Source organism: Aneurinibacillus thermoaerophilus, from assembly GCF_900099925.1.
GTDB classification, from domain to species: Bacteria; Bacillota; Bacilli; order Aneurinibacillales; family Aneurinibacillaceae; genus Aneurinibacillus; species Aneurinibacillus thermoaerophilus.
In genome coordinates, this window is the sequence record NZ_FNDE01000027.1 from 1 (window position 1) to 49,332 (window position 49,332).

General features: G+C 44.8%; 44 protein-coding genes and 2 riboswitches. Of the genes, 11 read left to right on the forward strand and 33 right to left on the reverse strand.

Annotation, left to right across the window (positions count from 1 at the left end):
- Positions 1-336: 336 nt before the first annotated feature.
- Positions 337-660, forward strand: a complete 324-nt coding sequence (locus BLR88_RS12905; protein WP_175493623.1) for a helix-turn-helix domain-containing protein — start codon at positions 337-339, stop codon at positions 658-660.
- A gap of 386 nt (positions 661-1,046) precedes the next feature.
- Here the strand turns inward: BLR88_RS12905 and BLR88_RS12910 are convergent, their stop codons facing one another.
- From BLR88_RS12910 to BLR88_RS13005, 20 genes are all read right to left on the reverse strand, one after another.
- Positions 1,047-1,307, reverse strand: a complete 261-nt coding sequence (locus BLR88_RS12910) for a hypothetical protein (protein WP_091260855.1) — start codon at positions 1,305-1,307, stop codon at positions 1,047-1,049.
- A gap of 80 nt (positions 1,308-1,387) precedes the next feature.
- Positions 1,388-2,353: a nucleotidyltransferase domain-containing protein gene (locus tag BLR88_RS12915; protein ID WP_217639392.1), complete on the reverse strand. Its 966-nt coding sequence runs from the start codon at positions 2,351-2,353 to the stop codon at positions 1,388-1,390.
- Positions 2,354-2,771: 418 nt separating this feature from the next.
- A complete protein-coding gene (locus BLR88_RS12920) occupies positions 2,772-3,299 on the reverse strand; it encodes a DUF5381 family protein (protein WP_091260860.1) in 528 nt (175 codons plus the stop codon).
- A gap of 41 nt (positions 3,300-3,340) precedes the next feature.
- Complete coding sequence (locus BLR88_RS12925; RefSeq protein ID WP_091260862.1) at positions 3,341-4,141, reverse strand: hypothetical protein; 801 nt, start codon at positions 4,139-4,141, stop codon at positions 3,341-3,343.
- A gap of 13 nt (positions 4,142-4,154) precedes the next feature.
- On the reverse strand, positions 4,155-5,375 hold the full coding sequence (locus tag BLR88_RS12930; protein ID WP_057897628.1) for a glycine zipper domain-containing protein: 1,221 nt from the start codon (positions 5,373-5,375) through the stop codon (positions 4,155-4,157).
- 31 nt (positions 5,376-5,406) lie between these two features.
- Positions 5,407-5,685 carry a WXG100 family type VII secretion target gene (locus tag BLR88_RS12935; protein ID WP_057897627.1) on the reverse strand — a complete coding sequence of 93 codons (279 nt, stop codon included), beginning with the start codon at positions 5,683-5,685 and terminating at the stop codon, positions 5,407-5,409.
- Positions 5,686-5,687: 2 nt separating this feature from the next.
- Positions 5,688-7,691, reverse strand: a complete 2,004-nt coding sequence (locus BLR88_RS12940) for a hypothetical protein (RefSeq protein WP_091260863.1) — start codon at positions 7,689-7,691, stop codon at positions 5,688-5,690.
- A gap of 26 nt (positions 7,692-7,717) precedes the next feature.
- On the reverse strand, positions 7,718-10,375 hold the full coding sequence (locus tag BLR88_RS12945; protein ID WP_091260865.1) for a tetratricopeptide repeat protein: 2,658 nt from the start codon (positions 10,373-10,375) through the stop codon (positions 7,718-7,720).
- A 103-nt stretch (positions 10,376-10,478) separates the two neighbouring features.
- Positions 10,479-10,751, reverse strand: a complete 273-nt coding sequence (locus tag BLR88_RS12950; protein WP_057897624.1) for a WXG100 family type VII secretion target — start codon at positions 10,749-10,751, stop codon at positions 10,479-10,481.
- A gap of 145 nt (positions 10,752-10,896) precedes the next feature.
- Positions 10,897-14,871, reverse strand: a complete 3,975-nt coding sequence (essC, locus tag BLR88_RS12955) for a type VII secretion protein EssC (protein WP_091260867.1) — start codon at positions 14,869-14,871, stop codon at positions 10,897-10,899.
- A gap of 26 nt (positions 14,872-14,897) precedes the next feature.
- Complete coding sequence (locus BLR88_RS12960) at positions 14,898-15,266, reverse strand: ubiquitin family protein (RefSeq protein ID WP_057897622.1); 369 nt, start codon at positions 15,264-15,266, stop codon at positions 14,898-14,900.
- A gap of 17 nt (positions 15,267-15,283) precedes the next feature.
- Positions 15,284-16,084, reverse strand: a complete 801-nt coding sequence (locus BLR88_RS12965; RefSeq protein WP_091260869.1) for a hypothetical protein — start codon at positions 16,082-16,084, stop codon at positions 15,284-15,286.
- Between the two features lie 16 nt (positions 16,085-16,100).
- Positions 16,101-16,865: a vWA domain-containing protein gene (locus BLR88_RS12970; RefSeq protein WP_057897620.1), complete on the reverse strand. Its 765-nt coding sequence runs from the start codon at positions 16,863-16,865 to the stop codon at positions 16,101-16,103.
- 273 nt (positions 16,866-17,138) lie between these two features.
- Positions 17,139-19,001 carry a bifunctional homocysteine S-methyltransferase/methylenetetrahydrofolate reductase gene (locus BLR88_RS12975; protein WP_091260871.1) on the reverse strand — a complete coding sequence of 621 codons (1,863 nt, stop codon included), beginning with the start codon at positions 18,999-19,001 and terminating at the stop codon, positions 17,139-17,141.
- A gap of 19 nt (positions 19,002-19,020) precedes the next feature.
- Entirely contained in the window at positions 19,021-22,482 is a 3,462-nt protein-coding gene (gene metH, locus BLR88_RS12980; protein WP_091260886.1) for a methionine synthase, read from the reverse strand.
- 99 nt (positions 22,483-22,581) lie between these two features.
- A riboswitch (SAM riboswitch) is annotated at positions 22,582-22,687 on the reverse strand.
- A gap of 97 nt (positions 22,688-22,784) precedes the next feature.
- Positions 22,785-23,867, reverse strand: a complete 1,083-nt coding sequence (locus tag BLR88_RS12985; RefSeq protein WP_057897618.1) for an HD-GYP domain-containing protein — start codon at positions 23,865-23,867, stop codon at positions 22,785-22,787.
- A 357-nt stretch (positions 23,868-24,224) separates the two neighbouring features.
- Entirely contained in the window at positions 24,225-25,166 is a 942-nt protein-coding gene (locus BLR88_RS12990; RefSeq protein ID WP_057897617.1) for an SPFH domain-containing protein, read from the reverse strand.
- A gap of 24 nt (positions 25,167-25,190) precedes the next feature.
- Positions 25,191-25,643, reverse strand: coding sequence for an NfeD family protein (locus BLR88_RS12995; RefSeq protein ID WP_057897616.1), 453 nt, complete (start codon positions 25,641-25,643; stop codon positions 25,191-25,193).
- Between the two features lie 231 nt (positions 25,644-25,874).
- A complete protein-coding gene (locus BLR88_RS13000) occupies positions 25,875-26,189 on the reverse strand; it encodes a hypothetical protein (RefSeq protein WP_057897615.1) in 315 nt (104 codons plus the stop codon).
- Between the two features lie 39 nt (positions 26,190-26,228).
- On the reverse strand, positions 26,229-26,978 hold the full coding sequence (locus BLR88_RS13005) for an IclR family transcriptional regulator (protein WP_057897614.1): 750 nt from the start codon (positions 26,976-26,978) through the stop codon (positions 26,229-26,231).
- Positions 26,979-27,201: 223 nt separating this feature from the next.
- Between BLR88_RS13005 and acnA the strand changes: the two genes are divergently transcribed.
- Both acnA and BLR88_RS13015 read left to right on the forward strand, forming a co-directional pair.
- Entirely contained in the window at positions 27,202-29,928 is a 2,727-nt protein-coding gene (gene acnA, locus BLR88_RS13010; protein WP_057897613.1) for an aconitate hydratase AcnA, read from the forward strand.
- Positions 29,929-30,093: 165 nt separating this feature from the next.
- Entirely contained in the window at positions 30,094-31,089 is a 996-nt protein-coding gene (locus BLR88_RS13015) for a class I SAM-dependent methyltransferase (RefSeq protein ID WP_175493626.1), read from the forward strand.
- A 104-nt stretch (positions 31,090-31,193) separates the two neighbouring features.
- Here the strand turns inward: BLR88_RS13015 and BLR88_RS13020 are convergent, their stop codons facing one another.
- The gene (locus BLR88_RS13020; RefSeq protein ID WP_057897612.1) at positions 31,194-31,679 is read right to left on the reverse strand and encodes a hypothetical protein; all 486 of its coding nucleotides are present in this window, start codon (positions 31,677-31,679) and stop codon (positions 31,194-31,196) included.
- Positions 31,680-31,774: 95 nt separating this feature from the next.
- Here BLR88_RS13020 and BLR88_RS13025 point away from each other — a divergent pair, with 95 nt between their 5' ends.
- On the forward strand, positions 31,775-32,755 hold the full coding sequence (locus BLR88_RS13025) for an NAD(P)H-quinone oxidoreductase (RefSeq protein WP_057897611.1): 981 nt from the start codon (positions 31,775-31,777) through the stop codon (positions 32,753-32,755).
- Between the two features lie 84 nt (positions 32,756-32,839).
- On the opposite strand, the gene BLR88_RS13030 is transcribed toward BLR88_RS13025, so the two are convergent.
- Together BLR88_RS13030 and BLR88_RS13035 are read right to left on the reverse strand one after the other, a co-directional pair.
- Complete coding sequence (locus BLR88_RS13030; RefSeq protein WP_057897610.1) at positions 32,840-34,276, reverse strand: NAD-dependent malic enzyme; 1,437 nt, start codon at positions 34,274-34,276, stop codon at positions 32,840-32,842.
- 129 nt (positions 34,277-34,405) lie between these two features.
- Entirely contained in the window at positions 34,406-34,618 is a 213-nt protein-coding gene (locus BLR88_RS13035) for a hypothetical protein (protein WP_057897609.1), read from the reverse strand.
- Between the two features lie 312 nt (positions 34,619-34,930).
- Here BLR88_RS13035 and dapD point away from each other — a divergent pair, with 312 nt between their 5' ends.
- The 4 genes from dapD (at position 34,931) to BLR88_RS13055 (ending at position 38,104) form a co-directional block, all read left to right on the forward strand.
- Positions 34,931-35,641, forward strand: coding sequence for a 2,3,4,5-tetrahydropyridine-2,6-dicarboxylate N-acetyltransferase (gene dapD / locus BLR88_RS13040; protein ID WP_057900219.1), 711 nt, complete (start codon positions 34,931-34,933; stop codon positions 35,639-35,641).
- Between the two features lie 42 nt (positions 35,642-35,683).
- Entirely contained in the window at positions 35,684-36,808 is a 1,125-nt protein-coding gene (locus BLR88_RS13045; protein WP_091260875.1) for an N-acetyldiaminopimelate deacetylase, read from the forward strand.
- 142 nt (positions 36,809-36,950) lie between these two features.
- Positions 36,951-37,595: a nitroreductase family protein gene (locus BLR88_RS13050; protein ID WP_057897607.1), complete on the forward strand. Its 645-nt coding sequence runs from the start codon at positions 36,951-36,953 to the stop codon at positions 37,593-37,595.
- Positions 37,596-37,693: 98 nt separating this feature from the next.
- The gene (locus BLR88_RS13055; protein ID WP_091260877.1) at positions 37,694-38,104 is read left to right on the forward strand and encodes a thiol-disulfide oxidoreductase DCC family protein; all 411 of its coding nucleotides are present in this window, start codon (positions 37,694-37,696) and stop codon (positions 38,102-38,104) included.
- A gap of 60 nt (positions 38,105-38,164) precedes the next feature.
- Here BLR88_RS13055 and BLR88_RS13060 read toward each other — a convergent pair whose 3' ends face one another.
- The 8 genes from BLR88_RS13060 to modA form a co-directional block, all read right to left on the reverse strand.
- A complete protein-coding gene (locus BLR88_RS13060; protein WP_057897605.1) occupies positions 38,165-39,124 on the reverse strand; it encodes a sporulation protein in 960 nt (319 codons plus the stop codon).
- 148 nt (positions 39,125-39,272) lie between these two features.
- A complete protein-coding gene (locus BLR88_RS13065) occupies positions 39,273-39,845 on the reverse strand; it encodes a thermonuclease family protein (protein WP_057897604.1) in 573 nt (190 codons plus the stop codon).
- A gap of 146 nt (positions 39,846-39,991) precedes the next feature.
- Positions 39,992-40,516: a C40 family peptidase gene (locus tag BLR88_RS13070; RefSeq protein ID WP_057897603.1), complete on the reverse strand. Its 525-nt coding sequence runs from the start codon at positions 40,514-40,516 to the stop codon at positions 39,992-39,994.
- A 1-nt stretch (position 40,517) separates the two neighbouring features.
- Positions 40,518-40,656, reverse strand: a riboswitch (cyclic di-AMP (ydaO/yuaA leader).
- 212 nt (positions 40,657-40,868) lie between these two features.
- Positions 40,869-41,060: a hypothetical protein gene (locus BLR88_RS13075; protein ID WP_091260879.1), complete on the reverse strand. Its 192-nt coding sequence runs from the start codon at positions 41,058-41,060 to the stop codon at positions 40,869-40,871.
- Between the two features lie 249 nt (positions 41,061-41,309).
- On the reverse strand, positions 41,310-41,939 hold the full coding sequence (locus BLR88_RS13080; RefSeq protein ID WP_057897602.1) for a YitT family protein: 630 nt from the start codon (positions 41,937-41,939) through the stop codon (positions 41,310-41,312).
- Positions 41,940-42,279: 340 nt separating this feature from the next.
- A complete protein-coding gene (locus tag BLR88_RS13085; protein WP_091260880.1) occupies positions 42,280-42,912 on the reverse strand; it encodes an ATP-binding cassette domain-containing protein in 633 nt (210 codons plus the stop codon).
- A gap of 3 nt (positions 42,913-42,915) precedes the next feature.
- Positions 42,916-43,611: a molybdate ABC transporter permease subunit gene (gene modB, locus BLR88_RS13090; protein WP_057897600.1), complete on the reverse strand. Its 696-nt coding sequence runs from the start codon at positions 43,609-43,611 to the stop codon at positions 42,916-42,918.
- A 16-nt stretch (positions 43,612-43,627) separates the two neighbouring features.
- Positions 43,628-44,425, reverse strand: coding sequence for a molybdate ABC transporter substrate-binding protein (gene modA / locus BLR88_RS13095; RefSeq protein ID WP_091260882.1), 798 nt, complete (start codon positions 44,423-44,425; stop codon positions 43,628-43,630).
- Positions 44,426-44,614: 189 nt separating this feature from the next.
- On the opposite strand from modA, the gene BLR88_RS13100 reads away from it, so the two are divergent.
- Positions 44,615-45,574 (forward strand): substrate-binding domain-containing protein, encoded by a 960-nt coding sequence (locus tag BLR88_RS13100; protein ID WP_091260884.1) that lies wholly within the window; start codon positions 44,615-44,617, stop codon positions 45,572-45,574.
- Positions 45,575-45,692: 118 nt separating this feature from the next.
- Here BLR88_RS13100 and BLR88_RS13105 read toward each other — a convergent pair whose 3' ends face one another.
- Positions 45,693-46,643: an ABC transporter substrate-binding protein gene (locus BLR88_RS13105; protein WP_057897597.1), complete on the reverse strand. Its 951-nt coding sequence runs from the start codon at positions 46,641-46,643 to the stop codon at positions 45,693-45,695.
- 123 nt (positions 46,644-46,766) lie between these two features.
- Between BLR88_RS13105 and BLR88_RS13110 the strand changes: the two genes are divergently transcribed.
- Both BLR88_RS13110 and BLR88_RS13115 read left to right on the forward strand, forming a co-directional pair.
- Positions 46,767-47,774 (forward strand): FecCD family ABC transporter permease, encoded by a 1,008-nt coding sequence (locus BLR88_RS13110; protein ID WP_236781952.1) that lies wholly within the window; start codon positions 46,767-46,769, stop codon positions 47,772-47,774.
- Positions 47,771-48,805 (forward strand): FecCD family ABC transporter permease, encoded by a 1,035-nt coding sequence (locus tag BLR88_RS13115; RefSeq protein WP_057897595.1) that lies wholly within the window; start codon positions 47,771-47,773, stop codon positions 48,803-48,805. The genes BLR88_RS13110 and BLR88_RS13115 overlap by 4 nt, the downstream gene beginning before the upstream one ends.
- A gap of 305 nt (positions 48,806-49,110) precedes the next feature.
- On the opposite strand, the gene BLR88_RS13120 is transcribed toward BLR88_RS13115, so the two are convergent.
- Positions 49,111-49,332, reverse strand: a 222-nt coding sequence (locus BLR88_RS13120; RefSeq protein WP_139184978.1) for a zinc ribbon domain-containing protein, incomplete at its 5' end; no start/stop codon positions are given.

The following is a 49,332-nucleotide window of genomic DNA, read 5'->3' on the forward strand; positions in this document are numbered from 1 at the left end:
ATAGGAGCCAGTATTGCCAAATAACCGTTTGTTAAACCCTTAATCGGTAGCTATATAGGTTGGGGAATTTTGTTCCGGCTATATTGGGGATTTTATTATCGGCTTTAACAATCATAGGGATTCTAGCACAGATGGCATAACTACTGTATCTATATAAATCTAAGTTGATGTCTTAACTAGAAAAAATTTGACCATACTGATTCCTAAGAAAACCTCGAAGGAGTCGGAATCGGTGGGAAAACTTACAGTAACACAAACACATGGTTTTACAACGGAAAGCTTACGTATCGAAGAACGAAATTACAAGACGCATTTTTTAAGCAACGCCTTACTGTAGTGCGACTGGTTATGGAAGGACACTCGGCCACAGAGGCCGGAAATATCTTAGGAATTTGTCGTCAATCGGTCTCTACGTACGTAAAAATGTTCAACCGCAGCGGACTGATTGAGCTGCTCCATCGTGATTTTCCGCCAGGAAACAAGCCGTATTTGTCTGAAGAACAGCATACAGAGATGAGAATACCGTATTGTTGTCGCAAGATGAATGCCATATCCGAGCGTATCGCCGTCTGGACACTGATAGGTAGGCTACAAACAAACAAAACGGTATTTACCATTACTTTTCTTGCTTTGTTTCAATTCCTCATAGGTAAGCTATAAACACATATGCGTTTTCCAATTCACCGGCAACCGGAGCTAAGTCGACGACATAGACGATGACAGTGATTCATTTGAACACTCTCACCACTTAAAAGTTTACGATTTTTGAAGCGGGGAATAAATCCAAAATAGGCGTTTAGTTTTGTCGTGAGCGTGAGAGAATACATTTTGTTCCACTAATTATTACGACGAATAACGGAAGAAAAAAATAAGTATAACCATTAAAAAACCAATTGTTTTGTTTATAAATGGACCAAGTGGGGTAATTCTGCTAACCCTTGTATTAGGATAATACGGATTTCCTAACTCAACTCGTTTTTCCTAAACATAGCAATACTCACCAATCATTGCACAGACAAAAGCAAACAGAGAAAACAAAGTGTAAATTACGATCTTATTTTTACTATTTTTACTAAAAAATAGTAAAAAGTAGTATACAGTAGAATGGAGAAGTAAACATACAAGGGAACTGTAGGTATCATAAATAGCAAGGCAGGATTACCATTTCCACCAGTCATATGCGGTTCAAATGTAGAAATATTAATTATATAAAAGAATCCACCTATTATATTCCCAGAATAAGTAAAATCATGATTTGTTTTTTCTTCATCAAAAACAACTCCTCCTACATCCTGTCTTCCTTCCAACGATCAAATCGATAAACTCCTCCACCTCCGCTTTGCTTAGAGGTGAGGCTTCTAAAAATTTTAAAAGTCAAACAATTCTCTCAGTAGAGCGATATATTTTTCTTATTTTTTTCGTGATAGACTAAGTTAATAAGCTCATCACTTAAAGTGCATATCGTCTGGATTTTATGTGAGGGTAGAGGGACAAAACCGATTTTACGTAAATCTTGTTGCAAAGATTCGGGCAGTTCATAAAAATAGTCTTCAAACCAATCGTTTTCGGACGTTTCTGCATATAGACAAAACGCTTCCCCATAACATTGCCATAACAAACTCATATATTCTTTTGACTCTAACAAACGGGCTGCTTTTTTTTCGTATAATAGGTCTTGAATAGGAGAGAGCCCGAACTCAAACGAAAATCCCTGTTTTCGCAAATAACTCCGAAAACGCTTTAAAATAGCGGGAATCTCTGACCATTGTCCATTCAAAGTAAAAGGACAAGCAGTTTTAAATGCCGCAAAATGGCGCTCTAATTTTTGAATAGAAGGAATGAGAGCATTGGTTGATAGTGAGCCTTGCGTCAAAAATAAATATAAAAAAGCTGCTTCTGTCCATGCTCCCAGCGCGGCATGCGTAGCAGAATACATATTGCCTTGATTCATACAGTGTAGAGCCCAATTTTTTCTTTCCTCTACAATGCCCAAAACTTGTTCGCTTATTCGTTTTGTCCCTTTTGCGGAAGAAAAATACTGTATCGCCCAATTCTTAATTTTTTTAAACTCCCCATCACTATCGTAAATAATGCAAATTTCTTGTAAAAACCTGTAATCCCACGGATTGTCTATGATATTTTTTTGTTTCGGGAATTCTCTGCAATGTTCAATTTCTAATTGGATAATTTCATCTTTGTACATAACATTTTTTGCGTCGGTCAACGAAATATCATCCGTATAAATAACAATGTCCAAATCGCTGTATTGATCCGCTTCCCCTCTGCCCGTTGAGCCGCCTACACTAGCATACACCACATTGAATGGTACTTCGCTTACAAATTCTTGCGCCAAACGAATGAGTTGCTGACTTCGGCTGGTCAATTTTATTCCTCCTCATATAAAAGATAGCTACATAAAGTCTTTTTAGTTTATGACTTATATACATCGTCTTTGATGTTTCGACATTTGGATGGTGGGAGAAGGATAGGAAGAGGAGAGAGGAAGCGTTGATGGGCCCTGCCCACAGTCCAGAAGAAAGGGAATGGCAAACCATCTGCCCTTATTCTTTTACACAGGGGGCTTCTCCTTTCTTTTCTCTGGATGTTCTTTCCTCTTCCTTCCAACTACACAAGGATGTCCATGTATCAAGTGTGATTTATATAGAGTAAAATTCGCAGATATGTCCCCCATCAATAACAAAAAAGTCTATCCCGCTATTATTTTAAGGGGATAGACCTACATTTTCTATTTTATTGTCCGAAAAAATTTTTTATTGAGCTTTATTTTTACGCCAGAAATGCTTTTCCCACTTGCTTTTGCATTGCGGAGTCGCAAAAGGAAGGATGTATTGCTCCACCAATTCCTTTATGGCCCTCTCTGAGATTAGGTTATAGTAGCAAAAGTAATATCGCTTATTATGGATCGTTTGAACCGCCAAATCGGGAAATATGATCCCGCCGAGCCGTCCTTGATTCCAGCCGAATGAGACTTCATTGATTTCCGATATCGGCACCTTCTTCTTACGGTCCATCAGGTATCCATCGCGGACTTCGATCAGAACCGGATTTTTTCTCCTTATAATCATCAGAATCCTCAAAAGTATACCGCCAAAGAGAAGAAAGGCCATAATCCCGATAATGAGCCCGATCAGTCCTTTAATAATGCCAAGCTCAGGAAGAAAATAAAAGATAAGGAGACTTACAGCAACCATAATTCCCGGCAAGACGGTCATGCAACCGGCATCCATATTGGTGTACACAACCTGAACCCCATGGTCTGTCTTCTTTAAAGATTTCATAATAGAAAACTCCTCTGCTACGTGTAAATTCCTAGATGTCACTATACCGACTTCAATGCTGCGGTAACGGCATGGCTTGTTTTTTTCATGAGGACGGCCAAACTGGACAGATTACACTTCCTGACTTCATACCGCCCTTCCTCCGGTCTGGTTATGATCCAAGTATCCCTCTCTCCGTTCACCACGAAGATAATATCCAACAATACCGGCTCTCGATTCTTGTCATACTCCAAAAACAGAATATTGTCCATCATCCCTTTATTCTTTACCATATCACTCGCAAATGCCTGGATGTTTTCAGTGTCTCCCCCCATGGTTCGGACATAATCGGCTACACGATCCGAATTTTCATCGATGAGTGTTAGCATCGATTCGAATTCCGATTGGTTTAATGGCAGCACAACCCCTTCATCCTTCCCTTGGATTGATACCCCCAAATAGCTGCCGATGGTGGCATAGGATTCTTCCGGAGAAATCGTACGAAAAACATGCACCTGTCCTTCATAGCGGAGCGAATGCTCGTACGTTCCTTCCTCAGAGAAATGTACAGACATTGTATCCTGATATCCATCATCCAAGAACTTGGAAGCTTTCAATGTAAACGATGAACCGTTTAAGCAGGAAATAATACGGGCAATTTCCTTTTTCAGGGTAAAGCGCCGCTGTTCATATATAAGGTAATCTTTGGACAGGAGAGAGCGGCAGGCAGCCTGAAAGATAAGGTTCATCTGTTCATCCGACAAATCCTGGAAATAGACTTGCTTCAGTCCCAATCCCTGTTCAAACAGTCCCTCACTGTAAAAGCAATAGATAAGTTCTTCAACGCTCAATGTTACTGTCATGTGCTATCCCTCCTTATGTGAAAGAGAATTTTTTAGAGAAGAATTCTCCCGCATTTTTCAGCAATTGGTCGGCTGTATCCTTTACTTCCTTGAATCCCGCCTTGATGCCTTCTTCCGCTTTCTTCATTCCTTTTCCGACCGCTCTCAGGCCGTCCCCGACCTTTTCAATGCCGGCATGTATCTCATCTTTTAAATGGAGCGCCGCTTCGTCTACCCAGGCCGGTGTATGCTTCGCGATTTTATCGCCGACTATACTGCCGATAAATCCGCCGGCAGCGGCGCCGACAACAGTTCCCACACCCGGTAGGATCATAGAACCAATCGCGCCTCCAATAACACCACCGACCCCTGCGGTAGCCGTTTTTACTCCCGTATTATATACGGCCCGACCCACTGCTTTTGCGTTCTCACGTTTTAATACCGCTTCGTTGTTTCCATATTCTTTGTAATTATTCAGGATGTTCATGCCCAATCCGATTGATTCCTCAACCCCTGACGCTATGAAGGCGGTCACAAAGTTGGTTTTCAAAAACCCTTTGCTTGCTTTGAGCAAATCGCCGGCATGGCTTTTCACCGCACCGAATGCACCTTTGAACGTATCGGCATTTCTGGCTGCCTCCCGTAATCTAGCCAAACCGCTATCGAACGAAGCAACATGGCCTGGGAAGAAACCCACTCCGGCCCTGTACATAACTTGTCTGAGTGGCTTATCCATATATCGCACAAGGTATTTCGGCCCAAGCAGATATCTGGCCACCGTGCGCAACTTCGAGTTATCGATAGCCCTCGTCAAGTGTGCATACCTAGAAAGATAGCGAACCCGCCATGCCCCATTTGCGAACTCAAACCTCGTCAGACCGGTTAGAGCAAAAGCAACGCCAAAGAGCGAATGCCCGGCCGCTTGTAACACCCCATTCCAATAGCCGTGCAATTCAAACAAGTTTCCAATGACATTATCCTCCTCCTCGAGGCGGTCAACGGTGGAGCGAATGTAAATCTCGTTCTCAGAGAGCTGATTTATCAGACGCTCGCCTGACCCTTTCGTAAAATCATTTGCGACTACGCCTGTTATGCAATTTATATAGCGCGGGTCCCCGTACGATATATCGGACAATAACTGTTGCATCTGTTCGTTCAATTCATTGGTGAGATTCTCCAGGACAGAAATTTCCCGGACAAAATCGTCTGCCATCGTGCGCCCTTTATTTATATCCATTGAAATCTCGTTTGCCATTGCACTGCTCCTTTCTTTTGCAAACTACAGATTATCCCTTTTGTTGCTGTTTCGCCAATTCCTTTTTGAGCTCTTCAATCCGGACTGCGGCCTTTTCCAATTCATCACTTGTGATTTGCAAGTCCCGTACATAACGCTGAAATGCCTGGATCGTCTCCTGGTAATCAGAATTAAATCGTTCCCTTCGCTTGCCTTTCCACTCCGCTCCGTTCCACTCGACTGTACCTTTTATTCTTCCTTGAATTTCCATAACCTGATTAGCGGCCTGACGATAACGATTGGCTAATGCCAATACTCGGTGAGAGTCCATTGTTATCCTCCAATCTTCATGTTTTTTTGGTTGCTTTCATCTAGCATGCTTTTCGCGCGTTCCTTTATCTCAACATCGACTCCAGGTGTCTGTGCCAGTGTTCTAAAATAACGGGCGGCTTGTTTAGGATTCTCATTTCGTATCGCGTTGGCCTGCTCAAACAGCGTGCGACTTTTTTCTTTTAATAGAGGTTCTACCAATTTCTGCAAATTTGAATGTTGCCAGGCGGAACTTAAATCTTGAACAGCCTGTTCAAGATTTGACTGATTCATCGCTTTTCTATAGTCGTCGATCGCTTTTTGCAGGAAAGTCGCTTGCTGTGCATACTCATAAGGTACGCCGTTTGCGCTGGTAATACTTCTATATATCGCCAGCTGAGTATCCAGATCTTTTTCTTTTGCTTCTTTTAACATCTGTTCGACCGCCCGCTTTATCACCCTGTCGTTCAAATCACTTTTATCGTATAAACGTTTGGATTCACTAGCATAATACAGAGCTTCTGCATACTTTTCAGCGCTTAACAAACCTTCTGCTTTTTTCGCATATGCGAAGGCTTTTTTTCGATTGGTAGCGGTATGAGCAATCGTCTTATCAATACTCGCTCTTGTACTTAAAATTTCATAAGCCTGCTCTTCCGCATCTGGCTCAAATTCCTCCGCGGCTTCGAGCAATTTCTCCGCTAATCTGTGCAATTCTTCCCTCGCTTCCGGAGCATGATTACCGTTTTCAACAGCTTCAGCAGCCAGAATGACAGCCTTACTTATATCCGTTTGTGAAACTTCCTTCACCTGCAATAGCAAATCCTTTTTTTGTGTGCGTAATTCCTCGGCAACATCTGGCGCATACTGGCTTGCAATCTGATATTTGTTCAGTGCCTCCACCACGCTGCTAGAATTTCGGGCATCTTGATCAGCGGACTTCATTAAATTACGGTCAGCATTCCCATATTCACTCGGGTTCAGCGACTTATTCGCCTGTTCATTGTACTTACCAATAAAATAAACAATATGTTTGGCATCCTTAGAATGGCGTTCCTTATCAGCTGCATATGCATTGATTTCCTCATCCACATACTTCATGAACATATTTTTTTGGATTTCTTCTTGCAAGCTCTGAATTTCCGGCTGATTTATCTTTAGTGAATGAATGAGCTGTAAATTTGCCTGCCCCTGGTAAGAAAGTGAGGGACTTGCATAGGCCTCCCCTTTAAGACGATCCGCTGATTCTACAAGCCATTTCATGATGGTATTATAGCGTTTATCATCCGTTCTAACATTTTGTCCATAATAAACAACATTGTAGGAATCATTCATTATGACATAGTCATAAATGCTATTATATAAAGAGCCAGGTACTAACACAGGGCCACTATCAATAGCGTCGTCTTTACTATTATTGTCTGTCTTCTGATCGCCTACATTTTCCGACCGATTTTGCTCATTGTTTAAATCCCCGTCTGTTGTTTCTTCCTCACCTGATAGCAAGTCATCAACTGGTAAAAGGGGAATATCTTCAATGAGTAACGGCGGCTCTGGCAAAATGATATCACTCTGATCCACTGCCAGGCCTGCAATCGGAGCTCCCTTATTAGAGCTATCTACTAGATAAACCGCATCGTCATAAACTTCCCAATCCACATCATTTTTTAGGGAAAAAGCAAGCAAAGCTTCCTCCTTTTCCAACGATGAGCGAATCTTTTTCCCAGACTCTTCCGCACTGTGCTTGACAGGTACTTCTATCCGTTTGCCCCTATTTTCCTTAAACTGGTTAATAGCTGTATTCTTCACCTGATTGTCGTCAGTATTGAGACGAATCGCTTCCCCTGGCTTTTTTTCCTTACTTTTCGTGTTTGCATGTTCAGCCCGCTTGCCGCTTACAGGTGCGTCATGCTGACTCCACTGATAAGTAGCGACTCCGCCAGCAGCGACCAGCAAACTAAGTGAAACAGGCAGGACGACCTGCCGAGCTTTTGCACTATTTTTGTCTTGCTGATTTTCAGGTGCCAACTGTACTCCCCCTCACTTCATCCTACTTATATCAACTTTTTGGCTTTCATCTCTTTCATACGCTCTTTTGCAATCGCTGCTTCCGACGGATTTTGGTTCAATTGCACCACTTTTTGCAGCATAGTCAACGCTTCTTTATACTTCTTCTCCTTCAATTTAAACAGGCCATAAACGAAATAGGCATGCCCGCTATTCGGGTACTCTTTTAACACTTGCTTGTAGATACTTTCGGCCTTAACCTTTTGATTAAGCTTGTCATATAAAATGCCTATGTTGAGGAGAATCTCCTCATTCCGGATGCCCAAATCTATAATCTGGTTATAAGAGATTAACGATTGCTGAAAAAGATTGATATATCTCCGATTTCCTTTAGCCTCATAGTAAAGCCCATAATCATAATATGCCTGTCCTAATCGGTTTAAATAGTCAATGTTAGTAAAATCCTCTTTTAATAATTCATTCATTAAAGAAATAGCTTCTTCATACGTCCTTGCCTTCGTTGTGTCATCGACCTGGTTCGTTTTATTTTTTTTAATATAGAGATCGACTAGGTTTTTGATGTACCGCTCATTGCCTTTATGTAAAGCCACAGCATTCTTAAACTCTTCGATTGCTTCGCTATCTTTCCCCTGCAATTCAAAGAGCTCTCCCTTCAAATTAGCAATAAAAGCTTTAGAAACTAAATCACCAGCTTTCAGCTGATGTACCATATTGTTCGCCTTTGCATACTGATTGGTGCGGGCGTAAGAGACAACCAGATCGCGGATTACATCTTGCTCATAAATGCTTTTCTCCCCTTTTCTTGCTTTCTCAAAATATGGAATAGCATTCGAGAAGTCATTCAGCAAAAAATAGGCGCGACCTATTAAATAGTGAGCTTCTTGATTTTTTTCGGACAGCTTCTTCTCATAGAATAAATCTTCCAAATACCGGATCGCCTGTTCATGATAACCTCTGCTGATATAAATCGTTGCCATTTTGGTATATAAATCTTCGGTTGGCTTCTGATCCATCGCTTTTCGGATGAATCCTTCCGCTTCAATATAGTTCTGTCTGGTAAAAGCTTCCGTTCCCTTCTGGATCAGTTCCCGCCATTTCTTTTCTGCTGTATAGTTATAAAGCCAGATGAGCAGGCCACCAATTAGGAAGGCACAGCTAAGAGATAACAACAGCTTCCATCTTTTCACCGAGAACTGCCACACACGTTCCATAAGGAAAGGCCCTTGTTTTTTTGTTTTACCGGAAAAATTCGGAACACAGGCCGGGGCTTCTGGCTTTTTTTGTTTTTCATCAAGTATTTTTTGCAAGGCGGCTTCAGTGGTTATCACTTGCTGCCTGGCCCGGATTTTCTCTCTCAGTTCTTCTACGATAATTTCTAACTCTTCTTTTGTAGCAAAATCAATGGAAGGAAGCTGGGCTCCTCTTGCATAGAACAATAGCGCCTTCTCCCATTCTTCCAGCTTCTCCATCTGGTTGGCCGCTTCAAGATAATCCGCCAGATCCCACCTCTGTGGTTCCATGTTTACTTTTCCCTCAGAGAGCAGCAATTTAATTTCTTCCACGACCGCTTTCTTCTCAGGGAAGTGCGAAACAATATAACGATACTCTCTTTGAGCGGCAACTTTGTTGCCAAGTCCTTCAAACGTTGAAGCAATGTCTAACAGGGACTCTACGCTCAAGAGAGAGGAGGTAGGCTGTTTTTTTGCCTGAAAAAATGCCTGCTTTCGATTGATAACCACTTCTTTTATCGACCGGGGAAAAACAGAAAACCATTCAGCAAACGAAGGACATTCCTTTAAGTTTCGGCTTTCCCACGCCCGTGTAAAAAGCTCCGCCGCCGCTTCTCCAAGCGTGTCTTGAACAACTACCTTTATTTTCCGGTAACGTTCCGATTTTTTTTGCATTTCTTCAGCTGCAAAATAGCTCATATCATCGGCTTTTTCTATCCGGATGCTGTCATGATGCCACGCTATCATTTCTGCCAGCAGCACAGCGCCTGCAAAGCGGTCGGCATTCGCCGTCCACACTCCATCCCGCACATAATCCGCAGCATAACCAGGCGATCCTCCCGGCAGAACAGGCGGCTTCCTTACATCAGGTGCATATAGCTCTTCAATATCTACCAGTTCAATATCAGCAAAAGAATGATCTACTTTCTCTTTGCTCAAGTAGGGAATAAGAACGTTGCTTGATGAAAGATCACAGTGAGCAAGACCTGCTTCTTCCATCTCCTTCATGATATAAGCAAACGTGCACGCGATTTGTAAGCATTCTTCACGAGTAAGAGCCCTTTCCTCCAGTAGGATATCTGCCCAGGTTGGTCCTTCGATCCAAGGCATAAGAACAGAGTACTGCAAATCTTCATATTGACTGACGAGCTTCTCATGACTCTGCTGTTCAATAACGGAGCGCAAGCAAGCGGAAAGACCATATCCTCCTGCATATTTTTGGAATTTTTTCGCCAACTCTATCTGACGCTCACTTTTGAATCGTTCCCTAAACACTTTAAAAGCCACATAGCGGTGGAGAGTTCTCGCCTGTTCATCAACCAGTTGATAAACAGTCCCCTGTCTCCCCTCTTGCCCGTATGGGATATCAATCCCCTCTACCGCTGGATGTTTGGAGAAGGTATATTTTCTGCCAAACAAACGAATCGTTTCTCCAACTTCCGGCTGAAAATTCATACTTATGAACCCCTGTTCTAAAACTTTCACAATGTACAAAAGACCAGTCAGCTGTTATGACTAGTCTTTTTTCTACTCTTTTATACTTCATACTAAAATATGATTATTGAGCATCTGCCTGACGGAAACGCGTAGCAATAGCACGAAGTTCCTGATCAATAGAATCAAGAAGTTGAACGTAAGCTTCCATATGACGGCGAGATTGTTCGAACTGATCGAAGAAACGCTTCTTCGTTGCACCATCCCACTTGCCTTCTAAAGATTGAAGTGCTTGATAGAGCTGGTTGGTTTGCTGGCGGCTTGCATCTGATCCGTTTCTAAACTGCTGGGCAATTCCTTCTAACTCTTCCGGCGTAACAAGAATTCTCATTGACATTGGCTTACACTTCCTTTCTTTTCTTTGGACAAAGTCAATATATTACAAATTTTCCGTATCGTACAGTCCTGTAATCATTATCATTCCCAGGAACTACTATATTTGTATAATGAAAAGTTAATCGCTACTTTCTCACCATGTATTTTTATCTATTATTTACCTTTTCATAAGGCCTAGCAATTTTTACTTTCATATTTTTCCCCTTAATCACAAAGCCGTCACCGGCCGGCAGCTCTTTATCTGTTTCCGCATGAGGAAGCCTCATATTAAAAAAGTATAAATCACTGTTTAAAGTTGAACCCAGCAAAAATCCAACAAACTTCTTCTTAATGTTAATAAACCATGCTTCATGCAAATAGCTGTTCATGCTTGCCAGTAATCCAGCCATGATAAAATGAATATTTTTTTGCCGTGCTTCTTTTGTCAGCTTTTCAAGATCGTTCTTTATTTCAAAATCCATGTTCATTTGCTGCATGAAGTTTTCTACATCGTCAATAATAATGACGATCGGATTGTACATGCCCTCTTCCTCATTATTTCCCCAGCCAAAGATTGAACTTGTTTGCTTTCTTTCCTCGGTAATAGCTACTACTTCTTGCAGGAGCTTTTTCGCTTCTAGGAGGTTTGTGGCGTATCCTTTGACCTGAGGCAAATGAGCAAGGTTCATAATTCCTGTACGCTTCGGCTCTAATTCAATAAAGAAGATATCAATTTCATCAGCAGCGTATTGGTGCTCCATAGACAATATCAAAGTCTGTAAAAGGGACGTTTTACCCGATTCTACACGCCCTGTTACCAGAACATGATCGACTTCCTCCAGACGAATGGATTGCAGAGCCAGCTCTTCAGTATCAATCCCGTATGGAAGCTCCCTCGTTGCCTGCGGCGGAAATTGATCCATCAGTTGTTCTAATCTGATTTCCTTCGGTAACATCGCAATTTCTTTCGCTGGTTTCCCCTTCCATTCCTCCTGCATTTTGCTGGCCCAGTGCCGGAGGAAGGCAGTCCTTTCCCATTCATTCGATCCATCGTATGGCAGCATACACTGAAACACATACGGCGGGTTATGCCCTTTTACAAAACCGCGTCCCTCCGGAAGGTTTGACACAGTAAAGCCGGGTCTTCCTACTGCAAAGTAGTAATCGGTCTGATCCGCAAGTTCGAAGGAAACGGCCGAAGCAAAAGTATTGCGGTATCGATCATACATATCACTTGTCTGGTGGGCTGTCGCCATCACAATAATGCCGTATGCTGCCCCCTCCCGCAACAGTACCTCAAGCTGTTCATTTTCATTTATAAAATTTGTCCGAAACTGCTGGTATCCGTCAATAATCAGCATAAGGGCCGGTAAACGTTGATTAGTAACGGTACGGTAATTTTGGAGCGAGCTTACCCCTTCATTGGAAAACAACTCTTTACGCAATGCCAGTTCTTTTAGCAAAAAGCGGAAGAGCCTCCGCATCTTTTCTGTCTCTTCTTCATGCACCACTCCGCCTACATGAGGGAATCTGGCCAACTCTTTCATCTGACGGCTAAAATCAATAATATATACATGCAAATCAGCAGGTGCAAGATCGAAAAACAATGAAAGCAGCGTAGACTGAATAAACGTGGTCTTCCCGGAGCCTGGCATACCATAAGCAATAAGATGCCCTTCGCTCAAATCGAGCCGCAGAGGATACTGGGCTTGATTGCTTATATCATCAACGATTCCTACTGTCGGCTGGAGCCATTTCTCCACGCTGCTCCAGTCTGCCGGTGTCCAGTTATCAATGTCAATCATCTGCGAAATTGGCAACTGTTCAGGAAGAGGCTCCAGCCATGGTCCTGGAAGCGGATGAATCGCATGCTTTTGCGCTTCTTCTTTTATATAATCAATGAGCACCTGGATTTCCTTGCGCTTATTGTTCTCATCCGCTTTTACGGCTTTTTTCCGCACTATGGAGCCGTCTAGCTTAACCTCCGCAATTTCAATGTGCTCTGCCTCTGTTTCTTCTTTAGGACAATAATCCGCGCCGCTCCAGGCAGATTGGAAGTATTCGAGCACTTCATTGTTACCAACTTGGAAATAGGCCCGTCCAGGGACATTGATGGTAGAAGCATTTGGGATTTGAATCATTTCACGACTATCGCTGTCATCCTGAACACGCAGGCAAATGCGAAAACGGGAGTTACTCCATATTTTTTCATCCACAACTCCCGCCGGCTTTTGTGTGGCCAGCAGCAAATGAACTCCCAGCGTACGACCAATCGCCGCTATGCTGATTAATTCATCCATAAATTCGGGCTGATCCTTTTTTAATTGTGCAAATTCATCAATAATGATAAAAAGATGCGGCAGCGGCTCTTTAAAACGCCATTCCGAGCGGAAATATTCATCAATATGCTGTATGTTGCCCGCCATGTTAAATATCTTCTGCCTTCTTTCCAGCTCTGCCCGCAAAGAGACTTTGGCACGATTAATCAGATTCGGGTTCTCCAGATTAGTAATGGTCGCCACTACATGCGGTAGGCCCTGAAAAGTATTTGACATTCCTCCACCCTTATAGTCAATAAGCATAAAAACCAGTTCATGCGGATGATAGGTAACCGCCAGCGACAAAATAATAGATTGAATCACTTCACTCTTACCGGATCCAGTAGTACCAGCCATCAATCCGTGCGGCCCATGGCCGTTTCTTTCGATTTTGTCATGAATGTTTAACTCAACGACCTTTCCCCCTTCACGTACGCCTATCGGAACAGGAAGCGTAAGCGGGTAGCGGTTTTGTTCCCATCTGGAGATCACATCCAGTTCTTCTACCCGATTCACCCCATACATCTCAAGAAAGGTAAGAACCCGGGGAATGACTCCAGCAGTTGACTGCTTTACCCGCAGCGGAGCGAGAGCACGGGCCATCTCCTTCGCTTCCGGTAAAGTAAACCGATCGAGTGCAACTTTTTCCTGACCAGTAAACGATCGAGTCTGGTCATCGGCTGAAAAAGTTTCATAAAGACGAGCGATACCGTCCTTTACCTCGATAATAACTTCACATTCCATCGGCAGGCTTTCTTTCCTGGATGACATAAGAAATGCGCAGGCTCCCACCGTATCGCCTTCCTTGAGAATTAAGGGCAATAGGGCATCATTCTCAAACAGGGAAAGGCTGGGCAAAAAGAATACATATTCAGGAACATCATACTCTTTGTTCTTCTCTCCCCCTTTTTTGAGTTTTCGAAAGTTTAATGTGCTATAAAGTTTTTCGGACAACGCCCGCGCCATATGTTGTCCTTCCGCTATATACCGGGATTCACGTTCGTTGTCCCATATATGCGGAAGCCATCTCATCCAGTTCCATTCCTCTTTTTCCTGCTCAGAGTAAACGCAGACAAGCTTGACTTCTTCAGGAGAATGGTGAGTAACAAGCTGCAGGGTCAGCACGCGTGCCAGTTCTAAAATATCCTTTCGCTCCCCTACCAAACCAACCACTCTTTTTTCCCGCAGCGAAATCGAAACAGGTACGTTCGTCAGCTCACTATAATCGGCGCCCAGCTTCTGCGCCTCTGCAATTAAAGGATGGATGTCATAACCATCCTGTGTCGGAAGCTGAATCGTAATGACGAAAGGACGTATGCCGAGTCCAATTCGCAAATGAAGAAAATCCTCCGAATCTGTCGCACGCTCCCACAATGAGCTTTGCCGTTCGTAAATTCTACGGACGCATTCTTCCGGATTCGGATCTTTTTCTCGTAAAAATTTAGTTTGCTGCTCACGAATTTCTTCTATCTCTTTTCTATGATTCTCTAACTGTGCGAGATATTCTTCATGAAGTTGCACTACCTCTTCGCGATGCTTTTTCTTTCTTCTAAAGTACAAAATGATAGTGGCAATGTAAGAACCTAACATCGGGATGCTCATGGCCAGCATGAAGATGGCATAGGCAGCACTGTTATACATCGTTTTAGACAGATAATACATAATCCCTACCGTGGCAATGGTTAGGAAAATAGGAATAATCATCGTTTCAAAAGAAAACCTCGGCTCCATCGGCTCCGACTTTGGCCGATGAACCATAATCTTTCCTGTCGGTAGCGCAAGCTTTACCCGCGGTGATCGTGTAAAGTATGGTGATTTCCTCATATCTTCTCCTCTTCTGTTTCCCTTCTTTACTCAATAATCTTCCATACGTAATCAAGCTGCTCTACTTCATCAGCTTCGGTAGTTGTTTCCTGATTGCTAGGATACATCTTTTCGTATGCACTCTCCGTTGGTAGGGTGGAAGCTGGCTCTTTGCTGAAACGCAAAAACGCGCCGTCCCAAATCCCGGCGCGTTCCAGCGATTGCTGTTTTTCGAGCCGGAACCAATGCTTTTGGTCAAACGAATATTCCAGATCGTGTATTCCTTGTGTCCAATCATATTCATATCCGAGCCATTCATTTAAGGCGATAACCAGCTTCTCGCTCTCCACCTGATTTGGCAGGCGTAAATCGCTCTCCTGATGATGATGAATAAAGGTAACAATAATTTCTTCCACGTTTTTCACTCCTTTTTCTACCAGGCAACATCCAAAAAGGAAATATCGTCACTTGTAGGGGAAGAAAAACTTTGGCACATCATCTCCTGAAGACGGTCAGTAGATGGAAGAACATCAAGAGAATCGAGTACAAAAAAGCCGTCAGAGTACAGCGTCAAACGATCTAATGGCCGGTTTACTTCTCTTGATGTCATGACATTCACCCCACCATGAATCAACCCGTTCTTCGTTGACCAGCGCTGCTGTGTATTCACGGAAAAGCCAGAAAAATGGGTGATTTCCGTCCATCCGTCCCACAGTCGGATACGCAAATCACCCGACCAGGCCAAAAAGACATGGGCTTGATTGGACCATTCCTCCAAAATATCGACTCTGCCGCAGACAAACATCGTTTCACTTCCATTTCTCCTTTTTTCTTCCAGCACATCTCTCAGTAGCGGAGAAAGCGGACGAGGCAGCTCATGCTTTTCTACAACTTCTGTCGCTTCGTTAATTAACTGCTCCAAATATCTATCCAGCGCTGCTGTCATATCGTTTTTTTGCTGAATCTCTTCTTTTGGGATTCCACAAAGCCACTCTATTAGCTTGGTGGCTAAAAACTGTGCTGCTATATTTCCGCAAAAGGATAAGCTTACCCCGTCACAAAGCACAAAAGTAAACTTTTTGTTCTCTACACGAAAAACCAAATAATCCTGGCCCAGGTCATTAGCCTCCTGTGTCTCGCCGGCACGAGCATAACCATAGCGAAACGAAAATGGCTCCTGATAAATATGGGTAATGGGTGTTTCCAGCTTTTGATCACTTGTAAATGAAAACATGTGACACCTCTCTTTATTACCGAACCGGGGTCGCAGCGGACATTTGAAAGCCCAGCGACACAAGGTCAGCATTCGTACCCGGAAGCAGCATTAATGCCCCAGGCTCAATTCTATATCCTGTTTCCATCATCATCTCCCGATAACTTTCAGGCAGCGGGCTGGAAAGCCTTTTCAGCTTCTCTCCATACTCATCATCGAGCAGGGTATCCGGCATGATTCCTGCCCACTTTTTTGAATTTTCAATAGGGGTTTTCAGGATTTCATCGGAAATGAAAATGTTTTCGACTAATACATTTCCGTCCGGGATTTTGATATCCATAATTCGCTTTACAATCGGCTCAGGGTCTTCCCCGGTAAAAGCGCCATCCGTCATGTGACAGATAAGGGGAGCCGGACAGTCCCTGAGGTTCGGCAATTCCTGATGAAGCATCTTCTCAGCTACAGCAAACGCTTTGGCTGTGTTCGTCAACCGCTGGGTCTGTACGTTTTCCAGCGGTCTCATTCGTGCCACTTCATCAATCCCTTTCACTCCTCCCAAAACGTCAAACACGTTATCACTATACGCGAGAATTGATAGCTTATAACGCGGACTAAGCCGACTCCCCTTTGTGGAACGAAAAACCATTTGTCGGATTGCAGCGTTCAACGCTGTCGTTACAACATCCATCCTCCTCTTTTTTTCTCCCCCGGCATCCATCAACAGATTCATCGATGCACTAATATCCAGCAGGTAAATAATATATGCCGGGGTTTGTTGTGTTGCTTGAATTTGATAGCTCATTCTACGCAACTCCTATTAATCTGAATCTATCGCCAAAAACGCTATACATGTTTTAGTAAATCTTGTATATTGTGCTTTCTCCATTTTAAGTAAGAACTTATAAGAAGTGTAGGGACTGGATGTCCATTCCTATACTCGTTTTGACCTATTATTAAGAATGAATTCAGCTTGATACCGTCTCAATATCATCATCATAAACCAAAATAAAAAGCCGGCCATCCTGAACATACAGGAAACCGGCTTTTCAAAACGGTTGTTAAAGTAATGCACAAATTACTTCTGCAACACAACCCGTGATCTGTCCCGTATATACCGGGTTAACTCCACTGTCATCTCATAGTAGAAAAACGGTGTAATCAGATAAATGCCTTTAAAGTACTCCATTGCGATATCTACCAGCTCACGGGCGATCGCTACCCCTTCACGGCGCGCTTCTTCCCCCGGTTCATACCGGCGCATGCGGGTGCGCGCCTCGTCTGATAGCCTAATACCCGGTACTTCGTTATGCAAAAATTCGGCATTGCGCGAACTGGTCAGCGGCATAATACCGATAAAAATCGGGATATCGAGATGCCTGGTTCCTTCATAAATCCGCTCAATGCTCTCCCGGTCATACAACGGCTGGGTCATAATAAAATCCGCGCCCGCTTCCACTTTCTTTTCCAGCCGGCGCAGCGCGGCGTCAAACTGGCGCACATGCGGATTAAATGCAGCACCGACCACGAAATTCGCCCGCTGCTTCAACGGCTTCCCTGAGAAAGAATATCCCTCGTTCAACTGTTTAATCATCCGAATTAAATCAAATGATGAAACATCGAACACGGAGCTTGCTCCCGGCAGATCGCCGAAACGGGCCGGATCTCCTGTAACAACAAGCACCTGGTTAATACCGAGCGCATGCAAACCCATTAGATGCGATTGCTGGCCGATCAGGTTGCGGTCGCGACAGGCAATGTGCAACAGTGGCTCAGCGCCGAATTTCGCCTTCATAATCGAACCAAGAGCCATATTGCTCATCCGCGTCGTCGCCAGCGAATTGTCAGCGAGCGTAATCGCGTCCGCCCCAGCGTCCTGCAATGCCGCCGTGCCCCGTAAAAACTTTTCTGTATCTAAATCGCGTGGCGGGTCTAACTCAACAATCACCGTATGCCGATGCGCCACCGTTTCCACAATTCCCTGTTTCCGGGCCGGAGGAGCGATGCGAATCAGCGGCTCCGCTTCTTCTTGCGTGTCTACAACAGGATTCACGCGCGGCAACGGCTCTCGTTCCGCCAGCACCTGCGCCATTACCCGGATATGTTCCGGTGTTGTTCCACAACAGCCCCCAATCAAGCGTGCGCCCTGAGCACGGAAACGAAGCGCGTTTTCCCCGAAATATTGTGGCACAGACGCGTATGAATACTGGCCATCTGACATAGCCAACCGCCCGGCGTTCGGAAAGACGGACAGCGGCGTGTCCTCCGGAACCACTGCATTTTCAATCGAACGTAAGATTTCCGCCGGTCCAAGCCGGCAGTTTAACCCGACAACATCCGCGCCCGCTTTTTTCAACTCGGCAAACGCCCGAGTTAGCGTGTGACCATCTCGCGTCCGTCCGACCTCAATCGTGGCCAGTTGAGCCACGATCGGCACATCGGTTAACGGACGAATCACATCCAGCGCCAGCAGCAATTCATCCAGATCAAGAAATGTTTCCAGCAAAATCGCATCCACACCGCCCATTAAAAGCGCCGCTGCCTGCTCCTCAAATTGTTCGCGATAATTTTGCATACGCACATCTCGCACACGTCCTGCGTTAATAGAGCCGATACCCCCGACCACATACGCGTCATCTTTAACCGCTTCTCGCGCCACCTGCACTGCCACCCGATTGATCCGTGTCACTTTGTCCTGCAAACCATGGCGCGCCAGCGCGTCCCGGTGCGCTCCGTATGTGTTAGTTTGAATAAATCGTGCGCCCGCCTCATAATACGAGCGGTGAACCGCGCGAATAAGCTCTGGATTGGATAAATTCAATTCCTCATAACACACGCCAATCGGAATGCCCAATTGGTACAGCCAGGTCGCCATCGCGCCGTCCCCGATAAGCAAATGATCCTTAAGGTATGTTTTCAAGCTTTCTTTTGGCATGGTCATCCTCTCCCCTTTCCTTTGTTTATTCATCAGCATTAAAATAACGGGCTTCCGGGTGAGAGAACACCATGGCCGAGACGGAAGCTTCCGGTTCCATCATGCAACCGTCCGTCAATTGAACACCGATGTCTTCCGGACGTAACAAATCAAACAGCAACTTTTGATCTTCCAAATCCGGGCATGCCGGATAGCCGAAGGAAACGCGGAGCCCCTGATAACGGGCACCGAAACGCTCCTGCATCGTCATATTAGCCGGGTCCGGAAAGCCCCACACGTCGCGCAAAATATGATGCAAACGTTCCGCGAACGCTTCCGCCAGCTCCAGCGCCAGTGCCTGTAAAACATGAGAGCGGAGATAATCGCCTTTCTCTTTCCACTCTTCCGCCTTCTCGCGAATCCCTTCGCCGGCGGTGACTACAAGAAATGCCACATAATCCATGACGCCGCTCTCTGTCGGTTTAACGAAATCAGCCAAACAAAGGTACGGTGCCTTTTTCTGCCGTGGGAATCGGAATGTTTTCAGCACGTTGCTGGAATCATTCGGGTCGTAAATATGGATTTCTTCGCCTTTCGACTGCGCCGGGAAAAAACGGTATACGCCCTGCGCTTTTATGAGCCCGGTTTTTTTCGCTTCCGCCAATAATTCGTCGACAATTTGTTTTACTTCCACTGTCTTCGGGTCACCTTCCGCCAGCAGCTTCTCCACATTGCCGCGGACGCCAAGATGCTTACCAAGCAACATGCGCAAGTTTACGTACGGTTGCAGGTGCGTAAGTGGATAGTCGCGCAATACGTGGCGCTCGAAATCCGGCGGAATAAATACCGGCGCATTCACGCTGACATCCGAACGCTTGGGCGCGCTGATGTCCACCATGACTTCTTTCACTTCCGTCGTCGCAGCCACCTGCTCCTGTCCTTTCGCCTTGGCCGCTTTTTCCAGAACAGCATACTCCTTTGGATTCATGAGCTTATTGGCCAGTTCCAATCCGTTCATCGCGTCTTTAGAATACAGCACAAGACCATCGTACTCAGGTGCAATCCGAGTCTCGGTGAACTTCCGCGTCAGCGCCGCGCCACCGACAAGAATCGGAACATTGATACCGGCTGTTTTTAGGTCTTGCGCGGTTGTCACCATCTGTTGCGCTGACTTCACCAGCAGTCCGGACAGTCCGATAATATCAGGCATCTCCTGACGGCAGGCTTCAATCAGCCGTTCCGGCGGCACTTTAATTCCCAGATTGACGATTTTATAGCCGTTGTTGCCGAGAATAATTTCGACCAGGTTTTTTCCAATGTCATGCACATCACCTTTTACTGTTGCGAGCAACACCGTTCCCTTGATGGACGTCTCTGTTTTTTCCATAAACGGCTCCAAATACGCCACCGCCGCCTTCATTACTTCCGCGCTCTGCAACACTTCGGCGACAATAAGCTGGTTATCATTGAACAAGCGCCCTACTTCATCCATGCCGTTCATCAGCGGCCCATTAATAATATCCAGTGGGGCATACTTTTTCAGCGCCTCTTCCAAATCCGGAATCAATCCTTCTTTCGTTCCTTCCACTACATAACGTGCCAGTCGTTCTTCCAGCGTCAGGTTAGACTTTTCCTCGTTCTTTTCCACTTTTTTCGCGCGGTAAAAATCCGTAAACTTCGCCAGCGACTCATCTGTTGTCTCGAACAGTAACGCTTCCGCCAGCTCACGCTCTTCTTCCGGAATGGAAGCGAAGCGCTGCAATTTCTCCGTGTTGACGATAGCATAATCAAGTCCCGCTTTCGTGCAGTGATATAAATACACGGCGTTCAGTACTTCCCGACCCGCGGGCGGCAAGCCGAATGACACATTGCTTACGCCCAGAATGGTCTGGCATTCCGGATATTTTTCTTTAATCAGGCGAATACCTTCAATCGTCTCGCGCGCAGAACCGATGTATGCTTCATCGCCCGTGCCAACTGGAAACACGAGCGGATCGAAAATTAAATCCCGCGGGTTCAGGCCATATTTATTTACCAGTAGATGATACGAACGCTCGGCTACTTCCAGCTTGCGGTCACGCGACACTGCCATTCCTTTCTCATCGATCGTGCCAACGACCACCGCTCCGCCAAACTTCTTCAATAAAGGCGCTACTTCAGCGAAACGTTCTTCACCGTCTTCCAGATTGATAGAGTTAATAATTGCTTTTCCCTGGGAATACTTCAGCGCCAAAGCGACAACTTTAGGGTCTGTGGAATCGATCATGAGCGGAACCTTAACTTTACGTACAACAAATTTCAAAAAAGCCTCCATATCGGCCGCTTCATCGCGATCCGGATCGGCCAGACAGATATCAATAACATGCGCGCCCCGCTTTACCTGTGCACGAGCAATTTCTGAAGCTTCTTCATACTTCCCTTCTTTGATCAAATCGCGAAATTTCTTCGAGCCGATTACATTCGTCCGTTCTCCCACAAAAAGCGGGCGATTGTCCTGTTCCAGATATACAGGTTCAATGCCGGAAACCGCGTGCGTGCTTAGTCCCTGCGGTCTGCGCGGTTGATAATCTTTGAGCGCTTCCGCGATGGCACGAATATGATCAGGCGTCGTGCCACAACAGCCACCCGCCACGTTAATCCAACCTTGCTCGGCGAATCCGGCCAATTTGGTCGCCAACGCCTGCGGGGACTCGTGGTAATGCCCGTTCTCGTCCGGAAGGCCAGCATTTGGATAACAGCTGACCGCGCAATTCGCCATGGCGGATAACGTTCGAATATGATCACGCATAAATTCCGGGCCTGTCGCGCAATTCAATCCAATAGACACGGGTTGCAAATGCTCTAAAGAAATATAAAAAGCCTCAATATTCTGACCAGCAAGCGTAGTACCCATCGGCTCAATTGTGCCTGAAATCATAATAGGGAGCTTACGTCCCGCCGCTTCGAACGCCCGCTGTACGCCAATACCGCCCGCTTTTACATTCAACGTATCTTGAACCGTCTCCAGCAGTAGCACATCCACCCCGCCTTCAATCAAAGCCAGCGCCTGCTCATAGTATGCTTCCACCAGTTCTTCAAAGGTTACACCGCCGGTAACGGATAAGGTTTTAGTGGTCGGCCCGATCGAGCCGGCGGCATAACGAGGCCATTCCAGCGTAGAGTATTTATCTGCCGCCTCCCGTGCCAGCCGAGCTGCTGCCAGGTTAATTTCCCGGGCACAGTGCTGTAAATCGTACTCCGCAAGCACAATGGATGTGGCGCCAAATGTGTTGGTCTCAATGATGTCCGCTCCTGCTTCCAAATAAGTTTCGTGAATGTTACGAATCACGTCCGGGCGCGTTAGGTTCAGTATTTCATTGCATCCTTCATACTGCTCACCGCCAAAGTCTTCCGGCCCGAGCCCCGCCTGTTGCAGCATCGTGCCCATCGCTCCATCAATAATCAAAATTTTTTTCTGAAGTTGATTTTCAAGTGCCGGTTTCGTTTTTACTGCTGTCACTCCGCTCATCATCATCGTCCCCTTTTCTGACACAAATTCGCTCACGTACAAAATAAAAAAGACCTCCTGAAAGAAGGGAGGTCTCTGCATCTTCATCAAAACGCGAAATCCTTATCTTTCAGGAAACGAATCCTGCTGGAATTGGCACCGTGTATATAATATACCGGTTGCCGGGCGTCATTGGGCCAGTCCCTCAGCCTACTCTGGATAAGAATCGTTTTTATTTTCACTTTTCTAACTAACTTTTAACTAATTATTAATCAATATCTGAAAAGAGTCAATAGAAATTTTTATACATCTCGTGATTTCTTTCATAACGTACGTGTAATCACAATATTAGTATGGGTTTTTAGATCAATTTCATACGGAGCCTTTACTACCGTACCATCACGTTCTTGCACAATCCGAACGATTGGTCTATGCACAGCATTCGGATGAACATGAGATACGACCCCAATTTGTCCTGTATTCAATACGACGGTAGACGCTATAGGATAGGCGGCAATATGTTTTACGAACAATTTCACCAATTCTAGGTCAAACAGGGTATTTCCGGAAGCAAACAAGTATTCCAGCGCTTCATTAGGTGTATAATGCTGACGATGTGAGCGATGGGAAGTAAGCGCATCATACACATCGGCTATACCGACAATTTGCGCGTATTCATGAATTTGATCTTTCTCCAGTTTGCGCGGATAACCGGACCCGTTATACCGTTCATGATGTTGCAGCGCACAATGAGCGGAAAGAAGGGACATATCGTACTGGTAACGCAAAATATTAAATCCGTCTTCTGTATGGTTTTCAATATACGCCCGCTCTTCCTCAGTTAGCATCGTCTTCTTATTCCACAGATCCTTCGGTAACATAATCATACCTATGTCGAACAGCAACGCTCCCACGCCAAGATCCATGAGCTGCTCCCGATTGTACCCTTTGGCCAACCCAATAATTCCAGCCAGTACCGCCACATTGACCGAATGATGAAACAGGTAACCACCCAGCGAATGAAGATTTACAAGATTTACCATAATATCCTTTCTTCCGCTTAAATCTCCTAGTATGTTGCCAAAAACATTCCGGAATACCTTGCCCATATCTGGCATCGCTATCCGTCCTGTTACCTTTGGTTGATCCATAAGCCCTGTCATCATTTTGTATACAGTCTCCACCGCTTTTTTGCGCGTCGTATCACTGAGCACATCCTCCGGTACAATATCGTCCGTATGCTCATCTTCAATATATACCGTATCTATGCCTAGCGCTTTTAACCGGTCAATGTAACGTTGGCTTAATTCAAGTCCGGCGGCCAACAACACCTGTCCTGCTTCCGATAAAATTGTCTTTGCAATTTTATCCCCCGGTTTTACAGAACGAATATGCACTTTTTTCACGAACAAACCCTACTTTCTTAATTTTCATAGGTATTTATGCTTATTTTTGTTCTGATTAAATTTTATCACAGGAAAATGGTTTTAAGATAATAGATTTATGAAAACGCATAAATTTTTTTGAGCTTGATGATATTCGTTCTATACGCTCTTCCTGGAAGAAAGCAACGACGAGCAAGCCGCAAATTCTTCCTACAAACAGCTAAAAAAAGAAGGAAAAAGCATTCGTTTTTTCCTGCTTTTTCCTTCACCCGATTGTTTATCATCTTTTTCTACTTTCTCTTAATATCTCACTACATTGACTGACGCTTATGTCTATTGCTTTCATGTCAGAGTTATAACTCATAGCTATGTGGTTTTCTATTTATCCACCCTCATATTACTCTGTGATGATTGCAGTAAATCTTTAACCGCTCCTACACTTCCCATAAGGCCGGTAGCCTCATATGGAATAAACACTTTATTGTCGCTTTCAGCCAATTTTTCTAAGGCTTCAATATAGCGTAGCGCAATCACGCTATCGTCGGCCTTCACTTCTTTCAAAGCAGAGAACACTTCATAAATTTGCTTTTTCTGGGCTGCAGCAACCAATTCAATCGCTTTCGCTTCCCCTTCTGCACGGCGAATGCGGGATTCCATTTCCCCTTCTGCTTCAAGGATTTGTTTTTGCTTATTTCCTTCCGCGTTCTTGATGGCGGATTCGCGATCCCCTTCCGCTTTCAGGATTTTTGCCCGTTTCTCACGTTCTGCTGTCATTTCTTGCTTCATCGCTTCTTCAATATCGTGAGGAGGAATAATTTCTTTCATTTCTACGCGCTCGACTTTTACTCCCCAGTTATTCGTTGCTTCATCCATTTTGATTTGCAGCGCTGCATTAATTTTATCCCGGGAGTTTAGCGTCTCATCAAGGTTCATATTTCCGATCTCATTACGCAGCGCAGTCACTGCAAGGTTAGCAATTCCTTCTTTTAATCCGTTAATTTCATATGTTGCTGCTTTCGCATCAGTAATTCGGTAATAAATGAGTGTATCAATCTTCATTGTTACATTATCTTTTGTAATTACCGGTTGCGGCATGGAGTTAATGATTTGTGTTCTCATATCCCAACGGGCTACTACACGATCTAAAATCGGCACGATAAAATACAGGCCGGATCCCAATTCCCGCTGAAATTTACCAAGACGCTCAACAATACGCACTTCTGACTGACGAACAAGTTGAACGGATGAAAAAGCAAGGGAAACGACAACACCAATAATAATGATAGCAAACAATACCGGAAACAAATTCTCTACTATCATTTTTCTCCCTCTCCTTCCTTTTATTTATTGTTTATCTACAAACAAAGTAACTCCTTGAACCTCATAAATAACGACCGTTTCCCCTTCAGTAAACGTTTGGTTTCCGACGCTGGCCGCTGTCCATGATTGTCCTCCATACTTAACGATTCCTTTTTCAGTTGGAGAAATTGTCTTTGTAACGATCGCCTTATTTCCGATCATCGCATCCACATTAGTACGAATAACATCGTCATTCACTCCAAACCTGTCTATAAGAACTTCCCTTCCTAATATAATGCCAATGATAGAAGCGATGAGCATAACGGTCACTTGTATCACTAAGTTCGGGGTAAAAATGGCGACGATCCCTGCTAGACCTGCCCCTAATGCAAAGAAAAGGGCCACAAATCCTGATAAAGTAAATTCAGCAATAAGGAGTCCAAATGCAAGAAGAAACCACATCATCCATACTGATAATTGACTTACCAGCCACTCCATTTCCCACCCTCCTTCCAGCTCCGTTACTTACATGTACGTAATTTTTTTACAAAAGTTTCATTAATTCAAAAAATAAGGACCTGGAATGTTGCCGTTCGCATTTCGTACACCGATCCAGCTACCCAAAAGCAACGAAATCAAATGAATATTCAAAACCTGCGCTGTTATACTATAGCTACACGTAAGAAAAAAAACTGAATATTGACCTTTGATAATCCGCGCAATAATATTCTATTGTTCATCAAATTCAGCAAGATTGACATCATAAGCCAATGTCTTTTGCTGTGACGAATATGTAATGGTCACGGCTGTGTTTTTTACATCTGCCGAGCACAGCGTGACAAGCACTTCTCCTTTCTCTTCATTTGCCTCACGATATCGATCAAGCAGCCAGCTCAGTGCCGCTTCCGTCAGCGGTAGGCCGGCCAATTCTCCATTCGCCGTCGGTACATGCAATAACTTCTTGTTATCCACAAAACCGCGCGTCGTATCCAGCAGCACTTCCACCTGCAATGGAGTCAGGTTCAACCGATACGTCTGTTCCATGTTTGCCTCCTCGTTTCTGTTTGAGTGTGCTTTCCGTTTTCATTTTAGCATAGACCCCATTCGTTTGGCCGCCACCATAACATAGGGCAAATTTTCCATCATCCGCTCAAGCGTCAGGCGATTCGAAGGTCCTGATACAGATAGTGCCGCTACCAGTTCACCTCTTCTGTTAAACAACGGCACCGCCACCGCTGCCGCTCCTTTCTCCCGTTCCTCATAGCTTGTGGCATATCCTCTCTTCCTGATCTCCTCCAATTGCTCCATATAAGCTTTTTTATCAATCGAAGAAGGCCAGGATGGATCCGCCAGAACTTTCTGTTGAACTTCAGGGGAAGAATAGGCAACCAACACTTTGCTAGAAGCGCCGACCGAAAGTGGCAAATGTGCCCCAATAGGAGCCACCCGACGGATCGTTTCGTTGCTTTCTACCGCCTGCACGCGGATTCGTTCATTCTCGTTGCGAACATATAGGCTGATCGTCTCACCAACCTGATCACGCAACCTAATCATTTCAGGCAACAAAATCTTGGCCGGATCATCTTCCTGCGGCAAATTAGCCGACAGCTGCCAGATGCGGAATCCCAGTTGATATTTTTCCGTATCAAGGTTACGCGTCAAAAACCCTTTATTCTCCAATGAACCTAATAGGCGGTATACCGTACTTTTGTTAAGTTCGACTTTGCGGGCAATTTCCGTAAGCGTCAGTTCTTTTTCATCAATAAAACAAAGCAATATATCAAGGGCGCGGTCAGCCGCCCGCACCGTCATCTTATTTTCGGAAGCATCCATCCTGTTCACCTTCCTGCTAAAGTTTCATTTGACGAAACCGTGTTGCAATATATGACATTATACCTTATTGCCCGTTCCCTCGTAAACTATGAGCCCGTTTCAAAAAAAAAATCGAAAAATATAGTGTACGTTTACGAAAAAAAGAAGTATAATGTTATCGGAAACAGAAACTCAGTTTCATTCAGTGAAACACAAGACAAATCTTATGAAGGAGGTTATTAACTTGGCAAAGAAAGATGCTTACTCTGTGCGTTCGACTTTGCAAGTAGGCAACAAGAAATACGCCTACTATTCCCTTAAAGCGTTAGAAGACCAAGGGCTTGGTCCGATTTCAAAACTTCCTTTTTCTATAAAGGTTCTTCTTGAAGCGGCTGTCCGCCAATTCGACGGCGTAGCCATTACGGAAGAACACGTAAAAAAGCTGGCAACTTGGACAGAAGAGCGCGACCCAAATCAGGAAGTTCCGTTCACTCCTGCGCGTATTGTTTTGCAGGACTTCACCGGCGTACCGGCAGTGGTTGACCTCGCTGCAATGCGTCTGGCAATGAAAGAAATGGGTGGCGATCCTGAACGCATTAATCCGCTCGTTCCGGTTGATCTCGTTATCGACCACTCCGTAATGGTAGACGACTTCGGAAACCCGGAAGCGCTGGAAAACAACATGAAACTTGAATTCGAACGCAACGCTGAGCGTTACCGCTTCTTGCGCTGGGCACAAACCGCATTCAACAACTTCCGTGCGGTTCCTCCGGCAACCGGTATCGTTCACCAAGTAAACCTTGAATATCTTGCGTCTGTAGCTGCTACAAAAGAAGTGGACGGCGAAGTAGAAGTCTTCCCGGATTCTCTCGTAGGTACAGACTCCCATACAACCATGATCAATGGTCTCGGCGTAGTAGGCTGGGGCGTCGGTGGTATCGAAGCAGAAGCGGGCATGCTTGGTCAGCCGCTGTACTTCGTAACACCTGAAGTTGTCGGTTTCAAGCTGACAGGAAGCCTAGCTGAAGGCGCAACAGCTACCGACCTGGCGCTGACTATTGTTAACATTCTGCGCAAAAAAGGAGTAGTCGGCAAATTTGTTGAGTTCTACGGCCCTGGCTTAAGCAACATCAGCCTGGCAGACCGGGCAACCGTTGCGAACATGGCCCCTGAGTACGGCGCAACAATGGGCTTCTTCCCAGTGGATGAAGAAACGCTCAATTTCCTGCGTTCCACTGGCCGCAGCGAAGAGCAAGTCGCGCTGGTTGAAGCGTATTACAAAGAGCAAGGGCTTTTCCGTACGGATGACACTCCGGATCCGGTATTCTCTGAAACGCTTGAACTCGACCTCGGCTCTATCGTCCCGACCCTTGCCGGCCCGAAACGTCCACAAGACCGCATTGAACTGACAGCAATGAAAGAAGCGTTCAACAATGCGCTGCGTACACCAATTGACAAAGGCGGCTTCGGTCTGGACGACAAACAAATCGAAAAGAAAGTTACGATTACACATAAAAACGGCAAAACTTCTGAACTCAGTACAGGCGCGGTTGTGATTGCGGCTATTACAAGCTGTACGAACACATCCAACCCGAGCGTAATGCTGGGTGCAGGTCTTGTAGCAAAGAAAGCTGTTGAGAAAGGGCTTGTAAAACCTGAATACGTAAAAACAAGCTTAACACCTGGTTCCCGTGTTGTTACGAAGTATCTTGAAAAAGCAGGGCTCCTGCCATACCTTGAAAAAGTTGGTTTCTACATCGCAGGTTACGGTTGTGCAACCTGTATCGGTAACAGCGGCCCGCTGCCGGAAGAAGTTAGCAACGCCATCGCGGAAAATGACCTAACAGTAGCCGCTGTGCTTTCCGGTAACCGTAACTTCGAAGGCCGGGTGCATGCCCAAGTAAAAGCGAACTACCTCGCTTCTCCGCCGCTTGTTGTGGCATACGCGCTCGCAGGTACGGTTGACATCGATTTGTCTGCTGAACCGATCGGAACGGGCAAAGACGGTCAGCCGGTATATCTGAAGGATATTTGGCCGACAAATGACGAAATCAAGGAAGCGATTCATTCCGCTGTTCAACCGGAAATGTTTGAAGAAGAATACAGCAACGTATTTAAAGCAAATCCGCGTTGGAACGAAATCGAATATCCGGAAGGACAACTGTATGAGTGGGATGAAAACTCCACGTACATCGCGCATCCGCCGTTCTTCTCCGGCTTGAGTTCCGAAGCGGGCGAAATCAAAGAAATCGTGGGCGCACGAGCGCTTGCCTTCCTTGGCGACTCCGTAACGACGGACCATATCTCGCCTGCCGGTAACATCGCTCCAACAAGCCCGGCTGGTATCTATCTGTCTGAACGCGGCGTAGAGCGCAAAGATTTCAACTCTTACGGTTCCCGTCGCGGTAACCATGAAGTAATGATGCGCGGTACATTCGCAAACATCCGTATCCGCAACAAAATGGCACCGGGCACCGAAGGCGGCGTAACAACGTACCTGCCGACCGGTGAAGTTATGCCGATCTACGATGCCGCTATGAAATATAAGGAATCCGGCACTCCGCTGGTTGTTATCGCGGGCAAAGAGTACGGTACCGGAAGCTCCCGTGACTGGGCTGCCAAAGGAACATTCTTGCTTGGCGTAAAAGCGGTAATCGCGGAAAGCTTCGAGCGTATACACCGCAGCAACCTGGTAGGCATGGGCGTACTGCCGCTGCAATTCGCGGAAGGCACAAACGCGGAAACACTAGGTATCACAGGTACGGAAACATTCGATATTACTGATCTGAATGATAACATTAAACCGGGTCAGATCATTAAAGTAACAGCAACCCGCCAAGACGGCTCAACATTCGAGTTTGATGTACGCGTACGTCTGGACAGTGCGGTTGACATCGAATACTACCGCAACGGTGGTATCCTGCAAACCGTTCTGCGTCAAATCGCAAAAGAAGCAAAAGCTGAAGTATAATTCCGTCCATCTACAAAAGAGGAGGGTTCTTCCCCTCTTCTTTTTTTTATGGAAAACCCATCAGTTCAAAAAAATTGTATAAAAAATATGTTACTGGATATATATTGTGATTAAAATCATTTATATAATCCTTTTATCAATTCTGATGAAAAAAGGAGGGAAAATATGCTTACAGTCTCAGACTTCTATCGTATAACAGAGCAGCAGTTACTCTACAATCAAAACAAGAGTCTTTTTTACACGTTAACAAATGGCAGAACGGGATTGAACGCTTCCGAAGAAACGACCAGGTTATTCAAAAGAAACCTGAAAGAAGTCGCGCAATTTATAAGAGCGACAAAGTCAGAGGGTACATATCAACAATTGCTAGAGGATATTGCAGACAAAGTTATCAGATTATTTATACAAGCGAATCAATATTTGGATTTTAATCATGAAGATCACCGTAAGCTTCAAAAAATCTATGGGGATTTATTTGAACAAATTTATGTTATAGGTAATCAAAAAGAGCAAATGTCTAATAAAGAAGTGGAGTGTTTGTTTCATTTACATTACCAAAATTTGAAAATTTTCTTATTAGAATCGAACGGGACTGAAATCTTTAAAAAGTATAAAGAAAGTCCCTATTTGTTCACAATAAAATGCGCTGAATATACTCCTGAGTTCCAAATGAAATTATTAAACATTCATTTAGATACAATTAAGCAACCCGTCTTGGATATCGGTTGCGGTTCACAAGCAAATTTAGTCCGTTTCCTCAGAAAGAACGGGATTGAAGCGTTTGGAATAGATAGAAATGTACATACAATGAATTACTTATATAAAGCGAACTGGCTTGAATACACTTTTACACCAAATACTTGGGGGACTGTTATTTCTCATATGGCTTTTTCAAACCAGTTTATGCATCATCATTTAAGAGTCCACGGAAAGTTTGAATTATACGCAAAAAAGTATATGGAAATTCTAGAATCGCTAAAAATTGAAGGAAGTTTTATTTACGCGCCAGGTCTTCCGTTTATGGAAGAATTATTAGTATCATTAAACAAAGCATACGTTGTAGCGACTCAAGAAATAGACACCCAAAATTTGTCGAATAACAAAACATCATTTTCTAATGTAAACAGAAAACATGTTACTAAAGTCATTCGAGTAACATGAGGCAACGGATGCACCATGAAAATTTGGGATGCCAGAAGTAGCCGTTTGATTGCAGCTTGATGACGATGTGGGGTTCCCCCTTTATGATAGGCAACCCCATCTTTTTACTTTTTATCTTTATTCTCAAGCATATCATCAATTTGTTTGAACAGCTTTGCAATCGCTTGATCATCGAAATTTTTCTTTGCTTTAAATGTCTCAAGCATCCCGTAAATCTCTTTGCCAAGCGAATCGTCGTTCGGATCCGCCGGGAGATCGGTCGGATCAAACCATACGTACGGATCTACATTGCTGCCGCGGAGATATTTTTGCTTCCATTCTGTAGGATACGTATAATCCTGCTCTCCGAAAACAATCGCCAGCACATCGTCCGTGCTTACGGGCAACAAATGATCGAATACATCTTCAACTCCGCCCTCCATGATGTTCAAATGACGCTGCGTATAACGGACATAATGTTCTCCCGTCGTACGATCCTTCACCAAAACATATGTTTCGTATTCCTCTTTCCTAAGCTCCTGTACATTTTCCAGTCGCTCTTCAAGTTCTTCCGACATAATGACTTTCTTAGCGCGCAAAGACGTGCTCATCTTTCCCTGTCCTTTCCTTTATCTTCTTTAATACGATATCATAAAATAGTGGTTAGCTTCTAGTTTGAACGATATGTACATAAGGAGGAAGTCACATGAAAGCAGTGCTTGTTGAAGAAAAAACGCGGCGTCTTTATATCGGGGAAGCTGAAGATCCTGTTCCGAAAGAAGACGAACTGCTCGTCAGCGTATATGCCACCGCACTGAACCGTGCCGATCTCGTACAAAAACGTGGTCTCTATCCCCCGCCTCCAGGTACAACGGACATCCTGGGACTGGAAATGGCCGGAGTTGTTGAAAAAGTGGGAAAACATGTAACTGGCTGGAAGCCGGGAGATCGTGTGTGTTCGCTTTTGCCTGGCGGCGGTTATGCGGAAAAAGTGGTCATTCCCGCCGAAATGGCCATCCGTATTCCGGATTCTTTCTCTTTTGAAGAGGCGGCCGCCATTCCGGAAGTATTTTTAACCGCCTATCTTAACTTATTCTGGCTGGGTGGCCTTAAGGCGGGGCATACCGTGCTGATTCACGCGGGTGCAAGTGGCGTTGGCACAGCCGCCATCCAGCTTGTACGGGAAGCAGGAGCAATTTCTATTGTCACTGCTGGGACAGAAACAAAGCGAACAACATGCCTGGAGCTAGGGGCCAGTCTCGCGCTCGATTATAAAGCCGGCCCTTTCGCACCAGCAGTGAAAGAAGCGACAAATGGCAAAGGCGTCAATATTATTCTTGACTTTATCGGTGCGCCGTACTGGGAACAAAACCTTTCCTCTCTCGCCATAGACGGGCGCCTCATTATCATTGGTATCATGGGCGGTAGCAAAGTGCCAGCACTCGATCTCGGACAACTCCTGCGCCGGCGCCTGCAAGTCATCGGAACCGCGCTCCGCTCCCGTTCAGTCGCGGATAAAATCGCGCTCACAAAAGAATTCACATCGTTCGCTATGCCGCGCTTCCAAGACGGCCGCTTAAAACCGATCATCGATTCTGTCTGGGATTGGGAGCAGGCGCAAGAAGCGCACGAGTATATGGAAAGCAACAAAAACACCGGAAAAATCGTTTTACAAATCAAAAAGTAGTGGAATACCACATACAAGGTACAAACAAAAGCGCTTCGGTTATTGTGCCGAAACGCTTTTGCCTGCTGTCGTTGTCGACCTCGATTATACTGTTTCTTTCGTGCGCTTGTCCCGTGGAATTTTGCGGGCGACACCTGTCTTAATGGCCGCATCCACTACGGCATCCCGCACTTTCTTTACAACTTTTTCATTAAATACGCTTGGGATAATGTATTGCTCGTTCAATTCTTCATCGCTGATAATCGATGCAATAGCGTGCGCCGCCGCGACTTTCATCTCTTCGTTAATGTCTGTCGCGCGGCAATCAAAAGCACCACGGAAAACGCCCGGGAAGCAAAGCACGTTGTTAATTTGGTTCGGATAATCAGAACGCCCGGTCGCAAGTACACGTACGACGCCTGCTGCTTCTTCCGGATCAATCTCCGGCTGCGGGTTGGCCATAGCAAACACAATCGGATCTTTTGCCATTGTCTGTACCATCTCTTTGGTAAGAATGTTACCACGCGATACCCCAATAAATACATCCGCACCTACGAGCGCATCCGCCAATTGTCCCTGCATATTATCAGGATTTGTCATTTGCGCGATCTCTTCCCACACAGGGTTCTCATAAGAAACGGAGCGGGACAAAATACCATCGCGGTCTACGCCAATAACCTGCTTGGCGCCAGCGTTGAGCAAAATCTTCGTGCACGCTACACCTGCTGCTCCCATGCCTGTTACAACAATTTTTACGTTTTCAATATCTTTGCCAACGATTTTCAGCGCGTTCAATAGGCCGGCCAGAATGACAACCGCCGTACCATGCTGGTCATCATGAAATACCGGAATATCCAGGCGCTCGCGCAGCGCTTTTTCGATTTCAAAGCAACGCGGCGCGGAGATATCTTCCAGATTAATTCCGCCAAATGCTGGTGCCATGCGGGCGATCGTTTCGATAATTTCATTCGTGTCTTTCGTATCAAGGCAAATCGGGAATCCATCCACGTTTGCCAATTGTTTAAACAGCATCGCTTTTCCTTCCATTACCGGCATCGCCGCATAAGGGCCAATGTCACCAAGACCGAGAACGGCGGTACCGTCGCTTACAATCGCTACCGTATTGCGCTTAATGGTCAGCTTGTACGCTTTATACGGATCTTCTGCAATCGCTTCACACACGTTCGCCACACCCGGCGTATATACGCGGGACAGATCTTCCCGGTTTTGAATGGGGATCTTCGGTTTTATTTCGATTTTACCACCGATATGGCTCAAAAACGTCCGATCCGATACGCTTACAATTTTCACGCCAGGCAACATCTCGATACTTTTGATGACTTCGCTCACCTGAGCTCTGCTTTTCGTATTAATTGTATAGTCACGCACCGTATCTTCATTGGACGAGTGAACAACGTCCATTGCCACAATGTCGCCGTTCGCTTTGCTTACCGCTGTCGCAATATCCACGAAGTTTACCTTGCGCGCATCCATTTCCAGGCGCAAAATAATACTCGTTCCTAAAGATGTAAATGGCTTCATAGTCTCCTCCTTTTCCCGCCAATGCTGAAAAATGACGAGATTGTGAACAATAATACAACAGTTTATTTTAACCTTAAATCTCGGAAAAAGAAAAGACCGGAAGCATTTTTGCAAAATTCGTACCGTACTTTATCTTATGTCTCCACGGTTATAAATCGGATTCATACCCGCTTCCTCCGCTCCGTTTGCCAGTGAATGCAAACTATTTATAATGGAAGTAAGCCGGACAAGATGCTGCTGTACTTGCTCCGGTGACTGTGTCTTTTCCTTTAGGCTTGTCGCACATTCGATCAACTGATCGGCAAGCCTATGCGCCAGCGTAATATCAAATGGCTGATACATACTTTTCACCTCACGTTACGGTTCTCTCTTTTAGTATGAAGGAAAAAAACAAAAGCATACCCTTTCCTTAAGCGGAAAAGCTAACATAGTGCTGTTACTTCTCGCTTGGCTGCGACAAAAACGGTACAATATATAGCACAATAGCGGGGCAATCCTACGTGATGTAATCATAAAAGGCGATCCATCCAGATGCAGAACTTTTCGTCTTTAGTCGTTTAACTTCTTAAACCAAGATGGTATAATGCAATGAGAAACAAACAGCTCATTGCATTTTTATTCTTTGAAACAGGCAAGAAGGGAGAGAAAGCATTCATGAAAGAAATGAACGCTCAGCAAATTATCGAATTTATCCAAAAAAGTGAAAAGAAAACTCCGGTTAAAGTACATATTAAAGGTAATATTGATGGAATCGACTTCGGGGCAAATACTAAATCTTTCATTACAGGCAATGTAGGCGTACTGTTCGGTGACTGGAAAGACATCCAGCCGGCACTTGAAGCTAACAAAGACAAAATCGAGGACTACGTAGTGGAAAACGACCGCCGCAATTCCGCCATTCCTCTACTTGATATGAAAAACATCCAAGCGCGCATTGAACCGGGCGCGATTATTCGTGATCAAGTAGAAATCGGCAACAACGCCGTAATCATGATGGGCGCCATGATTAACATCGGCGCGGTTATCGGCGAAGGAACAATGATTGACATGAACGCTGTTGTCGGCGGCCGCGGCACCATCGGAAAGAATTGCCATATCGGTGCCGGCGCAGTCATCGCAGGCGTGATCGAGCCGCCATCCGCAACACCAGTTGTTATTGAAGATGATGTCGTTGTCGGTGCGAATGCTGTAATTCTTGAAGGTGTACGTGTCGGAAAAGGCGCAGTTGTTGCGGCTGGCGCAGTCGTCATTGAAGACGTGCCGCCATACACGGTGGTAGGCGGCACACCGGCGCGCGTCATCAAACAGATTGATGAAAAAACAAAGGCAAAAACAGAGATCAAACAAGAACTTCGCCAGCTGTAATGTACCCATGAGGTAGCAGTAGGAGGTGAGAGGAACATCACCATGAACGCGCAGCCCTTCATTGCGATTCGCCGTGAACTTCACAAGATCCCGGAACCGGGATTTGCGGAGTTTAAAACCCAACGCTTTTTGCTAGACTATTTGGCCACACTTCCACAGGAACGAATGGAAATTAAAACATGGCGCACTGGCATTCTCATCAAGGTAAAAGGGGCAAATCCTACTAAACGACTTGGATACAGGGCCGATATGGACGGGTTGCCCATCCCAGAAGAAACATCCTATGCATTCAAGTCTACACATCCGGGCTATATGCACGCCTGCGGCCACGATATGCACATGGCTATTGCGCTTGGTGTACTGACATACTTTGTGGAAAATCAGGTGAAAGACGATTTAATTTTTATTTTTCAACCTGCGGAAGAAGGCCCGGGAGGCGCGCAGCCGATGCTCGCAAGCGAAGAATTCAATGAATGGCGCCCGGATGCTATTTTTGCCCTGCACATCGCGCCAGAATATCCGGTGGGTACGATAGCGCTAAAACCGGGCATCCTGTTCGCCAATACATCCGAGCTGTTCATCGATTTATACGGCAAGGGCGGTCATGCGGCGTTCCCGCATACAGCCAACGATATGGTCATTGCGGCGGCCCATCTGGCAACCCAACTGCAAAGCATCGTCTCCCGCAATATTGATCCGCTCGACTCCGCAGTTGTTACAATCGGAAAAATCGAAGGTGGCACAAAACAAAACATTATCGCTGAGAAAGCCCGCCTTGAAGGAACGATCCGCACCCTTTCAATGGAATCAATGCAAAAAGTAAAGTCGCGCATCGAAGCGCTCGTCCGCGGTACAGAAGCTGGCTTTGAATGCCAAGCTGCGATTGACTATGGAGCGAACTACTGCCAGGTATACAATGATGAAACGCTGACCCACGAGTTTATGAACTGGGTAAAAGATACGGGTGTCGCCGCCCTTATCGAATGTAAAACTGCGATGACCGGTGAGGACTTCGGCTACTTCCTCGCCGAAATTCCAGGTTTTCTCTTCTGGCTCGGTGTCGATACGCCATACGGACTGCACCACGCGAAAATCGAGCCGAATGAAAGTGCGATTGAAGTCGCCATTCGCGTGCTTACACAATATCTTTCGTGGAAAGCTTCGTAAAAGTCATCAAATCCAATAAAAATAGAGCGGCACTTTTTGTCCGCTCTATTTTCGCGTTAATATTTATTATCAGGTGTCAATACTTTATGATATAATAATACTGCTTGTTTGAGATAAGAAAAAAAGCGGGTGAAACCAAACAATGGAATACAATGAATTTAAAGAGATTGTGCTGGGACGGCGAAGCGTCCGGAAGTTTACAGAACAGCCCGTTAGCGCGGAGCAAGTGAAAGAACTGATTGACTGCGCCAGATACGCGCCAAGCGATACCAACTCACAAACATGGGAATTTATCGCGATTTTAGATAAACAAAAGATTCAAGAAATTTCCGATATGACATGGGAAGAATTGCATAAAATTGCGAATGAAGCACAAAAACGAGGGCTGCAGAAGGAAGGTCGCTTGCTTACAAGATCGTTCGGGCCATACGCCACCGCATTTACCGGTGCGCCTGCACTCATTGTTTGCTTGGCTACGCCTTATACTTCCAAGTTCCGAGACAAAATTTTTGAGCCGCTTGGAATGATCTCATCCTCCGTATGGGAAGAAGAAGGAATTAAAAGCAGTTGCCTTGCGGCGCAGAATCTCATGCTTGCCGCTCACGCGATGGGAATGGCAACTTGCCCAATGACAGGCCCTGTATTGCTAGCTCAAGAGCGGTTGCGTGACTATTTACAAATCGGGTCAGAAAAACAAATTAACATGGTTATCGCGCTTGGATATCCGGCCGAAACTCCGGCGAAATTGCCGCGCAAACCAGTGGAAGAGATTTTACATATTATATGAACAAGCAACGGCAGAAAAGCCGCTTCGCGGCTTCCTGTCGTTTTTCTGTTTTTAGTGTTCGCCCTTGCTCTATACAATAAAACAGGAGGCTTTTTCTCATGGGCGTTTCTTCCCATAATACCATTCTGCTTTTTGACGGAGTATGCAATCTCTGCAATCAGGCGGTAAAGTTTATCATTCCACGCGATCCGCAGAGAAACTTTCGTTTCGCTTCCTTACAATCGAATACAGGCCAGCGCTTACTGCAACAATACGGTCTGCCTAGCGATACACTCAACAGTGTCATACTGCTAGACAATGGCAAAGCATATACCAAATCATCCGCAGCGCTCCGTGTGGCACGTAAACTAGGCGGAATTTGGTCCCTGTTGTATGTATTCATCATGGTTCCCCGTCCGCTTCGAGATATAATATATAATTGGGTTGCTCGCAATCGCTATCGCTGGTTTGGAAAGCGAGAAACATGTATGCTACCGCCCCCGGACATAGGCGAGCGCTTTCTGAAATAAAAGTTAAAGCATGAGAAGAAGCCCCGAATTTGTTCCGGGGCTTCCGTTTTCCATGTATGATTATTCGTCTCCACCGTCAAACATATCACCGAAGAAGTCACCGAAACCGCCTCCGTCGTCCCCGCCGTCAAACGCGCTTTCGATTGCGTCTCCCCCTCCTACACCGTCCATCACTTCATCCATAATCTCAGACAAAATCATACCGCCAAGCAAACCGGCAGCAAAGCCGCCCATCGCCCCGGCAAAGCCACCATGACGGTGGTGATGATGGTCATGTTCCATCATTGAGCGTTGATGGAGATACGCGTGCGGATTGTCTACCATTTCTTCCATCACACCGCGCAAATAGTCTGCCACACTTGCAGGATCAGCAAGCAGCTCGTTGGAAAGCGCAACTTCGTGTTTGATTTCCACCTCATGTCCAAAGGAAGGCAGATCCAATTCAAGCAACAGGCGGATTTGCTCCTCTTCGATAGCAGCGATAAACTCTACTTCTTTTACCCTGTCCCGCAAAAATGTGGTCGGGAAAAACTCAAACTCCTGTGCGTAGCCGTTGAACTTGCGGGAATCATGTTTTTCGCGAAAGCCTAACTGCTCAAAAGCAGCAATAATGTTTTGGAAGCGCTGCGGCGGATTAACGCGAATGTAGTCGCGGTCCTGATTGTCTACCCCCGCTGCAATATCGAGATTGGTCACAAAATAATATGCTACCGTATGGCTTGAAATCAGCAGATCTTTCGGCAATTCATACCGAAACGGAAACACCTTTCTTTCTTCCGCCCCAATATTAAAATTGCAGGCAAACGGAATGGTAGCAATAGCCTGCCTGTATTCGTTTTGCTTCGTGCGAATGGCCATCATAAACTGAACGTCGATTTTTTTTATGTATTGTTCGACGGCACCACCCTGAATCACAAGCTCTCCTTCGACTGTATCGCCAAGTATAAACTCGCTATTGCGAAGTACCAGATCTACTCTGGCCGACCCGAATCCCAGCTTCGCCATCATCTTTTTGAACATCTCAACGACTCCCTTCCTTACCGAATGATTCTAACTATCCTGAGATTTTATGCAAAAAATACCTGGCTATAATTGTTATCCGTTATACAGCATAACCTTATTCTTCTATCCGTGTATGCTATACGTGGCAACATTATAAAAGTTTCAGCTATTTTTCCACTTTGCGATCCGGAAATGCTTCCTTAATGTTCTTCCATACGCCGCGCTCCGCTTCCCGCGCTTCCGTTTGCCATTCGCGGATCTGGTCGACGTATTTTACATTCGGCGGAAACGTCGCCAGGCGCGCCAGACCACTTCTAACAAGCGTACCATTGAAAAATTCCCCTTTACCGTCTTTCACATCAAGATATACATAACGCAGCCACCGTCCGTACCGATCCGTGGACTGGACATCTTTTTCAAGCCAAACTTCCTTGCCTTCTAGACGCCTCGTCGTATATTGCTTTGCTTCTTCTCCGAGATATCCTTTCGGCCGGTTTGGTGCTTTCGATTCCGGCGTATCAACAAGAATCAACCGTATCTTCCGTTCTTTTCCCTTCACATTTACCACAAATGTGTCTCCATCCACGACTCTAACCACTTTTGCCTTCTGCAGTTGCTGCTCGTTAACATTTACGACTGCCTTTGTTTCTTGAAAACTGTCCTGGGAACCTGTGCTACAGGCAGCAAGTATCCATACGCAAATAAACCATATGATAGACAAGCTCGCCTTTCTTCCCATGTCTCATCCACTCCACTTCATTTTTGTTCTAGATATGTTTTCCAGATAGAAAAAACTCGCGGACAAATGCTTCGCAAGTTTTTCCTAATCATCAAGATAAAAACCAGCCTATCGACATAGACTGGTTTTTATCTTAGTCATATTTTCTATTTTACAACACGACGGGCAGTTACATAATACTTTTTATACCAAGAACTGTTCAAACTGCTGATCGTAACATTATATTTCGTGTTGGCCATATGCAGAATTTTTCCACTCCCGATATATATACCAACATGAGTAATATCCCATTTGTTTTTCTTAGTGCTAAAAAATACTAAATCTCCTTTTTTTAGCTGGTTTTTTGGAACGTATGAGCCAAGCTTTACCTGTTTGTCATCATCCAGCGTATTTATGTTAATTCCGTTCTTTTTGAATATATAATAAATAAAACCGGAACAATCCATATATTTTCCAGGCACATAGGCATGTCTGTACTTTGCTTTGCCAATCAGGCCTTTGCCAGTATTGATAATATTGTCAATCACACGACTTTCGTTACTGATATTCAAAGTACTTCCGTATTTTGCAGAAATATCTGCAGCTTCTGCCTGCATGGGTGCAGCCATTCCCCCAAGCAAAATTCCTGCTGTTAATAGACTTGCTGTTACTGCTTTGAAATTTTTTTTCATGATTCCCTCTCTTATCTGCCGACGAGGTTAGCTGACGGGTTCGGTCGAAAGACGCCCGACCGCGCATGCGCGGTTTCACCCCAAATCATTGGTTCCCCCGTTCCAACGTGTATCAAAATTGGATTAGGCATATGTTTTGTTTCATGTATACCATAACGTACATAGAATACGATTTCATTATAATAAATGTGGATATGAAGCCTCTTTTTGTAATTAATTTCATATACTTACATCATATATAGACGGTCAGATAAGCCTTTCAATAGGCGAACTCAAACCAATAAAAAAACAAATAGACGGCCCGATTCTGAGCCGTCTGTTCGCTTTCTTTATTTGATTTTATGTTGAGTGACTACAGAAGGAGAGTCTGTAATGGTGTTTCTAACTGCCTATCCAGTATAATTGCAATAATAAGAATAACAAAAAAAATACTGGCTAATTTCATGTAGTTTTTCGGATCTCTGTTTCGCATAACGGAAACAATTGCTAACGTCCCAAATAAAATGAGTCCCGCAAACCCTATAAGTTCCATTAACGCCCACATAAAAATGAAGCCTCCTTTATATGTTCAACCACTTCATCCTGAGAAGCTCCGCATATTCATTAAGATAAGAGTAACATAAGTTCCTGAAAAGACAAAAAGAAAGAAGCATCAAGTATATCATGGCAAAAACAAAAGAAGGTTATCCAGTCTAAAACAGTAGGAACAACCCTATTGTGTATATCTTACTGCTAAATGTCAGCCATACGAAAAACCCCTGCACAGGGGTTTTTCGCTAACCAAATTATCCATTCAAATCATCTGCTCAGACAATTGCTGCTCTCCCTCTTTTTCTTCCCCAAAATGCACAGTCCAGGTAATCACTTTTCCGGCAACAATAACCGCCAGAATCGTATAAAAAAGTTTATCTAAAGGCAAAAAGAATGAAGATAAACCTAATACGATTAAGTCTAAAATGAGAAACACGGTTCCTATCGATATACCGGTACCTTTACTGATAAAAAGACAGAGCAAATCCTCTCCACCCGTTGTTCCGCCATAGCGCAGGACAAGTCCGGCACCATAACCGGTGATAATCCCCGAAAGAACGGAAGCCAGCACCATCATATGGCTAAAATCAAAAATCAACGGTGAATACAATTCGCACAACTCATAAAATAAGGAAAAAGCAAACGTGCCTAGAGCCGTCTTTAAGATAAACTGCGGACTTTTTTTGAAAAGAATCAGGATGAAAAACGGGAGATCAAATAGAAGTATTGTGATTGCAGGTGAAAAGTCAAATACGTACTTAAGCAGAAGAGAAAGACCGACAAAACCACCTTCTAATAAATTGTTTTGGAAATTAATGTGGTAATAGCCAAAAGCCAAAATAAACGTTCCTAACAAAATCATCAAAACCGAGCGAATACTTTGTTTCCTCATATAAGAAGCCTCTTTCCGTAGTAGTGTAATAACAACTAACTACGGCAGAGGTTCTATACGATTGTTTTGTTCGCATAATCTCCCATCCGTAGTTAGTTGTTTTGACCTATGTTCATAACAACCTGACTACGGCGCTAAATATATGAGAGATCAAACCGCTTCCATATCTGCCTGGCAGGCAACATGGTTTCGAACCCTTTCTTTATAAATTTATTTTGATAATTTGATTATATCATATTTATACAAATCATGGCTAATAAAAATAACCAGGTTCTGTTACCAAGATACAAATCATAAAAAGTGTTAAAAAGAGCTGTACCATCTATTCGGTACAGCTTTTTTATCGTATTTTCCCTTGCTTAAGGAATAACACCCGATTTCCAAGCTTCTTCGCCTCTTCTTCATCGTGTGTAACAAGCAGCACGGGAATCCTCCACATACGATGTAATTCCAGAAGCTCATTCTGACATTGCAAACGCGTGTCCTTATCCAGCGCGGAAAAAGGTTCATCCAGAAGCAACAACTCTGGCTCTGTCGCCAGCGCCCGTGCCAGCGCTGTCCGTTGTTTTTCTCCACCGGAAATTTGATGAGGATATTTGGGCAAAAGATGTGAAATCTTAAGGACATCCAACAATTTCTCGATTAAAGCGCGCTTCTTATGATCACGTTTATTTCTTACTCCATACAAAATATTTTTCTCCACGGTCATATGCGGAAAAAGGGCATAATCCTGGAACAAATACCCGATCCGTCGCGCTCTTGTAGGTAACGGCTTGGCCTTTCCGTCAAAAAACACCAAACCATTGAGCTGAATCAGCCCGGCATCAGGCTGAACAATTCCAGCGATGCTATTTAAAATCGTGGTTTTTCCAGAGCCGGAAGGACCGAATAAAATAATAATTTCATCTTCAGCTTCAAATTGAACATCCAGAAGAAAGTGCGGTAACTTTTTGCATATCTCAACGCTTAACATCTTTCATTCACCCTCTTTGCTTTCGGCGAAACGGCGCAGATTCCTGCGGCTCCACCAATTGAGCCACATCATCGTACTAAATCCGAGCGCCACAATCACGATCACCCAATACGTAGCTTTCTCTATTTGCCCTGCTTCTACCGCAAAATAGATCGCCAGCGGAATGGTGTCCGTTTTTCCCGGAATATATCCGGCAAGCATGAGCGTCGCTCCAAATTCTCCAAGCCCGCGAGCAAAAGCAAGCACCAATCCTGCCAATATTCCGGGCCATGCCAGAGGAAACGAAACCGTCCAAAACACTCGCCATTCCGATGCCCCCATCGTGCGCGCGGCTTGTTCCAGTTTTTTATCCAAAGATTGAAAAGCGGCGGCAGAAGACTGATACATCAAAGGGAAAGAAACGACCACAGAAGCAATCACCGCCCCGATCCATGTAAACACAATTTGTACATCGAACCATTCCAACAGCCAGCGACCTACCCATCCGTTCTTTCCAAATAAGATAAGAAGCCCGAATCCGACAACGGTGGGCGGCAGGACAAGCGGTAACAGGAATAGTGATTCGATCACACTTTTTCCTGGAAAATTCTTACGAGCAAGCACAAACGCAATCAATACTCCGGTTATAAAGACGATAAGCGTAGATATCCCGGCCACTTTTAAAGACAAAAACAGCGGCCCCATTGTCATGTCAGCCATAAAGTATCAACCTTGTTTATTTAAATCCATATTTTTCTAATATTTCTTTGCCTTTTTTACTCGCCAGATATTTCAAAAATGCTTTAGCCTGGTCAGCATGTTGCGTGTTCGCCGTTACCGCGCCAGGATAGACAATCGGCTTGTGCCATTCCGATTTGGCGATAGCCAGCAATTTCACTTTTTTGGAAATTCTAGCATCGCTTGCATACACCACTCCAACATCTGCATTACCCGATTCTACATACGTAAGCACTTGACGTACATCTTTTCCTAATACAAGCTTGTCCTGTAACTTGTTCCACAATCCAATCTTTTCCAATGTTTCTTTTGTATATCTTCCCGCCGGAACACTCTCTGGCTCCCCAACAGCCAGTTGTTTTATGTGTTCAGGTGACAATTTGTCAAATGAATCAATATGTAAAGAACTGTCCTTTGGTGCCACTAACACAAGCTCATTCGCGGCAAAATCGACACGCGTATCTGCTGCAATCAAGTTTTTATCCTGTAATGTATCCATATCTTTTTTGCTGGCGGATAAAAAAGCATCGATCGGGGCTCCCTGTTCAATTTGCTTGGCAAGCCTGCCTGAGCTTCCAAACGTATATGTTACAATAGTATTGGGATTTTCCTTCTCAAAAGCGGCTTTTATTTCCTTTAGGGCATCTGTCAAACTCGCCGCCGCAGAAATAGTAAGTTCAACTTTTTCAGCAGGTGCGGACAACTCTTCGCTCTTGGAAGATGAGCCACTGTTCGTGCACCCTGCTAAAACAAACAATAATAATACTAACAACAACGATAAAACCTGCTTCAATATACGCCTCTCCTTTATTTTATTTTTATATAAATCACGTTTGATCTATCGACATTCTCTCGTGATTGAAGGAGAGAGAAAATAAGTCGAAATATCAAAAGCGATATATCCAATTATATCTAATTATAAATAAATATAAATAGTTATAAATAATAGGGTTGAATTTAAGTTACAAAATTGGATGGTGGAAACATGAGTAATATCTCTTATACAACCGAAGAAATCGCTAATATCCTAAAAGTATCCAAATTAACTGTATACGATCTGATTAAAAAGGGGGAAATTCGGGCCTATCGCGTCGGAAGGCAAATGCGTGTCGATGCTCAAGATCTGGAAACCTATAAAGCAAAGGCAAAAGGCGAAATCTATCCCCCGCCCCATTCGTCCCAACCGACTTCTTCTCTCGTTTCCGAAAAAAATACTGCTTTGCACTCTCCATCGCCCAGTCGCCCGATCATCATTAGCGGTCAGGATTTAAGCCTTGATATACTCGTAAAGCATTTAGAAAAACGTTCTTCCCTGTATCGTCCCTTGCGTTCGTACACAGGTAGCCTGAACGGTCTTATTTCCATGTATAAGGGAGAGGCGGATATTGTCAGCACCCACCTGTGGGACGGAGATACGGGAGAGTATAATATTCCGTACATCAAAAAAATTCTGGTCGGCCACCGCTTTCTCGTAGTAAACCTCGTGTCACGTTGGGCTGGATTTTACGTAAAAAAGGGGAATCCGAAACAAATTCAAACCTGGGAAGATTTAACCAGGCCGACAATAAAAATTGTCAACCGTGAAAAAGGGTCAGGTATTCGCGTGCTGCTTGACGAACAATTGCGGCTCCGTCAAATCATCGGCCAGAACATTAAGGGGTATACAGTGGAAGAATCTAGCCATTTAGGGGTTGCAGGAGCTATCGCCAACGGCGACGCCGACGTGGGAATCGGCAGTGAAAAAGCGGCTTCTATTGTAGGGGTGGACTTCGTTCCGCTAATTAAAGAACGTTATGACCTTGTCATTTTAAAAACTCCAGAAAACGAACCGTTCATCGAAATACTATGTGATACTTTACATTCTCCTTCGTTTAAAAATGACATGAAAGCAATCGGAGGGTATGAGCTATCGGAAACAGGAAAAATCATATACGAAACAATATAAATACACAGTTATGAAATAAAGGAGAGAGAAAAGCAGCGTATCTTTTTTCGGACTGAACTCTTTTCTTCTCTCCTATCCAAAGATATTTCATTAAACACTTAATAGAGCTTGTTTATAACTACTTCGCAAGATTAGCAAACAAATCATCTACCACGCGGTTAGCTGCCTGATAGCCCAGACCACTTAACCATGTCTCATCGGACACCCGGTATACTTTATTTTCTTTTACTGCTTTGAATTGTTTCCATGTAGGATTGGACATAATTTTGCTTGTTAAAAGATTTTCTTCGTCACGTGTAAACCAGAAGATAGCATCCCCCTCCATGTCCGCAACGCGTTCTTCGTTAAGCTTTACGCTGAATTCATTTTTATCCTGTGCGGCAGGGCGCGGAAGACCGGCATCTTGAATAATGCTGCCGCTAAAATTATCTCTTAAATAAACAGTGACATTATCTTTGCGTGGGCGCAAAATAGAGACATGAGTTTTTGTGAGACGATCACCCATCTTTACTTTGAACTCTTCAATACGGTTATTGTAATCATTCAACAATTTTTCTGCCTCTTTCGTTTTACCTAACGCTTCCGCCTGCAACTTAAGATTTTCTTTCCATGTAGCCCCCAATGTCTCAACAAACACAGTTGGAGCAATTTGACTTAGCTTCTCATAAATCGCTTCGTGCGTATCTTTTGAACCTAGAATCAAATCAGGTTGCAAAGCAGCGATCGTCTCCAAGTTCGGCTGATTAATGGTTCCCACCTTTTCGATTCCTTCTACTCCTTTGAGATACGACGGGAACGGATGATCCGCGAACACCGTAGCCGCCCCCACAGGCTTTACTCCCAATGCCAACACATTGTCCAACGCGCCATTATCAAGCGTAACGACCCGTTCTGGTTTCTTCGTCAATTTGGTTTCTCCCATAGCATGCTTAATCACCTGCTCAGAAGAGCCGGAAGATTCAGCTTTTTCTGGAGCTGATGCTGTCTGACCGCCGCATGCCGTCATCAATAGTACAATGGCTATCAGCCAAATACATAAAAAATAATATGAACGCTTTTTCCTTGCCATTTACAGGTTCCTCCCTTAAAATAAGAATTGTCAAATTTATAATTGATATAAATTATCATTTTCAGTTAAAGGGTATACTATTTTGTCTTTTTCTGTCAATCCAAATTTTACATGGAGGGTATTGTGAGCTTGTTTGCCCGTATATTTCCCGGTTTTCGGTTTACCTTTTTTCTTCTTCTGCTGCTTGTTTGCTTTTTCGCAAGCATCGTATACGGAACAAAGCCGATTTCCTATCCGACTATTTATTCGTCCTTTGTTGCCTTCAACAATGACTCCGAAGATCATGTAATTATTCAAGCTGTGCGCTTACCCCGCGCGCTCATCGCTCTGGCGGTCGGCGCCTGTCTGGGCGTAAGCGGAGCGATCATGCAAGCATTAACAAGAAATCCGCTGGCTTCTCCCGAACTGCTAGGCATGAATCACGGCGCAGCGTTGGGAGTGGTGAGCAGCCTTCTTTTTTTTCCTGCTTCTTCAACACTAAACCATATTTGGTTTGCTTTTCTAGGGGCAGGCCTTGCAGCATGCCTGGTCTATATCTTCAGCACCATCGGCAAAAATGGTATGACACCGGTAAAGCTTACACTTGCTGGCGCATCTTTAACCACTCTGCTTGTCTCGATCACACAGGCTCTTTTAATTTTAAGCGAGCGCTCCTTTGACGAGATGCGTTTCTGGCTGGCAGGTTCGGTGTCCGGGCGCAGTATCGAGCTATTTTTAGATATTCTTCCTTTTATGCTTTTCGGGCTTATTATTGCTTTATTTATCGCAAAAAAAATCGAAGTGCTCGTTTTTGGCGAAGAGATCGCTACCGGCCTGGGCCAGAGAACGGCATGGGTTAAAGTCACAGCTATGTTTGCTGTCGTGTTGCTGGCTGGCAGCGCTGTTTCCATCGCGGGCCCGATTAGCTTTATCGGCTTGGCGGTTCCTCACCTAGCGCGTTCGTTGGCAGGGGCGAATTTCCGCTGGATTTTCATCTATTCGGCAGTATTGGGCGCGACATTGCTGCTGCTGGCTGACACCGCCGCGCGATTCGTTATTTATCCGCAGGATCTCCCTGTCGGAATTATGACAGCTATACTCGGAGCACCCTTTTTTATTTATATCGTCCGAAAAAAGGATTGGAAGCTATGAACCGTACGACAAATTTTCATTTTTTAAGAACCGCATTCTTCCCCATAATAAGCAGTCGGTATTTGCTTGTTTTGCTCGTTCTGCTTCTATGCAACCTGGTGGTTGCTTGGATTACGATTGGGATCGGCGAGTTCCGTATCCCGTTTGCGGATGTGATAAAAACGCTGGCAGGATACGGCGAAAAAAAATATGAATTTGTCATCTACACACTGCGCCTGCCCCGTACGCTGGTTGCTTTTCTTGTGGGAATAGGACTTGCTGTTTCTGGAACCATTCTTCAGGCATTAACCCGGAATCCGCTGGCTTCTCCCAGCGTGATCGGACTTAATGCTGGAGCTGGACTAGGAGCGTCCATTATGATTATCCTCTTTCCTGCTGTGTCTATCTTTTTCGTCCCATTCGCTGCCTTTGCCGGCGCTTTCATTGCCGGAGCGCTTGTCTACCTTCTCGCTTGGAAAAATGGAGACTCACCGCTGCGTCTTGTACTTATCGGGATCGGAATTGCCGCCATCGCCCAAGCATTTATCTTGCTGATCCAGACCCACGGCAAGATTCAATTGGTAACGAAAGCAACCATCTGGCTGGTCGGCAGCGTGTACGCGCGGGGATGGGAACATGTTTGGTCCTTATTCCCTTGGATTTTCCTTCTCTTCTGTGTGACGTTTGGCCTCGCGCGCCACTTGGATATCCTTCAGCTCGGCGACGACATTGCCCGTGGGGTGGGAAGCAGAGTGGAGTGGCAGCGGGGATGGCTATTGCTTATAAGCATTGCTCTTGCAGGGGCATCTGTTGCCGCTGCCGGTGTTATTAGCTTCGTTGGGCTTATGGCGCCCCATATTTCCCGTCGTCTCGTTGGCTCATCACATAGGGTTCTCCTAATTACAGCAGCGTTAGTTGGCGGACTGCTCGTTATGCTATCCGATTTGATCGGCAAAACTCTGTTCGCGCCGATTGAAATTCCTTGCGGGATTGTCACTGCCATCATCGGCGTCCCCTACTTAATATACTTGTTGATTCGGGAGCAAAAATAGCATTCTGCTCTAGATATTGGAAAATGTTCCTCTTCTTCCTAGGCTTTCGTTCATTTTCTACAAAGAAGCATGATCTGTCTGCATCGCTTCGACAAAAGCAGCGGCCGCAAAACATCTGGCAACTCAAAGATAGAGATGATTGCGGCCGCTTTCTTGCTTTTGCCTTCAGCGCTACGTAGAAGAAAATCAAAAGGCATATGTTTATCCTACGTGAACCTCTCTCCAATAAATTGGAGAGCTTCTCGCTTCATCGAGCCGACTATTGTCGCACTCTCCACGAAGGCTAGTTCCTAGCCTAGCGTGTCTTACGACACGTTTTGTAGTTGTTGTACTGCCCGTTTGAGAATGTTTTTGGCGGCATTTACATCACGGTCACATTCAAATCCACAAGAAGGGCAATGATGTGTCCGTACAGCCAATGTTTTCTTTACGATTTCATCACAGCTTGAGCATTGTTGACTTGTGTTTCGTGGATCAACCAGAACAACACGCTTACCAGCACTTTCAGCCTTGTAAGTGGTGAACTG

What these genes read in the sequence shown, in the direction of transcription:
- BLR88_RS12920 (WP_091260860.1), bottom strand. Translation starts at nt 3,299, where the DNA reads ATGAAATCTTTAAAGAAGACAGACCATGGGGTTCAGGTTGTGTACACC.
- BLR88_RS12925 (WP_091260862.1), bottom strand. Translation starts at nt 4,141, where the DNA reads ATGACAGTAACATTGAGCGTTGAAGAACTTATCTATTGCTTTTACAGT.
- BLR88_RS12930 (WP_057897628.1), bottom strand. Translation starts at nt 5,375, where the DNA reads ATGGCAAACGAGATTTCAATGGATATAAATAAAGGGCGCACGATGGCA.
- BLR88_RS12935 (WP_057897627.1), bottom strand. Translation starts at nt 5,685, where the DNA reads ATGGACTCTCACCGAGTATTGGCATTAGCCAATCGTTATCGTCAGGCC.
- BLR88_RS12945 (WP_091260865.1), bottom strand. Translation starts at nt 10,375, where the DNA reads ATGAATTTTCAGCCGGAAGTTGGAGAAACGATTCGTTTGTTTGGCAGA.
- BLR88_RS12950 (WP_057897624.1), bottom strand. Translation starts at nt 10,751, where the DNA reads ATGTCAATGAGAATTCTTGTTACGCCGGAAGAGTTAGAAGGAATTGCC.
- essC (WP_091260867.1), bottom strand. Translation starts at nt 14,871, where the DNA reads ATGAGGAAATCACCATACTTTACACGATCACCGCGGGTAAAGCTTGCG.
- BLR88_RS12965 (WP_091260869.1), bottom strand. Translation starts at nt 16,084, where the DNA reads ATGTTTTCATTTACAAGTGATCAAAAGCTGGAAACACCCATTACCCAT.
- BLR88_RS12970 (WP_057897620.1), bottom strand. Translation starts at nt 16,865, where the DNA reads ATGAGCTATCAAATTCAAGCAACACAACAAACCCCGGCATATATTATT.
- BLR88_RS12975 (WP_091260871.1), bottom strand. Translation starts at nt 19,001, where the DNA reads ATGACCATGCCAAAAGAAAGCTTGAAAACATACCTTAAGGATCATTTG.
- metH (WP_091260886.1), bottom strand. Translation starts at nt 22,482, where the DNA reads ATGAGCGGAGTGACAGCAGTAAAAACGAAACCGGCACTTGAAAATCAA.
- BLR88_RS12990 (WP_057897617.1), bottom strand. Translation starts at nt 25,166, where the DNA reads ATGATAGTAGAGAATTTGTTTCCGGTATTGTTTGCTATCATTATTATT.
- BLR88_RS12995 (WP_057897616.1), bottom strand. Translation starts at nt 25,643, where the DNA reads ATGGAGTGGCTGGTAAGTCAATTATCAGTATGGATGATGTGGTTTCTT.
- BLR88_RS13000 (WP_057897615.1), bottom strand. Translation starts at nt 26,189, where the DNA reads ATGGAACAGACGTATCGGTTGAACCTGACTCCATTGCAGGTGGAAGTG.
- BLR88_RS13005 (WP_057897614.1), bottom strand. Translation starts at nt 26,978, where the DNA reads ATGGATGCTTCCGAAAATAAGATGACGGTGCGGGCGGCTGACCGCGCC.
- BLR88_RS13015 (WP_175493626.1), top strand. Translation starts at nt 30,094, where the DNA reads ATGCTTACAGTCTCAGACTTCTATCGTATAACAGAGCAGCAGTTACTC.
- BLR88_RS13020 (WP_057897612.1), bottom strand. Translation starts at nt 31,679, where the DNA reads ATGAGCACGTCTTTGCGCGCTAAGAAAGTCATTATGTCGGAAGAACTT.
- BLR88_RS13025 (WP_057897611.1), top strand. Translation starts at nt 31,775, where the DNA reads ATGAAAGCAGTGCTTGTTGAAGAAAAAACGCGGCGTCTTTATATCGGG.
- BLR88_RS13030 (WP_057897610.1), bottom strand. Translation starts at nt 34,276, where the DNA reads ATGAAGCCATTTACATCTTTAGGAACGAGTATTATTTTGCGCCTGGAA.
- BLR88_RS13035 (WP_057897609.1), bottom strand. Translation starts at nt 34,618, where the DNA reads ATGTATCAGCCATTTGATATTACGCTGGCGCATAGGCTTGCCGATCAG.
- dapD (WP_057900219.1), top strand. Translation starts at nt 34,931, where the DNA reads ATGAAAGAAATGAACGCTCAGCAAATTATCGAATTTATCCAAAAAAGT.
- BLR88_RS13045 (WP_091260875.1), top strand. Translation starts at nt 35,684, where the DNA reads ATGAACGCGCAGCCCTTCATTGCGATTCGCCGTGAACTTCACAAGATC.
- BLR88_RS13050 (WP_057897607.1), top strand. Translation starts at nt 36,951, where the DNA reads ATGGAATACAATGAATTTAAAGAGATTGTGCTGGGACGGCGAAGCGTC.
- BLR88_RS13055 (WP_091260877.1), top strand. Translation starts at nt 37,694, where the DNA reads ATGGGCGTTTCTTCCCATAATACCATTCTGCTTTTTGACGGAGTATGC.
- BLR88_RS13060 (WP_057897605.1), bottom strand. Translation starts at nt 39,124, where the DNA reads ATGTTCAAAAAGATGATGGCGAAGCTGGGATTCGGGTCGGCCAGAGTA.
- BLR88_RS13065 (WP_057897604.1), bottom strand. Translation starts at nt 39,845, where the DNA reads ATGGGAAGAAAGGCGAGCTTGTCTATCATATGGTTTATTTGCGTATGG.
- BLR88_RS13070 (WP_057897603.1), bottom strand. Translation starts at nt 40,516, where the DNA reads ATGAAAAAAAATTTCAAAGCAGTAACAGCAAGTCTATTAACAGCAGGA.
- BLR88_RS13075 (WP_091260879.1), bottom strand. Translation starts at nt 41,060, where the DNA reads ATGTGGGCGTTAATGGAACTTATAGGGTTTGCGGGACTCATTTTATTT.
- BLR88_RS13080 (WP_057897602.1), bottom strand. Translation starts at nt 41,939, where the DNA reads ATGAGGAAACAAAGTATTCGCTCGGTTTTGATGATTTTGTTAGGAACG.
- BLR88_RS13085 (WP_091260880.1), bottom strand. Translation starts at nt 42,912, where the DNA reads ATGTTAAGCGTTGAGATATGCAAAAAGTTACCGCACTTTCTTCTGGAT.
- modB (WP_057897600.1), bottom strand. Translation starts at nt 43,611, where the DNA reads ATGGCTGACATGACAATGGGGCCGCTGTTTTTGTCTTTAAAAGTGGCC.
- BLR88_RS13100 (WP_091260884.1), top strand. Translation starts at nt 44,615, where the DNA reads ATGAGTAATATCTCTTATACAACCGAAGAAATCGCTAATATCCTAAAA.
- BLR88_RS13105 (WP_057897597.1), bottom strand. Translation starts at nt 46,643, where the DNA reads ATGGCAAGGAAAAAGCGTTCATATTATTTTTTATGTATTTGGCTGATA.
- BLR88_RS13115 (WP_057897595.1), top strand. Translation starts at nt 47,771, where the DNA reads ATGAACCGTACGACAAATTTTCATTTTTTAAGAACCGCATTCTTCCCC.